The following is a 57,671-nucleotide window of genomic DNA, read 5'->3' as shown; positions in this document are numbered from 1 at the left end:
GCAGTACTCCTCGACATTGGTCTTCTCGATGCCCTTGAAGCGGATGCCGACGTCGCGTGCCAGGATCTCCGCATTGTAATAGGGGCTGTTCGGATCGACCGACAGGCGGTCCGGGAATTCGTCGCTCATGATTGTCTCGCTCACAACAGTGTTTCGATCTGGTTGCGCAATCCTTCGGGCCGGGCGGTCGGCGCGTAGCGCGCGACCACGCGGCCCTCACGGTTCACCAGGAATTTGGTGAAATTCCATTTGATGGCGGCGCCGAGAAGCCCGGATTGCTGGCGTTTCAGGTACTCATACAGTGGATGCGCCTTCGGCCCGTTGACGTCGACCTTCTCGAACAGGGGAAAGGTGACGTCGTAACGGGTTGAGCAGAATTCCTGGATCTCGCTCGCCTCCCCCGGCTCCTGCGCGCCGAACTGGTTGCAGGGAAAACCGAGCACCGAGAAGCCGCGCGGCGAGAGGTCGCGGTGGAGATCCTCGAGGCCGCGATATTGCGGCGTGAAGCCGCATTTGCTCGCGGTGTTGACGATCAAGAGCACCTGCCCCTCGAAACGCCGCAGCGCGACCTCCTCGCCGGCCAGCGAGTTGGCCTTGAAGTCGTAGATATCAGTCATCGCTAGCCCACGGGATCGATCGGCGACGGCGGCACGCCGCCGGCCTCGATCGCCTCGCCCGCGAGCAGGCACAAATCCTCGCGATAGCGGCCGGAGACGATGTGCACGCCGACCGGCGCCTTGCCGACGAGACCGGTGGAGACGACGAGGCCCGGCAGTCCCATGAAGGGAATCGCGATCTGCGGCAGCTGCGCTTCCCAGACTCGCTTGAAGGAGTCCTCGTCCTTGCGGTCGAGATGGTCGGGGAACGGCAACTCGCCGGAGACCGGCGTCAGCAGCACGGCGTATTTTTCGAAGAACAGCATCCAGTCGCGCGTCAGCGTGGCGCGCCGGGTCAGCGCCTTGGCGTAATTGGCCTGGTCCATCGGCGTGACCCTGGCGCGGTTGCCGCGCAGGCAGGCCAGTGCGCCGGGATCGCCCTCGCGCTCGGCCATCTCCAGCTGCGCCTCATAGCCGTCGCCGAGCCAGAGCTTGATCTGCCACTCGACCGCTTCGCGCATCGGCGGCGTGTCCTCGATCACATCGACGGTCCAGCCGGCGCGCTCCAGCCGCTTGCCGGCATCGCTCACCGCGGCCTTCACCTCCGGGGCAGTGGCAAGGCCGCCCGGATTGAGGCAGAGCGCAGCGCGCTTGTCCCGCGCGGGGCCTTGCAACGGCACCGGCGCGAACCAGGGATCGCGGATGTCGCGGGCCGACATCGCCTCCAGCGAAATCCTGAGATCGTTGACCGTGCGCGCCAGCGGGCCCGACACCGCCATGATCTGCGGCCCGATCGGGCGCTCCGGCAGCGCCGGGTTGAAGGCGGGGATGCGGCCGAGCGTCGGACGCAATCCATGCACGCCGCAGGCATAGGCGGGATAGCGGATCGAGCCGGCGATGTCGGTGCCGTGGGCGATGTGGCCGATGCCGGCGGCGACCGCCGAGCCGGCGCCGCCGGACGAGCCGCCCGGCGTCAGCGAAGCGTCGCGGGGGTTCTTGGTGTCGCCGTGGACGAGATTGGTGGTGAACCAGCGATAGGAAAAGGCCGGGCAATTGGTGCGCCCGAGCAGGATGGCGCCGGCTCTGCGGAAATTGGCGACCACCGGATTGTCCTCGCGCGCGATCAGGTCGCGCTGCAGCTTGAGGCCGTTGGTGGTGGCAAAGCCTTCCTGGTCGACATTGGCCTTGATGGTCACGGGCACGCCGGCGAGGACGCCGGGGTCCTCGCCCCGGCTAATTGCGGCATCGACGGCATCGGCCTGCGCGAGCACATCGTCCGGCCGGTGGTCGATCACCGCGTTGAGCTGGGGATTGACGGCATCGAGCCGGGCGAGACCGGCCTTGGCGGCCTCCCTGGCGGACACCTTTTTGGACCTGACGAGGGTGGCGAGGTCGGCGGCCGAGAGGCGCCAGAGATCTTGCATGGCTTGCTCCGTGTAACCGGCGTGTTTTAGCGCCGGGAACGCGGCAAAGCCATGCGGATTTCGCGGGGGTGAAGGGCAGGGCGTCATGCTGTCTCCGGCTTCGCCGCGCGCACATTGCAACCTCTCCCGCGTGCGGGAGAGGTCGACGCGAAGCGTCGGGTGAGAGCTCTATCCTCTTGGGGGTTCTCACTTGCTGAGACACCCTCTCCCCAACCCTCCCCCGCAGGCGGGGGAGGGAGCGCACCTCCCGTGCCGCTAATGCCTCGTCGCGGACTGGTCCGGCATGTCGAGCAGCGCTTCGGCGAAGGGAAACTCCAGTACGATCTCGCCGTCGGCGTCGGTCACCTCGATGACCGCCTCCAGCAGGGCCGGCTGGGTTCCTTCCGACTTCACGACCTCGAGGATCATCTGGCGCGCGACCTCCCAGGCGCGATCGGGGTTGCGCAGGTCCTCGCCGTCAGGATCCACGATCAGTTCGTCGCCGATGCGGGTGTTGAAGAAATATCTGGGCATGCCTGATCCAATGGGGTCGTCCGTCGCCGATGAGAAGCCGTTCCATACTCACAACTGGTTTATCCCGACAGGGATCACGACCTATCGGCAATTTTGCGTATCTGACCCGGTCGTCTTTGCGGCCGCAATACGCCATCTTTGCAGTGCAACAATTCCCGCAGCCTACTACCTAGGTCGGGAAAATTTCACTGGCGAACTTTGCCGCCCGCACTAATTTGTCTGATGGGCGGATACGTCCGAATTCGCGAAAATGGAGAGCCAAATGGCCTGGAAAGCCCCGAAGATCGTCGAAGTGCCCTGCGGCATGGAAATCAATATGTATGTGAGCGCCACCCGCAAGTAAGCGGCTGGCGGAAACGCGTTCTGCGCAGGTGGTTCTTTCGGTCACGATACGTTTCCGGCAGGGAGAAACCGCGTCCGAAACTGTCTTGGGCCTTTAGATCCACCTCGCCAATTCGCCTCCAGGAGACGGATCATGCTTCGCGTCGTCGTCCTGGGCGCCGGGGCCGGCGGCGGAGTTCCGCAGTGGAATTGCGGCTGCGAAGGCTGCCGCGCGGCTCGTGCGAATGGACATGAGCTGTTTCGAACCCAGGCCTCGGTCGCCTTCAGCGGCGATGGCGAGCACTGGTTCCTGATCAACGCCTCCCCCGATCTCCGCCAGCAATTGAATGCCACGCCGCAGCTGCATCCCAAGGCGGGCGCGCTGCGCCATACGCCGGTTGCAGGCGTGATCCTGACCAACAGCGAGGTCGATGCGGTGGCCGGCCTGCTGTCGATGCGCGAAGGCTCGCCCTTCACGGTCTATGCGCACGAGAAGGTGCTGGCGATCCTCAGCTCCAACAGCATCTTCAACGTGCTCAACGAGAAGAACGTGCGACGTCAGCCGATCGCGATCCGCGAGCCGTTCGAGCCGCTTCTGCCCGACGGCACCCGCTCGGGACTCGAGGTGCTGCCCTTTGCGGTGCCGGGCAAATCGGCCTGGTATCTCGAAGGCAAGGCGCATCCGGGTGGCGAGAGTGGCGACGGCGACACGCTGGGCCTGAAGGTCACCGACAAGGCCACGGGCAAGTTCTTCTACTTCATCGCAGCCTGCGCCGAGGTCACCGACGCGCTCAAGGCCGAGATCGACGGCGCTTCACTGGTGTTCTTCGACGGCACGGTCTGGCGTGACGACGAGATGATCAGGGCCGGGCTCGGCCACAAGACCGGCAAGAGCATGGGCCACGTCGCGATGTCCGGCGAGGACGGCGCCATCGCGCGGCTGGCCGACCTCAATATCGACAGGAAGCTGTTTCTGCATATCAACAATTCGAATCCGGCGCTGCTGCCCGGCTCGCCCGAGCGCAAGATCACTGAGGAGGCGGGCTGGCAGATACCCGCAGATGGAACGGAGATCGTGCTGTGAACGCCGCATCACTGACTGGAATGACCGCGCTCTCGATCGGCAAGGACATCAGGCTCACCAGCGCCGAGGAGCTGGAGGCGACGCTGCGCCATATCGGAGCGACGCGCTATCACAGCCTGCATCCGTTCCATAAGCTTTTGCATGGCGGCAAGCTGAACAAGGGCCAGGTGCAGGCCTGGGCGCTCAACCGCTACTATTACCAGAGCACGATTCCGATCAAGGACGCGGTGGTGATCTCGCGCTTCCGCGACCGCGCCACGCGCCTGGAATGGCGCCATCGCATCGAGGACCATGACGGCGACGTCGGCAGCGAAGGCGGCATCGAGCGCTGGATCAAGCTGACCGAAGGACTCGGGCTCGACACCGCTTACGTCGAATCCACCGAAGGGATCCTGCCGGCGACGCGCTTTGCCGTCGAAGCCTATGTGCATTATTGCCGCGAGAAGAGCCCACTAGAGGCGATCGCCTCCTCGCTGACCGAGCTGTTCGCGCCTAATCTGCATGAAGAGCGCATCGCCGGCATGCTGGAGCATTACGACTTCGTCAACCCCGACATCATGAGCTACTTCAAGCGCCGCCTGACCCAGGCGCCGCGCGACGCCAATTTTGCGCTCGATTATGTCAAGAGGCACGCCACGACGCCGGAGCAGCGCGCGCAGGTCTGCAATGCGCTGATCTTCAAGACCAACGTGCTATGGGTGCAACTGGACGCGCTCCAGCACGCCTATGTCGAGGGCCACATTCCGCCGGGCGCGTTCGTGCCCACAGCGAGCTGACGAGGAGGATCGATGGCCGGGCCGCGGAACATCAGCGTCAGCGAGGCGAGCCGCCCCGTGCTGCCGCGGCATGCCAAGCTGAAATACGACGAGACGCGGAAGGTCTGGGTGATCCTGGCGCCGGAGCGCGTGCTGGCGCCGGACGAGATCGCGGTCGAGGTCTTGCAACTCTGCAACGGCGAGCGCAATGTCGGCGACGTCGCCGATCAGCTCGCCGCAAAGTACGCCGCGCCGCGCGAGGCGATCCTCGCCGACGTCATCGCCATGCTGCAGGATCTCGCCGACAGGGGCTTTCTCACCGAGATCAGGGAGAAAACGTCATGAGCGACGTGACCATCCCGCCCAGCGACAGCCTCGCGGTGCTGGAGAAGCAGCGCTCGACGGCGGAGACTTTCGGCATTCCGCTCGCGGTGCTGCTCGAGATCACCCATCGCTGCCCGCTGCAATGCCCCTATTGCTCCAATCCGGTCGAGCTCGACCGTTCGGGCAAGGAGCTGACGACCGACGAGTGGAAGAAGGTGCTGAGCGAGCTCGCCGAGATCGGCGTGCTCCAGGTGCATTTCTCCGGCGGCGAGCCGACGGCGCGGAAAGACCTGGTCGAGCTGGTGAAGCATGCCAGCGATGCCGGGCTCTATACCAATCTGATCACCTCGGCCGTCCTGCTGACGCGCGACAAGCTGAGCGATCTCGCCGATGCCGGGCTCTGCCATGTGCAGATTTCTTTCCAGGGCATCGAGGACGGCCTCGCCGATCGCGTTGCCGGCTACAAGGGCGGCCACCGCAAGAAGCTCGACGTCGCGAAATGGACGCGCGAGCTCGACCTGCCGCTCACCGTGAACGCGGTGATGCACCGGCAGAATCTGCACCAGCTCCCTGATATCATCCAGATGGCGCTCGATCTCGATGCCGACCGGCTCGAGGTCGCCAATGTGCAATATTACGGCTGGGCGCTGAAGAACCGCGCCGCCTTGATGCCGACCGTGGCGCAGTTAGAGGAATGCACTGCCATCGTCGAGGCGGCGCGGGAGCGGCTGAAGGGCCGGCTGACGATCGACTATGTCGTGCCGGATTATTACGCGCTACGGCCGAAGAAATGCATGGGCGGCTGGGGCCGGCAGTTCTTCAACATCTCGCCCGCCGGCAGGGTGCTGCCCTGTCATGCCGCCGAGAGCATCACCGGGCTGGAGTTCGAATCGGTCCGCTCCAACCATTCGATCGCCTGGATCTGGCAGAACTCGGAGGCCTTCAACCGCTATCGCGGCACCGGCTGGATGAAGGAGCCGTGCAAGACTTGCGAATTCCGCGAGATCGATTTCGGCGGCTGCCGCTGCCAGGCTTTCGCGCTGACCGGCGATGCCGCCAACACCGATCCGGCCTGCGCGCTGTCGCCGCTGCACGAGACCATCTTCAAGCAGGCGGAAGCCGAGGCCGAGGGCGAGACCAGCCGTTTCCTCTACCGCAACTTCGCCGGCGGCACCCTGGAATCCGGGAATGATGCCTGACGCCGACGCGGCCGCTTCCGTCAAACGCGCCGATCCTTTTGCGCCGCTGACGTCCGACATGCTCGACGTCGGCGACGGCCATGAGCTCTATGTCGAGAGCGTCGGCCGCAGCGACGGCATCCCTGCGGTCTATCTGCACGGCGGGCCCGGCTCTGGCTGCCAGCCCGACCATCGCCGGCTGTTCGATCCCGACCGCTTCTGCGCCGTGCTGTTCGACCAGCGCGGCTGCGGCCGCAGCCGGCCCAAGGGATCGCGCGAGCACAACACCATTGCGCACCTGATCGCGGACATGGAGACAATCCGCGAAAAATTCGGCTTCGAACGCTGGATGGTGGTCGGCGGTTCCTGGGGCGCGACGCTGGCGCTGGCTTATGGGCAGGCGCATCCCGCGCGCGTCTCGGGCATTGCGCTGCGCGCGACGTTTCTCGGCACGCGAGCGGAAGTCGAGGCGGCCTTCACCTCGCGCCTGTCGCAATTCCATCCGGCGCTGTACGAGGATTTTCTCAGCGTGCTGCCGCTAGAAGAGCGCGAGCGGCCGGTGGACGCCTATTGGCGCCGCATCCTCGATGCCGACCCTGCCGTGCATGGCCCCGCGGCAAAGGCCTGGCACGACACCGAGCGCGCACTGTCCGAGCACAAGCCGGCAAGGAACCGCCTCGACCTCGCCGCGCTGAACGTCTGGCGCACATTGCCGGCGACGCCGTTCATGGAAGCGCACTATTTCATCAACGACAGCTTCATGACGGAGAACCAGCTGCTGCAGAATGCGAACAGACTCGCCGGCATTCCCGGTATCATCGTGCAGGGGCGTTATGATTTGCTGTGTCCTCCCGCGACATCCCAGGCCCTTGCGAAAGTCTGGCCCGGTTCCGAGCTTCGCATCGTGGAAGAAGCCGGCCATTCGCTCTATGATGGCGGCGTGAGGGACGCGGTCATGAAGTCGATCGCAGACCTTGCATCGAAGATCGGGCGATAAGAGGACAAGAACAATGCCGCTCGCCGGAACGGGCATGCTGCTGACGTCGATGAACATCGACGCTGCGGACGAGGCCGATTTCAACCGCTGGTACGATCGCGAGCATCTGGAAGAGCGCGTCGCGATCGATGGATTTCTCGAAGCGCGGCGCTATGTCGCGCATGCCGCCAACCCCAAATATCTCTCGCTGTACTCGACCGAAACGCTCGGCGTGCTCGACAGCCCCGCCTACCGGACGCGGCTCGCCGACCAGACCGACTGGTCGCGGCGATCCATGGCGCGCTTCAGGGACATGCTGCGCGTGGTCGCGCGCATCACGATCAGCAAGGGTACCGGCCGCGGCGCGTCGCTCGGCCTGGTGCGGCTGCGGCCGACGCCCGACAACGCTGGTGCGTGGCGTGATGCGCTGCAAGAAAAGCTGGCGCCGCAAGACCGCGACGGCATCATCTCGATGCACCTGCTCGAAAGCGAGCCGGAATTGTCGGGCGCGACGGCGGGAATTCCGGCGGTGCGTAACGAGGGCGCGCGCGACTGGTTCGTGCTGATCGACGGCACGCATGTCAATGCGGTCTCCGCCGTCATTGCCGAGCGCTTCACCGGCCCGGCTGCGGCGCCCTTCCCGCTTCCGATCTCCGTCGGCACCTACTGCCTGATGTGGGATCTGTCGAAGAGCGACATCGCGCAGAGCTGAACGCCGCTGTCATTGCGAGCGCAGCGCAGCAATATAGACCTGCCCCGCTGAGAGATTCTGGATTGCTTCGCTTTCGCTCGCAATGACGGAGAGCGATGCTGCACCGCCGCATGGGTGCGCAACGCATTAATGCTGTCCGCGCGCAGCTCCCATGAAAGAGGTGACGCGCGCAAATTTGCCGTTGTACTTCGGAACGGTTCTAATAAGCTAACCCAATGACGTCATTCAGAAACCAGATCGAAGCGCGTTAAGCGCTCGCCAAGCTCGACAAACAAGCTCAAACAAAAAAGGCCGCGGGGTCTTTCGGCCTGCGCGGACAGGGTAGGAATGAAACCGACCGACATCGCGGCCCCCGACTACTTTCACAAAGTGGTCGATTGCCAATGGGCCTGTCCTGCGCACACCCCGGTTCCCGAATACATCCGACTGATCGCCCAAGGCCGCTACAGCGACGCCTACATGATCAATTGGAAGTCGAACGTGTTTCCCGGAATTCTGGGACGCACCTGCGATCGTCCATGCGAGCCGGCGTGCCGGCGCGGACGCGTCGAGGAAAACCCGGTTGCGATCTGCCGTCTCAAGCGCGTTGCCGCCGATTTCAAGGACGACATCAGGCAGCGCCTGCCGAAGCCCGGCCCGAAGAACGGCAAGCGCGTTGCGCTGGTCGGCGGCGGTCCCGCTTCGCTGACGGTGGCGCGCGATCTCGCGCCGCTCGGCTATCACTGCACCGTGTTCGATGCCGACCCGGAAGCCGGCGGCATGATGCGCACGCAGATCCCGAAATTCCGTCTGCCCAATTCGGTGATCGACGAGGAGACCGGCTACATCCTGAACCTCGGCGTCGAGTTCAAGGGCGGCCACCGCATCGACAGCATGAAGGCGCTGCTTGCGGAAAAATACGATGCGATCTTCGTCGGCTCCGGCGCGCCGCGCGGCCGCGAGCTCGAGCTTCCCGGCCGGAAAGAGGCCGCCGCCAACATCCATATCGGCATTGAATGGCTGGCCAACGTGTCGTTCGGCCATGTCGACAAAATAGGCAAGCGCGTCATCGTGCTCGGCGGCGGCAATACCGCGATGGATTGCTGCCGCACCGCGCGCCGGCTCGGCGGCGAGAAAGTCACGGTGGTCGTGCGTTCCGGCTTCGACGAGATGAAGGCCTCGCCCTGGGAGAAGGAGGACGCGATCCACGAGGACATCCCGATCCTCAACTACATGGTCCCGGTGGCCTTCAAGCATGTCGCCGGCAAGCTGATCGGCGTCACCTTCCAGCACGTCAAGGCCGAATACGACGCCAAAGGCCGCCGCAACCTGGTGCCTTCGGGCGATCCCGATCAGACCATTCCCTGCGACGACGTGCTGGTCGCGGTCGGCCAGGAGAACGCCTTCCCCTGGATCGAGCAGGATTGTGGCATCGACTTCGACAAATGGCACATGCCCAAGGTCGATCCGAAGACCTTCGCCTCGACCAACCCGAAAGTGTTCTTCGGCGGCGACGCCGCCTTCGGCCCGAAGAACATCATCTGGGCGGTCGCGCACGGCCATGACGCCGCGCTGTCGATCCACAAGATGCTGTCGGGCGAAGCGATCGACGAACGGCCGCTGCCGGAGGTGCAAATCTCCTCGCAGAAGATGGGCATCCACGAATGGAGCTATGACAACGACATCTCGCCCGACAAGCGCTACAAGGTGCCGCATCGCGACAAGGTCGTTGCGCTCAAGGACATCCGCGCCGAGGTCGAGCTGGGCTATGACGTCAAGCTCGCGCTCGGCGAAGCCCATCGCTGCCTGAACTGCGACGTGCAGACCGTGTTCTCGACCTCGCTCTGCATCGAGTGCGACGCCTGCGTCGACATCTGCCCGATGGATTGCATCACCTTCACCGCCAATGGCGAGGAAACCGATCTGCGCCAGCGCCTGAAGGCGCCTTCGCTGCATCCGGACCAGGACCTCTACGTCTCCTCGGACCTGAAGACCGGGCGCGTGATGGTGAAGGACGAGGACGTCTGCCTGCATTGCGGGCTGTGCGCCGAGCGCTGCCCCACCGGCGCATGGGACATGCAGAAATATTTCATCGAGATGACCCACGCAGGTTCGACATGTCCGACAAAAAGCCGATCAGCAGCGTAAACGACTTCGTCGTCCGCTTCGCCAACGTCAACGGCTCGGGCTCGGCCAGCGCCAACGAGATGTTCGCGCGCGCGATCCTGCGCCACGGCGTGCCTGTCAGCCCACGCAACATCTTCCCCTCCAACATCCAGGGCCTGCCGACCTGGTACGAGGTGCGCGTGACGGAAGAGGGCCATCTCGGCGCCCGCGGCGGCGTCGACATGATGGTGGCGATGAACCCGCAGACCTGGGACAAGGACGTCGCTGGCATCGAGCCCGGCGGCTACCTGTTCTACGATTCCACCAAGCCGATGCCGTCGACCAAGTTCCGTGACGACATCACCGTGATCGGCGTGCCGCTGACCGCGATCACCAACTCGACCTATACCGATCCGCGCCAGCGCCAGCTGTTCAAGAACATCATCTATTTGGGCGCGCTCAGCGCGCTGCTCGACATGGACCCGAAGCTGATCGAGCAGCTGATCGGCGAGCAGTACAAGGGCAAGGAGAAGCTGCTCTCCTCCAACGTCCATGCGCTGCACTTGGGGCGCGACTGGGCGCTGCAAAATTTGAAGTGCCCGATCGGGCTTCGCGTGAAGAAATCCGACAAGGTCGGCGACCGCATCTTCATCGAGGGCAACAGTGCCGCCGCGCTCGGCGCCGTCTATGGCGGCGCCACCGTCTGCGCGTGGTATCCGATCACGCCGTCATCGTCGGTGGCGGAGGCCTTCACCGCCCATTGCAAGAAGTACCGGCACGATCCTGAAACCGGCAAGGCGAAATACGCCATCGTGCAGGGCGAGGACGAGCTCGCCTCGATCGGCATCGTTATCGGCGCCTCCTGGAACGGCGCCCGTGCCTTCACCGCGACCTCAGGCCCCGGCATCTCGCTGATGACCGAGTTCATCGGCCTCTCCTACTTTGCCGAGATTCCGGCCGTGATCATGAACATCCAGCGCGCCGGCCCCTCCACGGGCATGCCGACCCGCACCCAGCAATGTGACATCATCGCCTGCGCCTATGCCTCGCACGGCGACACCAAGCATGTGCTGCTGTTCCCGGAGGACCCGGCCGAAGCGTTCGAGTTTGCGGCCGCCGCTTTCGATCTCGCGGAGCGGCTGCAGACCACGATCTTCCTGATGCTCGATCTCGACATCGGCATGAACCACCGGCTCTGCCGCCCGCTGAAGTGGGACGATGCAAGGCAGTATGACCGCGGCAAGGTGATGACGGCGGAGATGCTGGAGGAAGGCCGCGACTTCGGCCGCTATCTCGACGTCGACGGCGACGGCATTCCCTACCGCACCTATCCCGGCACGCATCCGACCAAGGGCTCCTACTTCACCCGCGGCACGTCGCGCGACCGCTATGCGCGCTATTCGGAGGAAGGCACGGTCTACGCCGACAACATGCAGCGCCTGGTGCGCAAGTTCGAGACCGCGCAGGACCTGGTGCCGCGGCCGCTGCAGGCCAACGCGGAACGGCCGACCAAATATGGCGTGATCTATTTCGGCTCGACCTCGCCGGCGATGGACGAGGCGATCGGGCTGCTGGAGGCGCGCGGGCATCAGCTCGACCGCCTGCGCATCCGCGCCTTCCCGTTCCACTCGAGCGTCGCGAGCTTCCTCGCCGAGCACGATTTCGTCTACGTCGTCGAGCAGAACCGCGACAGCCAGCTGCGCCAGCTCATCGTCAACGAGAACGGCATCGACCCCGTCCGTCTGGTGCCGATCGTGCATTACGACGGCACGCCGATCACCGCCCGCTTCATCGCCAAGGCCATTGGCGACCACCAGGACCACCTCAAGGTGACCCCGCTCCGCAAGGCCGTGTCATGACCTACATCGCAAAACCGAAATTCCATCATCCGGGGCTGAAGAAGAACGCGCTCGGCTACACGCACCGCGACTACGAGGGCAAGATCTCGACGCTATGCGCGGGCTGCGGCCACGATTCGATCACGGCCTCGATCATCGAAGCCTGCTACGAGCTCTCGATCGAACCGCACCGGGTGGCGAAGATCTCCGGCATCGGCTGCTCGTCGAAGACGCCGGATTATTTCCTCGGCAATTCGCACGGCTTCAATTCCGTGCACGGCCGCATGCCATCCGTGCTGACAGGCGCCAACCTCGCCAACCGCGACCTGATCTATCTCGGCGTCTCCGGCGACGGCGATTCCGCCTCGATCGGCTTCGGCCAGTTCGCGCATTCGATCCGGCGCGGCGTCAACATGACCTATATCGTCGAGAACAACGGCGTCTACGGCCTGACCAAGGGCCAGTTCTCGGCGACCGCCGACCGCGGCTCGAAGAGCAAGAAGGGCGTCACCAACACCGACAACGCCATCGACCTCGTCGCCATCGCGCTGCAGCTCGGCGCCACCTTCGTGGCGCGCTCGTTCTCGGGCGACAAGAGCCAGCTGGTGCCGCTGATCGCCGCCGCGATCGGCCACAAGGGCGCGTCCTTCATCGACGTCATCAGCCCCTGCATCGCCTTCAACAACCATGCCGGCTCGACCAAGAGTTTCGACTATGTCCGCGAGCACAACGACGCCGTGAATCGGCTCGACGTGCTGGTCGGCCGCGATCCCATTGCCGTGGATTATGCGCCCGGAACGGTGCAGATGGTCGAGCAGCACGACGGCAGCAAGATCGCGCTGCGCAAGATCGACGCCGACTACGATCCGCATGACCGTCTCGGCGCCCAGACCTTCCTCGCGCGGCACGCCGCCAAGGGGCAGATCGTCACCGGTCTTCTTTACGTCGACCCCGATGCCGAAGACCTGCACGAGCATCTCAACACGGTCGAGACGCCGCTCAACGCGCTCGAGGCGGACACGCTCTGCCCCGGCTCGGCGGTCCTGGACAAGATCAACGCCAGCCTGCGGTGATCATCTTCGCGCTGATGCCGCCGGCCTGACGCGTATCGTGATCTTCTCCGACATGACGGGTGGTTCGAACGGATAGTGTTTGGCGTCGCCAAGCACCAGTTGCAGCGTGTGCGTGCCCGGCGGAAGCTCGAGGAACGTTTCGGTTTGTCCCGCTCCGAAATGCAGATGGGACTTGTCCTGCGGAATCGGCTCCTTGGCATCGATGGGGTCTTTCACATCGATCAACAGATGATGGTGGCCGGCATTGTGGTAATCGTCACCGGCATGCGTCACGCCCATGTTGCGCAGGCCGAACCGGACCCAAAACCCACCACGGATCTTCTGGCCGTCATACGGCGAGATGAAATAAAGCTTGGCGTCCTTTGGCGCAGTTTTGCCTTGCGGATAGGCCGCGCCGGGGAGCAATGCGATGGCGGCCGCCAGCGCGACACAGGAAACGATCTTCATCAAATTGACTCCAGTACTACGGACTGAGCGCGATCCGGAATCCATGCGTGGGATAACGGACGCCGGTGTCGTATCCACCGCGGTTTGACGGCCGCACATATCTCGAATCGTTCTTCCAGGAGCCTGAACGCAGGACATGAGAGCTGCAGTCAGCGCTGGTACGCGCCGAGCCGTCGCTGGGCGCGCCCTGATAGGTCCGGTGCCAGCAGTCCGCGACCCACTGATCGATGCCGCCGCCCATGTCGTAAAGCCCGAACGGATTTGGCTTGAAACTGCCGACCTTGGCCGGCTGCTCGGCGGCAAGTTCACCGCAATCCTTGCAGCCGGCCATGCCCGGCTGCAGCTTGTCGCCCCACCAATATTTGGTCTGTGTGCCGCCGCGTGCCGCATATTCCCATTCGGCTTCGCTCGGAAGCCGGTAGGGCTTCTTCGTCGCCTGCGCGAGCCAGGCGACATATTGCTGCGCATCGGTCCAGCTCACATTGCTGACCGGGGCATCGTCCTTGCCGGTGGCCGTAAATCCGCACACCTTGGCGGCAGCGCATTCGTTCCACTCCTGCACCGTCACCGGGTATTTTCCGATCGAGAACGGCTTGATCGTGACCTGGTGGACGGGACGCTCGGTCGGATCGTCGTTGCTACCCATGGCGAAGCTGCCGCCGCGAATGGCGATCATTTCGGGCTCGCGCACCGGCGTTGCCGATGGGCTGGGAGCCGGAGTCGGGGCCGAAGGCGACGAAGCCAATGACGGAGAGGGTTGCGGCGTCTGCTTCGCCGCCTCGCTCGGCAACGGCTGAGGAACCGGTGAGACGACCGGAGCGGTGGGCGGCGCGGCAGCCTGCTCGCCCATCCTGCCGGGCTGCGCCAGCAAATACCAGAGCACGCCGGTGGCCATCATCAGCACTGTAATGGCTAGCAAAAAGATCAGCGCGTTCTCACGTCGGCTTCTTGTCTTGCCGACCGCATCAGCGTCCGGCAGCACACGATACACGCGCACCGGATCGGTGATGTTCTTGACCTTGCGGTCGCCGAGCGACTCATAGCCGCATACTACCTTGTGCTTGATCTGCTCGTAGATCGCGCCCGAGATATAGACCTGACCGGGCTCGGCAATGCCCTCGATGCGTGTGGCGATGTTGACGCCGTCGCCGTAGACATCGTCCGACTCCACGATCACATCGCCGAGATTGACGCCAATCCGATACTCGAGCCGCGAATGCTTGGGAAGCGGCGCGTTGCGGCCGATGAGGTTCTGCTGGATGACGATGCTGCATCGAACGGCCTCGACAGGGCTGTCGAAAATGGCGATGAAGCCATCGCCTGTCGTCTTCACCAGAGTTCCATGGTGCTCGACGATGCTTGGATAGATGAGGTCGCGCTCGATCCGCTTGACGCGGACATGCGTCCCCTCCTCATCGGCCTGCATCATGCGGCTGTACGAAGCGATGTCACCGACAATGATCGCAGCGAGGCGACGAGGCATGGCGCCGTGCGGAGGCGGCTCGTCTTGATTGCCGGATTTGAAGCTGCGAATTTCGCCCATTGCGGGGGGACTCCATATACTGACAAGGCAGCCCCAGCTTACGACCGCCGAAGGCGGTCGTCTGTGAAGGCTATCACATTGACGAACCGAGACAATGTCGTAGCGATTGCAGGCTTCAAGTTCCGAAGGGCCGCCCGCTGCACCGCTTGAACCTTCTCGAGCCCATCAGTGACTAAGGCGGAGCGTGAAGCGAGTTGCGCCAACCCGCACCGCGACCACCGCTCGAGCGGCTTGCGACGGTTGAACTCGGGTCACCAATTCTGCGTCTAACAGACAGCAGCTCTGTCCTGCTGCGACGAAATTGTCATGTGCGCGAGGCCCTCATGAAGCTCGTCATCCTTGCTACCCTCACTTTTGCTGCGCTGACCAGCGTCGGCCGCGCCGAGGAAGTCGACGATATCCGCGAGGCCAGCAAGGCCGAGGCCGAGACCTTCAATACGCGCATGTATGCGAGGCCTCCCGGTGACAAGGCCTATGCCTGCTTCGTCCGCCGCTACGACGCCGACCATCTGGCGCGGCATCCGAAGCAGAAGGTCGCTTCGATGAAGCTGCTGGTCTCCGCGGAGTTCGACAAGGAGGACAAGGAGCTGCACCACTCGTTTCGCCTCGGCTTCAGATACCGTCACCGCAGCGGCGATTTCGATTCCAGCGGCTCGTGCAACCACGCCGTATTCACCAGAGGCGGCGACGAAGTGCGTCTCGGCTGCGGCGTCGACTGCGATGGCGGCGGCATCGGCGTTGCGCTCTCCAAGGACGCCAAGTCGGCGATCGTGCGGCTCGAACGTGTCAGGGTCTGGCAGAACAACAAGCCGGACGACGATGCCGAGCATTCGCTGACGGCCGGCGCCGACGACAAGATCTTCCGCCTCGACCGCACCGACAACAGCGACTGTGCCTCGCTGGTGACCGACCGCAAGGAACTCGCGGCGCTGCGCCACAAATGATATGCCTGCGGCAAATTCGGGCTTCGTCGAGGAGATCGCCATGAACCGCCGGAACATGTTGTGGAGCGCCGTCTCGGCGCTGGGTGCAGCGTTCGGCGCCTCCAGCGCGAAAGCCACGACCGCCACCGCGCCGTCGAACAAGCTCAAGGTGGTCTATCACCTCAGCGACGCCGAGAAGGTCCATTTCGTGCTCGGCAATATCCAGAACCACTTCGACGGCGTCGGCGGACCCGAGCACGTGACGATCGCGCTGGTGGTCCACGGCCCGGCGCTGAAGGCGTTTCATTCGGCGCAGGCCAATCCCGACGTCAGCAGGCGCATCGGTGACTTCTCCAAGGGCGGCGTCGAGCTCGCGGCCTGCGGCAACACGATGAAGGCGCAGAACGTGACGCTGAGCGAGCTGCTGCCGGGTTTCGTCAGCGCCGAGAACGGCGGCGTGGTCCGCATCGCCGAGCTGCAGTCGCAGGGGTATCTGTATTTGCGGCCGTAGGCCGGGCTGGCGATGGCTGGCGCAGCCCTTTCCGCGTCATTGCGAGGAGCCCTTGCGACGAAGCAATCCAGGCAGCCTCCGCGGAAAGAGCCTGGATTGCTTCGCGGAGCCTGTCATCGGGCCGCGCTTCGCGCGGTCCTGTTGGCTCTCAATGACGGAGGTGTGGCGGCGCCCCTGCGTTCCCATCGCGCTTGACTTACCCATAACCCCACAGTTATGAATTCATCCATAACTTCCCAGTTATGGATTGTTCATGTCCCCTACCCCCGACCTCCTGTTCAGGACGCTCGCCGATCCGACCCGACGGGCGATCTTCGAGCGGCTGTGCCGCGAGGGAGAGCAGACGGTCGGGGCGCTGACGGCGCGATCCGGTGTCTCGCAGCCGGCGGTATCGAAACATCTCGGCGCGTTGAAGCAGGCGGGCCTGGTGTGCGACCGGCACGAGGGACGGCAGACCCATTACAGCGCGCAGCCCGGTGCGCTCAATCCGCTGGTCGACTGGACCGGCCAGATGGCCGCCTTCTGGCAGAAGAGGTTAGACGCCCTCGACGATCTCCTGAAGAGGATGGACCAATGAACGAACCCGCCGAAACGCGCTCCGTCGTCATCGAGCGCGAATTTGCCTATCCCGCCGAGCGGCTCTGGCGCGCGCTGACGCAGCCGCATCTGATCGAGGAATGGCTGATGAAGAACGACTTCAAGCCGGTCGTCGGCCACAGATTCAACCTGCGCGGCGAATGGGGCGGCGTGCTTGACTGCGAGGTGCTCACCATCGAGCCGCAGAAGACGCTGGCCTACACCTGGAATTTCTCGCATGAGGACGCCGCCTTCGATCTCAAGAGCATCGTCACCTTCACGCTGACGCCGACGAGCGCGGGCACGCATCTGCGCGTCGAGCAGGCGGGCTTCCGCCCGACGCAGAAACAGGCTTTCGGCGGCGCGAACGCCGGCTGGAAGCAGTTCCTGGCCAAACTGGACGATTTGCTGGCGCGGGCTGAGTAGCGCCGCCGACGCCCCCCTTCGATCAATCCAACAGGAGGTCCCAATGAGCACGCAGATGTGGATACGGCAAATTCACCGTTGGCTCTCGATGGCTTTCACGGTCGCCGTCATCGCCAACATCGTGGCGATGACCATGCAGGTCCAGGCGGTGTGGATCGGCTTCCTGGCGCTGGTGCCGCTGATTCCGCTGCTCGCAACCGGGCTCTATCTGTTCGCGCTGCCTCATCTCGGCCGCAGCAGGGCGTGAACGAGGCCACGATGAAGAAGCCTGTGGCGAAGACGAGCAGCGCGAAGCAAGCAGGCACCGCCTCGCCATCGCAGCTGATCGACGGCCGGATCAAGCAGCTCGGCGACTGGCGCGGCGAGATGCTCGCGCGAATCCGCGGCCTGATCAGGGACGCCGATCCTGACGTCGTCGAGGAATGGAAATGGCGTGGCGTTCCCGTGTGGGAGCACGACGGCATCATCTGCACCGGCGAGACCTACAAGGAAGTCGTGAAGCTGACCTTCGCCAAGGGCGCGGCGCTGGCGGATCCCGCTAGGCTTTTCAATTCCAGCCTCGACGGCAATGTTCGCCGCGCGATCGATATCCGCGAAGGTGAGACGATCAACGAAAAGGCGCTGAAGGCCCTGATCCGCGCCGCGGTGGCGCTGAATGCGTCGAAGAGGAAGCCGGGGAAGAAGCCGTCGGTCTAGGACAGCCATTGGGCAGCCGCGGAGGCCTTCCTTCTCCCCTTGTGGGAGAAGGTGGCGCGAAGCGCCGGATGAGGGGTCTCCATCGGCATGGGAAGTGCGGAGAGATACCCCTCACCCCAGTGAGCTTATGTCTACCGGCGTCGCTGCCCTCTCCCACAAAGGGGAGAGGGCACATCAACGCGCATCTCGCCTAGCGCTCCACGCAGCCAGCCCCGCCTCACGCCACCGCCGCCGCGATCGGGCGCGGGCTGACGACGTATTCGCGCAGGACCTTGTCGTTGGAATCGACCTCGATCAGCGCAACGTCGTAGGTCCAGAGATCGGCGAGGTGCTGCAGCACGCGCTTGGCGTCGGTCTCGTTGAGCTGCGAGCCCTTGATGACGTGGTGATGCAGGATCAGGCGGCGGTCGCCGGAGAGGTCGACGTCCACCACCTCGATATTGGCGTCGATGTAGCCGACATCGTGCTGCCGCGCCAGCTCGCGGCGGACGCGGCGGAAGCCGCGCTCGTCGTGGATGGCATCGACACGAATGCCGGCGCGCTCCTCGGGATCATCGTGCAGGTGGAACATGCGGAAGTGCCGCATCAACTTCGGGCTCAGGAATTGGCCGATGAAGCTTTCGTCGCGGTAATTGGCCCAGACGTCGCGCAGCACGCCCATGACGTCGTTCTTGCCGGCGATGTCGGGGAACCACTCGCGATCCTCGTCCTCGGGACGGGTGACGATGCGCTCGATGTCCTGCATCACGGCAAAGCCCAGCGCATAGGGGTTGAAGCCCGAGAAGCGCGGATCGTCGAATTCCGGCTGGAACACCACGTTGGTGTGCGATCCCAGGAACTCGAGGAAGTTGCCGTCGGTGATGCGACCCTGCTGGTGCAGCTGGGTCATGATGCGGTAGTGGACGTAGGTGGCCGTCCCCTCGTTCATCACCTTGGTCTGGCTCTGCGGGTAGAAATATTGCGCGATGTGCCGGACGATGCGTAAGAGCTCGCGCTGCCAGGGCGCCAGCCGCGGCGCGCTCTTCTCCAGGAAGTAGAGCAAATTCTCCTGCGGCAGGCCGAGCAGCTTGCGGCGGCGCTCGACGCTGAGCGCCGCGCGGCTCTTGCTCCTGCCGGCCGGCACAGTGCGCCAGAGATCGTTGAAGACCTCCTCCTCGTGCTGGCGGCGGCGCCCTGCCCGCTTCTCCTCGGCGCGCAGATCGAGCTTCTTCTTGCCGGGGTAACGGTCGATACCGTGCGACATCAGCGCGTGCGCGGCATCAAGCGTGCGCTCGACCTCGATGCGGCCGTAGCGCTCCTCGCACTGCATGACGTAGTTCTTGGCGAAGTCGAGATAGTCCAGGATGCCGTCGGCATCGGTCCACTGCTTGAACAGATAATTGTTCTTGAAGAAATGGTTGTGGCCGAAGGCGGCGTGCGCGATCACCAGCGTCTGCATCGTCGCCGTGTTCTCCTCCATCAGGTAGGAGATGCAGGGCGAGGAGTTGATGACGATCTCGTAGGCGAGCCCCATCAGGCCCTTGCGGTAGGACGCCTCATGGAACGCGAAGTGCTTGCCGAACGACCAGTGCTTGTAGAACAGGGGCATGCCGACCGACGAATAGGCGTCCAGCATCTGCTCGGCGGTGATGACCTCGATCTGGTTCGGATAGACGTCGAGCCCGAGATCCTTCAACGCCACCTCCTCGCAGGCATCGGTGATGCGCTGCAAGGTGTGAAAGTCCCAATCGGCGCCTTCGAACAAACGTTCCTTCATGGAGCGGCCTTCTCCTGGGCAGTGTCGCGGCGCTGGAACAGATCGTGGAACACCGGGAAGATCTCGCTGCGCTCCGAGACCTTGCGCATCGAGAGCGGGGCGCCGCTGTTGCGCAGCCGTTCATAGAGGCTCCAGAGCGAGGAATCGGAGAGATCGAACGCGCTGCCGCCGGCCTCGCCGACCTCGAGATAGGCGAAGAACTGGCAGACCGGGAGGATCTTCTCGGTCAAGAGGAGCCCGGTGAGCTCGCCGTCGGAATAGGAATTGTCGCCGTCGGAAGCCTGCGCGGCGTAGATGTTCCAGTCGGACGGGTTGAAGCGCTCGCGCACGATCTCGTGCATCGCCTGCAGCGCGCTGGAGACCAGCGTGCCGCCCGAGGCCGGACCGTAGAAGAAGGTCTGCTCGTCGACCTCCTCGGCGCGATCGGTGTGGCGGATGAAGACGATCTCGACGTGCTTGTAGCGCCGCTTCAGGAAGACGTAGAGCAGCATGTAGAAGCGCTTCGCCAGATCCTTCATGTGCTCGGACATCGAGCCGGAGACGTCCATCAGGCAGAACATCACCGCCTGCGCGACGGGCTTGGGCACCGTCTCGAAGCGCCGGTAACGGATGTCGAGCGGATCGATGAAGGGGATGCGCTTCGACTTCGCCTTCAGCGTTTCGAGCCGGGCCACGAGAGCCGCACGCTCGTCCGCGTCGGTGCAGGCTTCGATCGCGGCTTCCAGCTCCTCGATCTCGTCCTTGCGCGGACGCTTGAGCGCGATGCGGCGGGCGAGCGCGAGCTTCACCGTCCGGCTCACCGAGATGTTGGCGGGCGAGCCGGTCATGGTGTAGCCGGCGCGCTGGATGCCTTCGCTCTCGGTCTGCGCGATCTTGCGCTTGGCGAGGTCCGGCAACTCGAGGTCGTCGAGGAAGAGATCGACGAACTCGTCACGGCTCAGCACGAAGCGGAAGGCGTCCTCGCTGTCGCCTTCGCCGGGACCGGAATCCTTGGCGCTGCCCTGGCCGGAGCGCTGGAGATAGTCGCCTTCGATGAACTTCTTGTTGCCGGGCAGCACCATGTCGCGCGTCCCGCCTTCACGGCGGAAACGCGGCTCGTGCATGCCGTCGAGCGGGATCGTGACCTCACCACCCTCCAGGACGTCCTTGATGTCGCGTTCCTGCGAGGTCTTCTTGACGGCGCCCTGCACCAGGGATTTGGCCCGACGCAAGAACCGCTGGCGGTTCTCAAGACTCTTGCCGCCTGGATTCAGGCGCCTGTCAATAATGTGAATGGGCACTTTACCATTCGCCTCCCATCCGCCTCAACCGGCCTGCTTCACGCGCATGTACCATTCGACGAGCCGGCGAACCTGACGTTCGGTATAGCCGCGCTCCACCATGCGTGCGACGAACTCGCCGTGCTTCTTCTCCGTCTCGCCGTCCTTCTTCGACCCGAAGGAGATGACCGGAAGCAGGTCCTCGACCTGGGAGAATATCCGCTTTTCGATCACATCGCGAATCTTCTCGTAGGAGGTCCAGGTTGGATTTTTACCGCCGTTCTGGGCCCGCGACCGTAACGAGAATTTGACGACCTCGTTGCGGAAGTCCTTGGGGTTGGCGATGCCCGCCGGCTTCTCGATTTTCGTCAGCTCCTGGTTCAAGAGCTCGCGATCGAGCAGCTGGCCCGTGTCGGGGTCCTTGAAGTCCTGGTCCTCGATCCAGGCGTCGGCGTAATCGACGTAGCGGTCGAACAGGTTCTGGCCGTAATCCGAGTAGGATTCGAGATAAGCCTTCTGGATCTCGTTGCCGATGAACTCGGCATAACGCGGCGCCAGATCCGCCTTGATGAATTCGAGATAGCGCTTCTCGACCTCCTCGGGCAGCTGCTCGCGGCGGATCGCCTGCTCCAGCGCGTACATCAGATGCACGGCGTCGGCGGCCACCTCCTGCGGATCGTGGTTGAAGGTGGCGGCCAGGATCTTGAAGGCGAAGCGGGTGGAGACGCCGTCCATGCCCTCGTCGACGCCGGCGGCGTCGCGATATTCCTGGACGCTGCGCGCCTTCGGATCGGATTCCTTCAGGCTTTCGCCGTCGTAGACCCGCATCTTGCCGAACAGGGTGGAGTTTTCGTGCTTGCGCAGGCGCGACATCACCGAGAACCGCGCCAGCGTCTCCAGCGTCGACGGCGCGCAAGGCGCCGAGGCGAGCTCGGAGCCCTGGATCAGCTTCTCGTAGATCTTCTGCTCCTCGGTGACCCTGAGGCAGTAAGGCACCTTGATGACGCAGATGCGGTCGATGAAGGCCTCGTTGTTCTTGTTGGCCTTGAAGCTCGCCCACTCGGCTTCGTTCGAGTGCGCCAAGATGATGCCGGTGAACGGGATCGCGCCGATGTTCTCGGTGCCGATATAATTGCCTTCCTGCGTTGCGGTCAGCAACGGGTGCAGCATCTTGATCGGCGCCTTGAACATCTCGACGAACTCGAGCACGCCCTGGTTGGCGCGGTTGAGGCCGCCGGAATAGCTGTAGGCGTCGGGATCGTTCTGGGCGTAGGTCTCGAGCTTGCGGATGTCGACCTTGCCGACCAGCGAGGAGATGTCCTGGTTGTTCTCGTCACCGGGCTCGGTCTTGGCGATCGCGATCTGGCGCAGCCGCGACGGCTGGATCTTGGCGACCCGGAATTGCGAGATGTCGCCGCCGAAAGCTTCCAGCCGCTTGTAGCACCACGGGCTCATCAGGCCGGTGAGGCGACGGCGCGGAATGCCGTATTTCTCCTCCAGCATCGGACCGAGCTGATCGGGATCGAACAGGCTGAGCGGGCTCTCGAACACCGGCGAGAGCTCGTCGCCGGCCTTGAGCACGTAGATCGGCTGCACTTCCATCAGCGACTTGAGCCGCTCGGCGAGCGAGGACTTGCCGCCGCCGACCGGGCCGAGCAAATAGAGGATCTGCTTGCGCTCTTCGAGACCTTGCGCCGCGTGGCGGAAGAAACCGACGATGCGCTCGATGGTTTCTTCCATGCCGTAGAAGCCGGCGAAGGCCGGATAGGTGCGGATGGTGCGGTTCAAAAAAATACGGCCAAGGCGTGGGTCCTTGGCCGTGTCAATCGTCTGGGGCTCACCGATCGCCGCTAGCAGTCGTTCGGCCGCATTCGCGTATTTCATGGGATCGCTTCGACACGATTCCAGATATTCCGCCATCGACATGTCGTGCTGGCTTCTCGCCTCGAACGACCGAGCGAAAGCGTTGAATAGAGAATCGTTGTACATGATCCCTCTCCGCGTGAGTTCCGCTACAAGCTGAAACGAAAGCAGTTACCGGACCGTTCCTCAGGCCGTTTCGAATCAGCGTGAGCACATGACAATCATTGGACACCCGGGTGCCGACTCGACGCAACGCACAACGTAGGCACTCTATGAGTTACGAACAGGCACCTGCCCGTATTTTGTGCGAATCTCTGTCTATTCTGGCTCATTTCCAGAAAATGTCACTCGGTCGCCACATCCGGGCGTTCCCGGGGATGGCCCCATCCGGCAATGCAGCATAGCGATCCCGGAGCGGCGATCTTATGACACTTGTACGGCGAAGCCTTGCGGTCCCCGTTCATCTTCCTGCTGCAATGCGGTGCGCTGTCCGCCTGTCCCTCGCGGCAAGGCGCAGCACCGTGACACAATCGCTGCCAGGCCCACCGGACGGATGACAACGCGATCGTTCTGCGCGTAACGGCCAGCTTGGGATGCTGCGGAGGTCTTCGCATGCCCGGCGTCGGCCTCAGCACGGTCATTTCGTGACCGCGGCAATCTTCGGGACAACATCTCCGCCATCGAACCCCGTGGCAGAAATTCATTGTCGATGCGGAGATCGCGAAGCGTAGAAGCGTAGGAGTGGACGACGACATGCCCGCTGGGCAGCGAATCGTTCAGATCAGCCGGATGGTGGACGACCCTTAAGCAACAATAAGCGCCACGCCGGGATCGCCATGATCGCGACGGAGTTACGCTGGAGGGTATGACTCCCGCACCCTTGATTGGTTCCCTCCCGGGTGCATGTAGGCTAGAGGATAGCGCGTCAGGACCTTCGCGAAAACCCCTCGTCCGCAGGCTTGGAGATAATAAGCATCATGAATCCCGTCAAAGAACTGGAAAAGCACGGACAGGCGGTCTGGCTCGACTTCCTGGCCCGCGGCTTCATCGCCAAAGGCGACCTGAAGCGGCTGATCGAAACCGACGGCGTCAAGGGCGTCACCTCCAACCCGTCGATCTTCGAGAAGGCGATCGGCAGCTCGGACGAATACGACGCGCCGATCGGCAAGGCGCTGAAGCGCGGCGACCGCAATGTGGCCGACCTGTTCGAGGCCGTCGCGGTCGAGGACATCCAGAACGCCGCCGACGTGCTGCGCCCGGTCTATGACCGCCTCAAGGGCGGCGACGGCTATGTCAGCCTGGAGGTCTCGCCCTATCTCGCCATGGACACGTCAGGCACGATCGCGGAGGCGCGGCGGCTCTGGAAGGACGTCGGTCGCAAGAACCTGATGGTGAAGGTGCCGGCGACGCCGGAGGGCCTGCCGGCGATCGAGCAGTTGATCAGCGAGGGCATCAGCATCAACATCACGCTGCTGTTCTCCAAGGCCGTCTATCTCGAGGTGGCCGAGGCCTACATCGCCGGTCTGGAGACCTACGTCGCCGGCGGCGGCGATCCGTCGCATGTGGCCAGCGTCGCCAGCTTCTTCGTCAGCCGGATTGATTCGGTGGTCGACAAGCAGCTCGACGAGAAGATCGCCCGCGCCAACGATCCGTCCGAGAAGGAACGTCTCGCCGCGCTCAAGGGCAAGGTGGCGATCGCCAACGCCAAGCTCGCCTACCAGGACTACAAGCGCCTGTTCTCAGGTCCCCGCTGGGAGAAGCTCGCCGCCAAGGGCGCCAAGCCGCAGCGCATGCTATGGGCCTCCACCGGCACCAAGAACAAGGATTACAGCGACGTCCTCTATGTCGAGGAGCTGATCGGCCCCGACACCATCAACACCGTGCCGCCGGCAACGCTGGATGCGTTCCGCGACCACGGCAAGCCGCGCGACAGCCTGGAGGAGAACGTCGAGGACGCGAAACGCGTGCTGGACGAGCTGGAGCGCTCCGGCATCTCGCTCGAGGCGATCGCCGAGGAGCTGGTCAAGGACGGCGTCAAGCTGTTTGCGGATGCCGCCGACAAGCTCTACGGCGCCGTCGCCCACAAGCGCGCGGTCGTGCTCGGGCCCGCACTCGACCGCCAGCAGCTCTCGCTGGGCGAGGCGCTCGGCAAGGCGCTGGCCAAGTCCACGGAGGAATGGCGGGCGTCGGCCAGGATCCGCAGGCTGTGGCAGCGCGACAAGTCGGTCTGGACCGGTGCGGACGAGGACAAATGGCTGGGCTGGCTCGACAGTCCGGCCAAGGCCGACATTGCCGATTACGAGGACTATGCCGGCCGCGTGAAGGGCCAGAAATTCTCCGACGCCGTCGTGCTCGGCATGGGCGGATCCAGCCTCGGCCCCGAGGTGCTGGCCGAGACCTTCGGCAAGAAGCCCGGCTTCCCCAGGCTGCACGTGCTCGACTCCACCGATCCGGCGCAGGTGCGGGCGATGGAGGCGAAGATCGACATCGCCAACACCGTCTTCATCGTCTCCAGCAAGTCCGGCGGCACCACCGAGCCGAACGCGATGAAGGATTATTTCCACGAGCAGGTTGCCAAGGCTGTGGGTCCCAAGGTGAAGACCGGGCATCGCTTCATCGCGGTGACCGATCCCGGCTCCTCGCTGGAGAAGGCGGCGAAGAGCCTGCATTACGCCCGCATCTTCCATGGCGAGCCCTCGATCGGCGGACGCTATTCGGTCCTCTCGCCCTTCGGCTTGGTGCCGGCGGCGACCGCGGGCATCGACGTCAAGATCTTCGTCAAGCACGCGCTGGCGATGGCCCGCTCCTGCGGCCCCGACGTGCCGCCGTCCGAAAACCCGGGCGTGCAGCTCGGCCTCGCCATGGGTCTCGCCGGGCTCGAAGGCCGCGACAAGGTGACGATCCTGGCGTCGAAGAAGATCGCCGATTTCGGCGCCTGGGCCGAGCAGCTGATCGCGGAATCGACCGGCAAGGAGGGCAAGGGCCTGATCCCGATCGAGGGCGAGCCGCTGGGCGATCCCTCCGTCTACGGCAACGACCGCTTCTTCATCGACATCCGTGTCGAAGGCGAAGCGGACGCCGCACATGACTCCCAGCTTGCCGCGATCGAGGCGGCGGGTCACCCCGTGGTGCGCATCGTCATGAAGTCGATCGAGCATCTCGGCCAGGAATTCTTCCGCTTCGAGATGGCAACCGCCGTGGCCGGCAGCATTCTCGGCATCAATCCGTTCGACCAGCCGGACGTCGAAGCGGCCAAGATCAAGACCCGCGAGCTCACCGCCGCGTTCGAGAAGACCGGCAAGCTGCCGGCGGAAGAGCCGGTGGTCAGCACCAAGGACGCCGATCTCTACACCGACGAGGCCAACGCCGCAGCGCTGCGCGCCGCCGGCGCCAACGGCGATCTCGGCTCCTGGCTGAAGGCGCATCTGTCGCGATCCAGCGACGGGGACTACGTCGCCCTGCTCGGCTACATCGCGCGCGACAAGGCCACGATCGACGCGCTCCAGGCGATGCGGCTCGAGGTGCGCGAGAAGCGGCATGTCGCAACCTGCGCCGAGTTCGGCCCGCGCTTCCTGCACTCGACGGGACAGGCCTACAAGGGCGGGCCCGACAGCGGCGTGTTCCTCCAGATCACCGCCGATGACGCCAAGGACCTGCCGGTGCCGGGCCAGAAGGCGAGCTTCGGCGTGATCAAGGCGGCGCAGGCGCGCGGCGATTTCGACGTGCTGACGGAACGCGGCCGGCGCGCGCTGCGGGTACACCTGAAGGGTGGCCTCAAGAAAGGCCTCGCCACGCTCAATGCAGCGCTCAACGACGCGCTGAACTGAAGGAATATTGCAGATGCAACTCGGCATGATCGGCCTCGGCCGAATGGGCGGCAACATCGTTCGCCGCCTGATGCGCCACGGGCATTCGACGGTGGTCTACGACAAGGATGCGAAGGCCGTAGCTAACCTCGCCGCCGACGGCGCGGTCGGCTCGGCGACGCTGGAAGAGTTCGTCGCCAAGCTGGAGCGGCCGCGCACCGCCTGGGTGATGCTGCCAGCAGGACGCATCACCGAGACCACGATCGAGACCATCGCCGGCGTGATGCAGGAAGGCGACGTCATCATCGACGGCGGCAACACCTTCTGGCAGGACGACGTCCGCCGCGGCAAGGCGTTGAAGGCGCGCGGCATCCATTACGTCGATGTCGGCACCTCGGGGGGCGTGTGGGGGCTCGACCGCGGTTACTGCATGATGATCGGCGGCGAGAAGCAGGTGGTCGACCGGCTCGATCCGATCTTTGCTGCGCTCGCGCCGGGCGCCGGCGACATTCCGCGCACGCCGGGGCGCGAGGGCCGCGATCCCCGCGTCGAGCAAGGCTACATCCACGCCGGGCCTGTCGGCGCCGGCCATTTCGTCAAGATGATCCACAACGGCATCGAATACGGCCTGATGCAGGCCTATGCCGAAGGTTTCGACATCCTCAGGAATGCCAATATCGAGGCTTTGCCGGCGGATCACCGCTACGATTTCGATCTCGCCGACATCGCCGAAGTGTGGCGGCGCGGCAGCGTGATTCCATCCTGGCTGCTCGACCTCACCTCGGCCGCGCTCGCCGACAGTCCGCAACTGTCGGAATATTCCGGCTTCGTGGAGGATTCCGGCGAAGGCCGCTGGACCGTGAATGCGGCGGTCGACGAGGCCGTGCCGGCAGAGGTCCTGACTGCGGCGCTCTACACACGTTTCCGTTCCCGTCGGGAACACACCTTCGCCGAAAAAATTCTCTCGGCGATGCGCGCTGGGTTCGGCGGGCACAAGGAGCCGACGCAACCGGGCGCGGCGAAGCCGAAGTAACGCGTAACCAAGCGAAGGCTGACCATTCGTGACAAAAGACCCGCAGCCCAAGCGCAAGCCGGACAATTGCGCCTTCGTCATCTTCGGCGTCACCGGCGATCTCACCCATCGCCTGGTGATGCCCTCGCTCTACAATCTGGCGGCCGAGCACCTGTTGCCGGAAAAGTTCTGCGTCGTCGGCGTCGCCCGCAGGGGCCAGTCGGATGAGGAGCTGCGCGACAGCCTGCTGAAGGGCTTGCGGCAATTCGCGACGCGCCCGGTGGACGACGACATCGCGACGAGGCTTTTGGAATGCGTGACCTTCGTCGAGGCCGACGCAAAGGATCCGCCCTCCTTCGACCGCCTGCGTGAGCATCTGGATTCGCTGGAATGCGCGCAGGACACCGGCGGCAACCGGCTGTTCTATCTGGCAACGCCGCCTGCCGCGTTCGCACCGACCGCGCGGGAGCTCGGCCGCACCGGCATGATGCAGGAGAACGGTGCCTGGCGGCGGCTCGTGATCGAGAAGCCGTTCGGCACCGACCTCGCCTCGGCCCGCGCGCTGAATGCCGAGCTCTTGAAGATCATGGACGAGCACCAGATCTACCGGATCGACCACTATCTCGGCAAGGAAACGGTGCAGAACATTCTGGTGCTGCGTTTCGCCAACGGCATGTTCGAGCCGATCTGGAATCGCAACCACATCGATCATATCCAGATCACCGTGGAGGAGAAGCTCGGCGTCGGCCACCGCGGCGGCTTCTACGATGCCACCGGCGCGCTGCGCGACATGGTGCCGAACCATTTGTTCCAGCTGATGTCGCTGGTCGCGATGGAGCCTCCCGCTCGCTTCGACGCACATTCCGTACGCTCCGAGAAGGCGGACGTGCTGACATCGATCCAGCTGCCCAGCCGGGAGGACGCACTGAAGAATTCAGTGCGCGCGCAATATCTTGCCGGCCGTAGCGGCGACGACGAGATCACGGACTATCGCAAGACCGCGGAGGTCAAGCCGGACAGCACCACCGAGACCTTTGTTGCGCTCAAGCTGATGATCGACAATTGGCGCTGGGCCGGCGTGCCCTTCTATTTGCGCACTGGCAAGGCGCTCGGACACAAGCGGACGGAAGTGGCGATCAAGTTCAAGCAGGCGCCGCTGTCGATGTTCTCAGGGACGGACGTCGACCGCCTGTCGCAGAACTTCCTGACCATCGGCATCGCGCCGACCGAGACCATCGAGCTGCAGTTCAACGCAAAAATCCCGGGGCCGAGCATCACAATCGACGGCGTCGAGATGAAATTCAAGTACGGCGATTATTTCCGCGCCGACCCCTCGACCGGCTATGAGACGCTGATCTACGACTGCATGATCGGCGACAACATCCTGTTCCAGCGCGCCGACGGCATCGAGGCAGGCTGGCAGGCGGTGCAGCCGTTCCTGGACGCCTGGAAGAGCGCGGGCACCAATGGCATCGAAACCTATGAAGCCGGCAGTGACGGCCCTGCCTGCGCCGACGAGTTGCTCCGGCGCGACGGGCGAAGCTGGCGGAAGTACTCGTGATGGCTCGGGCCGAGCAGCCGAAGCTGATCGTCGAGGCCGATGCCGAAGCTCTCGCCCGCGCCGCGGCCGAACGCGTGCTGGCGCGGATCGCGGCCAATCCCGACCGCATCGCGATCTGCCTCACCGGCGGCTCCAGCCCGAAAAAGCTGTATCAGTTGCTCGGCAGCGAGGCCTGGCGCAGCAGGATTCCGTGGGACCGCGTGCACTGGTTCATCGGCGACGAGCGCTTCGTGCCCGAAAGCGATCCTCTCAACAACATGGCTGTCGCGCGCGCGATCTTTCTCGACCGCAATGCGCCCGCCGGCCATATCCACCCGATCCCGACCACGGCCGACAATCCCGATGCCGCTGCGAAAGCCTATGCGCGCGAGCTGAAGGCCTTCTATGGCGCAGACCAGCTCGATCCGGGGCGCCCGCTGTTCGATCTCGTCCTGATGGGCGCGGGCCCGGACGGCCACACCGCCTCGCTGTTCCCCGGCTACCCCGAGATCGAGGAGACCCGCCGCTGGGTCGTCGGCGTTCCCAAGGCGAACGTCGCGCCGTTCGTGCCGCGGGTGTCGCTCACCCTGCCCGCTTTGGCCTCCTGCCGCGAGATGCTGTTCGAGATTGCCGGGCACGACAAGCAGCCGATCTTGACGCGCCTCTGCAATGGCGAGAATCTGCCGGCGTTACGCGCGCGCTCGAACGGCGAGACCGTCTGGCTGGTCGACGAGGCCGCGCTTCCGGAGGATATTCGTGGGCCGCGCTGAAGCACCTTGTGCATTGATCGTGATGGGCGTGTCGGGCTCCGGCAAGAGCACGGTTGCGAAGGCGCTCGGCGAGCGGCTCGGTTGGCGCTTCGAGGACGGCGACAGCTTCCATCCCGCCGGCAATGTCGAGAAGATGCGGGCCGGACATCCCCTCACCGACGAAGATCGCTGGCCCTGGCTGAATGCCATCGCCGACGAGATCGCGCTCGTGTGCGGACGGGGTGAGCACGTCATCATTGCCTGCTCGGCGCTGAAGCACGCCTATCGCGACGTGCTGCTGCGTGGCCGCGACGACGTCCGCTTCGTGTTCCTGAAGGGCACAAAGGAGCTGATCGCCGAGCGGCTCGCGCAGCGCAAGGGACATTTCATGCCGCCCGGACTGCTGACCAGCCAATTCGAGACATTGGAGCCGCCGGAGCCGGGCGAGCACGTCATCACCGTCTCGATCGACGAGACCGTCGAGGCGATCGTGGACGGCATCGTGCGGCAGCTCAAACTGGGCGGCGCAACACCCAAGGTTCTGCCATGACCCAAATCTCACTCGTGGTCTCCGATGTCGACGGCACGCTGTTGACCAAGGACAAGACGCTGACGGAGCGCGCGAAGTCCGCCGTGCATCGGCTGCACAAGGCCGGCATCGGCTTCACCATCACCTCCAGCCGCCCCGCCATCGGCATGCGCTTCTTGATCGAGCCGCTGGCGCTGTGGCTGCCGGTTGGGCCGTTCAACGGCTCCTCGATCGTCGATCCCGAGATGCGGGCGGTCGAGCAGCACCTGATTCCCGCGCGCGCGGCCGAGCGTTCCCTGCAGATCCTGCGCGAGTTCGGCGCCGATGTCTGGCTGTTCACCACCGACAAATGGCTGATCGACAATCCCGACGGAAAGTACGTCGCGCACGAGCGGCACACGATCCGCGCCGATCCGACCATCGTGACGGACTTTTCGCCGTATCTCGCCGGTGCCTGCAAGATCGTCGGCGCCAGTGCCGATGCCGCCCGCCTCGAGGCTTGCGAGAAGGTCATGCAGGAAGCGCTCGGCAGCGCGGCCACCGCGGTGCGCTCGCAGACCTATTATCTCGACATCACCCCGCCCGGCTTCAACAAGGGCACGTTCGTGCAGGCCATGGCCAAGCGCCTCGGCATCTCCACCGACGCGGTCGCCACCATCGGCGACATGCAGAACGACCTCGCGATGTTCCGCGTCAGCGGCACCTCGATCGCCATGGGCAACGCCGCCGACAACGTCAAGGACGAGGCGACGCATGTCACTGCAAGCAACGAGCAGGATGGCTTTGCCGAGGCGATGGAGATGATCTTGACGCGGAACGGGGTGGGGTGAGCGATCGGCCGATGCGGTGCGCAACCTTGGCAATTGAACGGCTGACTTTTCCGGATGACGGCGCGCAGCTGTGCCGGGAGGCACTGACATCGGATCGGTTGGACGAGCTCAGGGCAACCTGCGCCATTTGCCGCCCGATCACGCCGGACTGAGGTTAAGAGGCATCGACGGTCTCGCGCCCTTCCTTGCCGCCAGCGGAGATGTCGGAAGCTGTGCTGCGTCGGTGCTTGGGAAGGCATGCCGTCCGGTCAGAGCCATCCTGTTCGACAAGAGCGCCGCGACGAACTGGGCGCTCGGCTGGCATCAGGACCGAACCATCGCGGTGAAGGAGCGCATTCCGGTCGATGGCTTCGACACGTGGAGCATCAAGAGCGGCATGCAGCATGTCGAGCCACCCTTTGCGCTCCTGTCTGGCATGGTGACGCTGCGGGTGCATATCGATCCGGTCCCGGCTAGCAATGCGCCGTTGCTGATCGCGCCCGGATCGCACAAGCTTGGACGGATTCCGGAAGATGAGGTGCGGGACGTCGTCCGACGCTGCGGCACGGCTGCGTGTCTGGCTGATGCCGGCGACATCTGGCTGTACGCGACGCCGATTCTCCACGCTTCCGATGCCGCCACCGCCCCGATGCATCGCCGCGTCCTGCAAGTGGACTTTGCCGTCAGCGAACTTCCGGGCGGCTTGGAGTGGCTCGGGGTCTAAAGCGGAATGGCCTTGGTTTGAAACGATAGCCGCGGGCTCCTTAACCTCTCCCGCTCTTGTCCGCCGAAGCCTTTGGCGAAGGCGGATGCGGGAGAGGTCGCCGCGCAGCGGCGGGTGAGGGCTTTCTCCTCTAGGGGCCTATCCCATTGCGGAGACACCCTCTCCCCAACCCTCTCCCGCAAGCGGGCGAGGGAGCGCACCGCCCTCGGAGCGCTAAATTAGCTTACTTCGACCGCTGCATCGCCGGCTTCTCGCTCTTCTGCCGTGCCGCCGACAGGTTATGCGCCGTGTTGATCAGCGCGATGTGGGTCAGCGCCTGCGGGAAGTTGCCGGTCTGACGCTTTGCGTCTGAATCGTACTCTTCGGCGAGCAGGCCGACGTCGTTCGCAATGCTCACCACGCGATCGAACAGGACTTGCGCCTTGTCGAGATCGCCCGACAGCACGTAGGCATCGGCGAGCCACAGAGTACAGGCCAGGAAGGCGCCTTCGAGCGGCGGCTGGTCCGGGGGCAGCTCGCGCGGGTCGTGTCGCAGCACGAAGCCGCCGTGCATCAGGCATTTTTCGGCCGCGGCGATGGTGCTGCGGATGCGCGGGTCGTCCGCCGGCAGGAAGCCGACGGCGGGCAGCAGCAGCACGGATGCATCGAGCATCTTCGAGCCGTAAGATTCGACGAAGGCGCCCACCTCCGCATCAAATCCCCTGTCGCAGACGTCGCGATGAATCGCGTCGCGCAAGATGCGCCAATGCACGAGCGGCGCCTTGAAACCGAAGGTCTCGGCGCTCTTGATGCCGCGGTCGAAGGCGACCCAGGTCATCACCTTGGAGAACACGTAGTGCTTGGGCTGGCCGCGCCGTTCCCAGATGCCGTGATCGGGCTGGTCCCAGACTTCGGCCAGATGATTGAGCACGGCGCATTCCAGCGCCCAGGTCGTCTCGTCGTCGAGCTTGAGCCTCGCCATGCGCGACTGGTGGAAGGCATCGATCAATTCGCCATAGACGTCGAGCTGGAGCTGCGCGTGGGCGGCATTGCCGACGCGCACCGGCTGCGCGCCCTCATAGCCGCCGAGCCAGCCTGCCTCCCATTCCAGCAGCCGCCGCTGGCCCCAGATGCCGTACATGATCTGCATGTTCGAAGGGGAGCCCGCCGCGGCGCGCAGCAGCCAATTGTGCCAGGCCAGGGCTTCCTCGGTGTAGCCCGAGTTCATCAGCGCCAGCAGCGTGAAGGTGGCATCGCGCAGCCAGCAGAAGCGGTAGTCCCAGTTCCTGCTGCCTCCGAGCTTCTCCGGCAAGGAGGTGGTGGGTGCCGCGACGATGCCGCCGGTCGGCGCGAAGGTCAGCGCCTTCAGCGTGATCAGCGAGCGCAGGACGAGATCCTGGTAGTCGCCGTCGCGGGTGCAGTGGCCGCACCAATCCTGCCAGAAAGCTTCGGTCTCCTGGAGCGCGAGCTCGGGATCGATCGGAGCGGGCGGCTCGAGATGCGAGGGGCCGTAGGTCAGCACGAAGGGCACGGTCTCGCCTTCCTTCACCTCGAAGTCCGAGACGGTGGTCAGATCCTCGCCGCGGGTCTCGACCGGCGTGCGCAGCACCGTCATGTCCTGGCCGCCGATGGCCAGCAAGGAATGGTCGATCCGCCGCACCCAGGGAGTATCGGCGCCGAAGCCGAAGCGGATAACGAGCTCCATCCGCATCTTCACGGTGCCGTTGATGCCGCGCACCAGCCGCACGATGTCGGACGCTTTGCCGCGCGGCGGCATGAAGTCGATCAGCGCAACCGTGCCGCTCTTCGTCTCGAAGCGGGTCTCGAGGACGAGGGTATGGCCCACATAGCGCCGCGAGATGCGGGTTGCGTCCTCGCATGGCGCGATCAGCCAGCGCCCGTTCTTGTGGGTGCCGAGGATGGCGGCAAAGCAGGCGTCGGAATCGAAGGCGGGCCAGCACAGCCAGTCGATCGAGCCGTTGCGCCCCACCAGCGCCGCGGTCTCGCAATCGCCGATCAGCGCATAGTCCTCGATCCTCTGAGCCAATGTCGTGCGAGCCTGGCAAGTCCCGGCTGTTCAATTCCCGCCGGGCAATGAACGTTCCCGTGTCGCAGCTTTCAAGGCTGCGAGATCGATCCTGGAGACGATCTTGTCGAGCGCGACCGGAAGGCGCTGGCGCCAATTCGGATGCTCGTCGATCGTGCCGGGGATGTTGGGCTGGTCGATTACGCCGAGCAAATCCTCCATCGACACCGCGAGCAGCCGCGAGGGCGTGCGCGAGAGGAACGCGAGCACAGAGTAGAGGTCGTTGGCGCTGATGCCGTTCTGGCGCAGGATCTCGTCGAGCCTGCCGAGCGCATCCCATCGCGCCTGGTCGTTCTCGCCGGGATCGAGCCCGAGCGAGCGCTTCATCCTGAGATCGCCGAAGGAGCGCCATCCGGCATAGGTCGACAGGTCATGGGTGTTCAGCGTCACCAGCGCATTGGGCCGGTAATGGTCGACATTGCGGAAATGGCCGGCATCGTCGCGCTCGAACATCATGACGAGATAGGACCAGATGCCGAAATCCTGCATCATCTCGCGGAAACCTTCCGGCACGGTGCCGAGGTCCTCGCCGATCACGATGCATTGATGGGCCGAGCTCTCGCGCGCCACGGCGGCCAATAACGCCTCGAACGGCATCTGCACATAGGCGCCGTTGTCGGGCTTGAAGCCGCGCGGCACGAGATAGAGCCGTTTCAGGCCGAGCACGTGATCGAGCCTGATGGCGCCGGCATGGCGCATCGACGCCGCGAGCATGTCGGCGAACGGGACGAAAGATTGCGCTTCCAGCCCACCAGCATTGAAGCCGGCAAGGCCCCAATCCTGGCCGATGGTGTTGAGCACGTCGGGCGGCGCGCCGACCGCGAGATGACGCGAGATCGCCGTCTGTTCGTTCCAGGCATCGAAGCCGTTGGACTGCACGCCGACGGCAACGTCGAGATAGAGCCCGACCCGCATGCCGAGCTGGCCGGCGAGCGCCTTGGCCGCATGCAGCTGGCTGTCGGCCGTCCATTGCACGAATTCGACGAACTCGACCTCGCGCTTGTCCGGGCCATTGCGCAGCTCGGCGCATTTTGCCTCGTCCGGCTGCTGCCATTCCGCCGGCCATTCCCACCAGGGCGCGGCGAAGCGATGCCGCAGCACCTCGAAACAGGCAAAGCGGGACAACAGCGGTGCGCGGGCAGCACGGAAGGCGTCAAACGCCTTGCGGCGGGCCGCGCTCGCGCTTGTCACGAAGCTGTTAAAGGCGGCGCGCAGGCCCAGCCATTTCAGGGCTGCCATGTCGGCATAAGGAACGCGATCGCCCTCGCGCAGACGGGCGGCCGTCGCGGCCGCGTCGGGCACGAGGTCGGCCGAGAATTCAGGAATCGCCTCGACGTCGATATAGAGCGGGTTGAGGAAAAGCCGGCTGTTCGGCGAATAGGGGCTGCAATCGGCCGGGTGATCGTCGAACAGGACATGCAGCGGATTGAGCCCGACGCCGTCCGCCCCGAGCTGCTTGGCGAGCCGGATGAGGCCGGCCAGATCTGTGAAATCGCCGATGCCCCAATTGCGGTCGGAGCGGACGCTGTAGAGCTGCACCGCGAGCAGCCAGCCGCGGTCGAAATCGCCGCCGAAACAGCGCTCGGGCGCCACGATCATCGGCACGTCTTCGCTCGCGCCTTCGGCATCGGTCAGCGTCAGGCGGTGATACCCCAGCGCCAGGCCCGCGGGCCAGGCGATCACCGGCTCGCGCGTCTCGCCTGCCGCGATCACATTGCCGTTGCCGACGATTTTCCATTGCAGTGGCGGGGTGCCAACCGACGCCAATTCCGTGCGCGGGTGTCCGAGCGCACGGACCACGACCGGCCCGCTGACGAAGCGATAGACCCGCTTCTCCGGCAGGGCGTCGAGGATGGATTTGAGGGCCTCGGGCGCGGTGACCCGCAGCTTGCCGAGGGCATCGATGAATTCGGATTGAACGCCCTTGATCCGGGCTTGAGCTAAAAGATCCATTCGGCACGCAGCTTGCAGGCCATTAATTGGCCAGGGGCATGGAGAATAACGAGATCGCGGAAGAGGTTAGTCAGGGGTAACTCGCAAACTGCGCTTGCCGTTCCCAAGGGAACCAATGACACACAAGCGGCTTTCTATCATGGTACCAAGCGTGGGTTCCCGACAAGGGAAACGGGCTCCTGCTTTCTTGTCAATGGCATCACCGTGAACAAGACAATTCAAACTGTCGAAAGTGCCGCGGCCGGCAGCGCTTTCCTGATCGAGGACGTCTATCCCGCGATCGACGGCGGCCGTTTCGCCGTGAAGCGGATCGCGGGCGAGCCGGTCGAGGTCTGGGCCGACATCTACCGCGATGGCGAGGCCGTGATCTCAGCCGCGCTGGTCTGGCGAGGAGAGCAGGAGCGCGAATGGCGGAGCGAGCCGATGACCCATCACGGCAATGACCGCTGGTCCGGCGCGTTCACGCCCCCCGAGCCCGGCCAATATGTCTACGCGATCGAAGCCTGGACCGACGAGTTCGCCACCTGGTCGCACGCCGTCGCGCGAAAACGGCGCACCGGGGCCGATGTCAGCCTCGATGCGATCGAGGGCGCCGGCCTTCTGACCAAGGCGCATGGCGCGCGGCAGGACGCCGCAGCAATCATCATCAGGCAGTGCGAGGACTATTTGAGGAACGGCGACATCACCTCGCTGCTCGCAACCGAGCTCGGCGAAGCCATGGCCGAGAGCCAGTCGCGGCCGGACCTGGCGCGCTCGCCCTTCTTCCCGCTGACCGCGGACCGCGACAAGGCCCGCTTCAGCACCTGGTATCAGATGATGCCGCGCAGCCAGAGCGCGTTGCCGGGCCGGCACGGCACGCTGCGCGACTGCATCGCGCGCGTGCCCGACATCGCCGCGATGGGCTTTGACGTGCTCTACTTCACGCCGATTCATCCGATCGGCAAGACCAGCCGCAAGGGCCGCAACAACGCAGCCATGGCCCGCGAAAGCGATCCCGGCTCGCCCTATGCGATCGGCTCGGCCGAGGGCGGCCACGATGCGCTGCATCCGGAGCTCGGCACAATCGAGGACTTCCGCGCGTTGGTCGCCACCTGTCTCGAATACGGGCTCGAGCTTGCGCTGGACTTCGCGGTGCAGTGCTCGCCGGATCATCCCTGGCTGACGCAGCATCCGGAATGGTTCAAATGGCGGCCCGACCGTTCGGTGCGGACGGCGGACGGCCCCTATTCCGACATCGTCATCCCCGACTTCAATTCGGTCGATCGCGTCGGGCTGTGGAATGCGTTTCGCGACGCCATGCTGTTCTGGATCGACAAGGGTGTAACCATCTTCGCCATCGACAATCACGACACCGCGCCGCTCGCGTTCTGGGAGTGGCTGATCCGCGACATAAGCCGCCGTCATCCCGACGTGATCCTGTTCTCCAAGACCTATGCACGGCCAAAGTTGATGAAGGGCCTCGCCAAGCTCGGCTTCGCGCAATCCTTCACCTATTTTCCCTGGCGCACGGAAAAGTGGGAGCTGGAGCAATATCTCGGCGAGCTGACGCGCTATCCCGAACGCGACTTCTACCGCCCGAACATGTTCGTCAACACGGCTGACCTGTTGCCCTATCACCTGCAGAGCGGAGAGGCCTGGGCCTTCAAGTCGCGGATCGCATTGGCGGCAACGCTGTCAGGCAATTACGGCATCTACAGCGGATTCGAGCTGCTGGAGCATGGGGCCATTCCCGGCCGGGAGGAATATCTGGATTCCGAGAAGTACCAGATCAGGCAGCGCGACTGGGACAAACCGGGCAACATCAAAGGCTACATTGCCGCGCTCAACCGCATCCGCAACGAGAACGCGGCGCTCCAGCAGACGGCGAATTTGCGCTTTCTCGCCATCGAGGACGGCGAGACGATCGCCTTCGCCAAGGAGGCGGCCGATCCGGCCAGCATGGTCGTCGTCGTGATCGCGCTGTCGCGCCGTGAGCGCGAATGCTGGCTGCCGCTCGGCGATCTCACCGTTGACGCCGGCGGACGGCGTCACCATGTGACGACACTCGAAAACCTCCTCACCGGCGAACAGGTTCGCATCGAATGGGGCGGCATCAGGTTGCGTATCGATCCCGACCGCGATCCGGCACTTCTGTTCCGCTGCCTGGCGTAAGGGCTCACGCCATGAATGTTCTGTCTTCCGTCGATACCAAGAAGGCTGAGGCTGCCGAGGTCGTGGATGAGCTCTGGTACAAGGACGCCATCATCTACCAGCTCCACGTCAAGGCCTTCGCCGACAGCAACAATGACGGCATCGGCGACTTCGCCGGCCTGACCGAGCGGCTGCCCTATCTGCAGGAGCTCGGCGTCACCGCGCTGTGGCTGCTGCCGTTCTACCCTTCGCCCGGCCGCGACGACGGCTACGACATCGCCGATTACGGCGCGGTCAATCCCGATTTCGGGACGATGAAGGACTTCAAGCGCTTCATCCAGGAAGCGCAGAAGCGCGGCCTGCGCGTCATCACCGAGCTCGTCGTCAACCATACCTCGGACCAGCACAAATGGTTCAAGCGCGCGCGGCGCAGCCATCCGGGCTCGAGCGCGCGCAACTGGTATGTCTGGAGCGACACCGACCAGAAATACCAGGGCACGCGCATCATCTTCACCGACACCGAGAAGTCGAACTGGACCTGGGATCCGGAGGCCGGCGCGTTCTACTGGCACCGCTTCTTCTCGCACCAGCCCGACCTCAATTTCGACAATCCGCGCGTGGTCAGCGCCATCATCCAGGTGATGAAGCGCTGGCTCGATGCCGGCGTCGACGGCTTCCGGTTGGATGCCATTCCCTATCTGTGCGAGCGCGAAGGCACCTCGAACGAGAACCTGCCCGAGACCCATGCGATCATCAAGCGCCTGCGCCAGGAGCTGGACGCGTACTCCAAGGGCAAGCTGCTGCTGGCCGAGGCCAATCAATGGCCCGAGGACGTGCAGGAATATTTCGGCCGTGGCGACGAGTGCCACATGGCCTATCACTTCCCGCTGATGCCGCGCATCTACATGGCGATCGCCCAGGAGGACCGCTTCCCGATCACCGACATCCTGCGCCAGACGCCGGATATCCCGGCGAGCTGCCAATGGGCGCTGTTCCTGCGCAATCACGACGAGCTGACGCTGGAGATGGTCACCGACGTCGAGCGCGACTATCTCTGGACCACCTACGCCAACGATCCCCGCGCGCGCATCAATGTCGGCATCCGCCGGCGCCTTGCGCCGCTGATGGACAACGACCGGCGCAAGATCGAGTTGATGAACTCGCTGCTGCTGTCGTTCCCGGGCACGCCGATCATCTATTACGGCGACGAGATCGGAATGGGCGACAACATCTATCTCGGCGACCGCAACGGCGTCCGCACGCCGATGCAGTGGAGCCCGGACCGCAACGGCGGCTTCTCGCGCTGCGACCCGGCCCGCCTCTACGCGCCGCTGATCATGGATCCCGTCTACGGCTATGAATCCGTGAACGTCGAGGCGCAGTCGCGCAGCCTGTCCTCGCTGCTCAGCGCCACCAAGCGGCTGATCTCGGTACGCAAGTCGACGCTCGCCTTCGGCCGGGGCAGCATGACCTTCATCCGCCCGGCCAACCGCGCCGTGCTCGCCTATGTCCGCCAATACCGCGACGAGGTGATCCTCTGCGTCGCCAATCTGTCGCGCGCCGCGCAGGCGACCGAACTCGATCTGTCGCCGTGGAAGGACCGCATCCCGCAGGAGATGCTCGGCCGCACGCGCTTTCCCGCGATCGGCGAATTGCCCTACATGATCACGCTGGGGCCCTACGGCTTCTACTGGTTCCAGCTTCAGGAGCGCGACAAGTCAGAGCCGGTGGTGCCGCGCGCGGTGCCGGAATTCGAGACGCTGGTCGTGCCGGTGAATTCGAACTGGGTCTCGCTCGCCCGCGAGCGCGGCGTGTTCGAGCGCGACGTGCTGCCGGGATTTTTGGCAAGGACACGCTGGTATCCGGAGCACAATCCCAAGCAGATCAAGGCCACGCTGACCTCGGCGGTGCCGTTCAGCGACATCGGCGACAACAGACCCTGGATCGCGTTCTTCGAGACGACGCGGAACGACGTCACCACGCGCTACGTGATGCCGATGCAGATCGAATGGGTGCGGTTCGACCGCGAACGCTTCAACCCGAAGGCGCTGGCCGCCGTCCGCCAGGGCGCACGCGAGGGCACGCTGCTCGACGTCGCGACCGAGCAGATCTTCATCGGCCTGTTCCTGCGGGGCCTGTCGCAAAACCTGGTGGTGGACGAGAACAATCTTCGGCTGGAGTTCAAGGCGACCAGCCGCTTCGCCGACTACACCATCAAGGAGCCCGAACGCATCCGCGCCATCGAGCAGTCGAACAGCACCGCGCTGGTCGACAATCAGTACGTCGCCAAGATCTACCGCCGGCTCGAAAGCGGCATCAGCCCCGAGATCGAGATCGGCTACTATCTCACGGAGGTCGCGCGCTTCGCCAACACGCCGGCGCTGCTCGGCAGCGTCGAGCTGGTCGACGGTAACCAGCGCAGCGCGCTCGGCGTGCTCCACGCCTATGTCGAGAACCAGGGCGACGGCTGGACCGTGACGACGGGCTATCTCGACCGCTATGTCGACGAGCAGCGCCTGGCGCCGGCCGACGAGATGCCACGCGAAACCCAGGAGCAGGCGCCGTATCTGCATTTCATGGCGCAGATCGGCCGGCGGCTCGCCGAGCTGCACGTCGCGCTCGCCGCGGCAACGCCCGACGACCTCGCCCCCGTGCCGATCGACGCCGCCCAGGTCAGGACCTGGCTCTCCGACTTCAAGGCGCGTGCCGAGCGGATGCTCGAGCGGCTGGCCGACAGCCGCGACGGGCTGCGGGAGGCGGACCGGCCACTGATCGACCAGCTGGTCGCGGCACGCGGCCGCCTGTTCGGCGGCCTCAACGCGCTCTTGCCATCCGACATCGGCGGGTTGAACATCCGTCATCATGGCGACTTCCGGCTCGGGCAAACTCTGATCGTGAAGGACGATATCTTCATCATCGACTTCGACGGCGATCCGCGTGTGCCACTGGCCAACAAGCGCCGCAAGGCGCCGGCCGCGCGCGACGTCGCCGGCCTGATCCATTCCATCGACCTTTCCGTGAACGCGGCGCTGAGCCGCTCGCTCACGGGCGCTTCCGACGAGCAGGACCGGCTCGCGGCCGCCCTCGACGAATGGCGCGAGCGCGCCACCGCGACCTTCCTGTCCGCCTACCGCGAAGCCATGACCGATCGGAGGCTGTGGCCGGACGATCGGTCCTGCGCGGAAGGCCTGTTGAGATTCTTCCTGCTGGATCGAGCGTTCCACGACGTAGAGTACGAGCTGTCCCGCCGGCCCGAGGGACTCCATGCGCCGCTGACCGGACTGCTTCGCATTCTGTCAAGTGCCGAGAGCGAAGCCCATGCCTAAACTGCCTGCCGAAGCCTACGCGATCATCGAAGGCCGCCACTCCGACCCCTTCCACTATCTCGGGCTGCATCCCGAGGGCGGAAAGAGCGTGGTCCGCGCGTTTCTGCCCGAGGCCACCAATGTCGAGGCGGTCGGCGACCATGGCGAGGTCGCACCGCTCGATCGCGTCCACGATTCCGGCCTGTTCATCGGCGCCCTGCCCAACGGCTCGAAGCACTACCAGCTGCGCGCGAAGTTCGGCAACGACGTGGTCGAGTTCGAGGATGCCTACCGTTTTCCGCCGATCCTGACCGATTTCGACCTCTATTTGCTCGGCGAAGGCACCCATCAGCGCCTCTACGACAAGCTCGGCGCGCATCCGATGCGGCTCGAGGGCGTCGACGGCATCGGCTTCGTCGTGCTGGCGCCGAATGCGCGGCGCGCCTCCGTGGTCGGCGATTTCAACTTCTGGGACGGGCGGCGCCATCCGATGCGGGTGCGCGGCAACGGCTATTGGGAATTGTTCATCCCGCATGCGAAGGCCGGCGATCACTACAAGTTCGAAATCGTCGGACCGCATGGTCATCTGCTGCCGCTGAAATCCGATCCGATGGCATTTGCCAGCGAGCTGCGGCCGAAGACGGCCTCGATCGTGTTCGACGAGGCGCATCTGCCGCGGCCGCGCCCGGCGCCCGAAGGCATCAACGCATTGTCGGCGCCGATGTCGATCTACGAGGTGCATCTCGGCTCGTGGCGGCGCAAGGACAACAATGAATGGCTGACCTATCGCGAGCTGGCCGAGCAGCTGCCGGCCTATGCCCGCGACATGGGCTTCACCCATCTCGAATTCCTGCCCGTGAGCGAGCATCCGTTCGACGGCTCCTGGGGCTATCAGCCGACCGGCCTCTATGCGCCGACCAGCCGTTTCGGCAGCCCCGAGGATTTTGCCGCCCTGATCGATGCCTGCCACCGCGAAGGCATCGGCGTGCTGCTCGACTGGGTGCCGGGTCACTTCCCCGACGATCCGCACGGGCTCGGCCATTTCGACGGCACCGCGCTCTACGAGCACGCCAACCCGCTGCAGGGCCGCCACCTCGACTGGGGCACGCTGATCTACAATTACGGCCGCACCGAAGTGACGAACTTCCTGGTGTCGAATGCGCTGTTCTGGATGGAGCGTTACGCTATCGACGGCCTGCGCGTCGATGCGGTCGCGTCCATGCTCTATCTCGACTACAGCCGGCCGCCGGGCGCCTGGATCCCGAACCAATATGGCGGGCGGGAGAATATCGAGGCGATCAATTTCCTGCGCCGCTTCAACACGGAGATGTTCGCCCGCTTCCCGCAGGCGACCACGGCCGCGGAGGAATCCACCGCGTGGCCGCAGGTGTCACGCCCGGTCGAGTTCGGCGGGCTCGGCTTCGGCTACAAGTGGAACATGGGCTGGATGCACGACACGCTGAACTACATCAGCAAGGATCCGATCCACCGCAAGCATCATCATGGCGAGATCCTGTTCGGCCTGCATTACGCGTTCTCGGAGAACTTCATCCTGCCGCTGTCGCATGACGAGGTCGTGCACGGCAAGCGCTCGATCCTCGGCCGCATGCCCGGCGACGAGTGGCAGCGCTTTGCCAATTTGCGCGCCTATTACAGCTTCATGTTCGGCCACCCCGGCAAGAAGCTCCTGTTCATGGGCGCCGAGATCGCGCAGAGCCGCGAATGGAATCACGACCAGTCGCTCGACTGGCACCTGCTCGAATACAAGGTCCATTCCGGGGTTCAGGCCCTGATCCGCGACCTCAACCGGCTCTACCGCGCGGTGCCGGCGCTCCACCAGATGGATTGCGAGCAGGCCGGCTTCGAATGGCTAATCACCGATGATGCCAATCGCAACGTCTTCGCCTGGCTGCGCAAGGGATTCGACGAGAACGCGCGGTGTGTCGTCATCATCAACTTCTCGCCCAACGTCTACCAGAACTATCGCGTTCGCGTTCCCTTCGGCGGCAAGTGGAAGGAAGTTCTCAACTCCGATTCCGCCCATTACGGCGGTAGCAATGTCGGCAATGTCGGCGAAGTCCATGCCGAGGGCGGCGAGCTGCGCCTCACCATTCCGCCGCTGGCTGCGATCTTCCTCGTTCCGGAAAGCTGATCGATGCGCCTGACTGCCGGATCGCCCGCACGGCTCGGCGCAAGCTGGGACGGACGCGGTACCAACTTCGCGCTGTTCTCCGCCAACGCGCAGAAGGTCGAGCTCTGCCTGTTCGACACGCAAGGCCGCCGCGAGCTCGAGCGCATCGAGCTGCCCGAAAAGACCGAGGACGTCTGGCACGGCTATCTGAACGACGTCTCGCCGGGCCAGCTCTACGGCTATCGCGTGCACGGCCCCTACGAGCCCGAGCACGGCCATCGCTTCAACGCCAACAAGCTGCTGCTCGATCCCTACGCCAAGCGGCTTGCCGGGCGCCTGGTCTGGAGCGATGCGCATTTCGCCTACCGCACCGGAAGCCCGCGCGAGGACCTGTCGTTCGACCGGCGCGACAATGCGCGCGGCATGCCCAAGGCCGTCGTGGTCGACGAAACCTTCAACTGGGGCCGCCGCGAGATCAGGCCGAACATCCCCTGGGAAGACACCATCATCTACGAGGCCCACGTCAAGGGCCTGACCCAGAAGCGCGAGGACGTGCCGCCGAATCTGCGCGGCACCTATGGCGGCCTGTCCTCGCCCGCGATGATCGATCACCTGAAGAAGCTCGGCGTCACCACGGTCGAGCTGTTGCCGGTGCACAGCTTCGTCGACGACCGCATTCTCGTGGAAAAGAAGCTCGTCAATTACTGGGGCTACAACACGCTGTCCTTCTTCGCGCCGGAGCCGCGCTACGCCCAGGACAACGCGCTCGATTCCTTCCGCACCACGGTGGCGCGGCTGCATGACGCCGGCATCGAGGTGATGCTCGACGTCGTCTACAACCACACCGCCGAGGGAAATCATCTCGGTCCGACCCTGTGCTATCGCGGCATCGACAACGCGTCCTATTATTGGCTGAACCGCGAGAACCCGCGCTATTACGACGACTTCACCGGCTGCGGCTCGTCGGTGAACCTCACCCATCCGCGCGTGCTGCAGATGGTGATGGATTCCCTGCGCTACTGGGTCGAGGTCTGCCACGTCGACGGCTTCCGCTTCGACCTCGCCACCACGCTGGCGCGCGGGCCGAACGGTTTCGATCGCGGCAGCTCGTTCCTGACTGCGGTCCGGCAGGACCCAGTGCTGGCGACGGTCAAGCTCGTCGCCGAGCCGTGGGACCTCGGCCTCGGCGGCTATCAGGTCGGCGCCTTTCCCTCGCAATGGTCGGAATGGAACGACCGCTATCGCAGCGCCATGCGCCGCTACTGGAGCGGCGAAGGCAGCCTGATCGGCGACATCTCCAGCCGCATGACCGCGTCCTCCGACCTGTTCAACCACGATGGACGGCGGCCGCGCGCCAGCATCAACCACATCACCGTCCACGACGGCTTCACGCTCGCCGACCTCTTCAGCTACAACGAGAAGCACAACGAGGCCAACGGCGAGGACAATCGCGACGGCTCCAACGACAATCACAGCAACAATTGCGGCGTCGAGGGGCCGACGGACGATCCTGATATCATCAGCCTGCGCCGTCAGCTGCGCAAGAACGTGCTGGCCTGCCTGATGCTGGCCCAGGGCGTTCCGCTGATCCTCGCCGGCGACGAGGTCGGCAACTCGCAATCCGGCAACAACAACGCCTATTGCCAGGACAACGAGGTCGGCTGGGTCGGCTGGGACAATCTCGGCAAGGACGGCGACGACATGATCGACTTCGTCGCCCAGCTCGCCGACATCCGCCGCCGCTTCTCGCAGCTGCGCAGCCATCGCTGGCTCGACGGACGACCGAAGGACGGCGTCTCCTACGGTGCGCTGTGGTTGACCCCTGCCGGCGCCGAGATGACGCAGAGCGACTGGACATTCCCGGATGGGCGGTTCCTCTCCTATGTGATGGGCCCGATGGAACCGGGCGGCGCCGCGATCTTTATCGTACTGAACGCCGCTCCCGAAGAGATCGCATTCAAATTGCCCAAAATGACCGAATACAAGAGTTGGCAGCAGCTCCTGAACACGACCGATGCCAAGCTGAATACGATCGACTTCCTGCCGGGGAGCGACAGCAAGGCGCCTCCGCGCTCCGTGCTCGCCTTTGCAGGCGCGCTATGAGGCCGTCCTTCGGGGCGAGGCCGACGAAGGACGGCGTATCGTTCCGGCTGTGGGCGCCGGCCGCGCGCCGCGTCGACCTCCTGCTCGACCGCAGGCACGCGATGCAGCGCCGCCAGGACGGCTGGTTCGTCACCGAGATTGCCGGTCTGCCCTCGGGCAGCCAATACAAGTTCAGGATCGACGACGACATCGATGTGCCGGATCCCGCTTCGGCCTTCCAGCCAGACGACGTGTTTGGCCCGAGCGAGGTGATCGATCACGATGCCTTCGTCTGGCGCGCGCGCGATTGGCGCGGCCGTCCCTGGGAAGAGACGGTGCTGGTCGAGACCCATGTCGGCACCTTCACGTCCGAAGGCAGCTATCGCGCCATGATCGACAAGCTCGATCACCTCGCCGCGACCGGCATCAATGCGCTGGAACTGATGCCGCTCGCCGATTTCGCAGGCCGTCGCGGCTGGGGCTATGACGGCGTGCTGTGGTACGCGCCTGATAGCGCCTATGGCCGGCCCGAAGACCTGAAGACGCTGATCGACGAGGCGCATCTGCGCGGGCTGATGGTGTTCCTCGACGTCGTCTACAATCATTTCGGCCCGGAAGGAAACTACCTCGGCCGTTACGCGCCGACCTTCTTCACCGATGCGCACACGCCGTGGGGCAGCGCGATCGATTACCGCGTGCCGCAGGTGCGCGCCTTCGCCGTCGAGAACGCGCTGTCCTGGCTCGGCGACTACCGCTTCGACGGGCTCAGGCTGGACGCCGCCAATCACATCATGGCTGTCCCCGGCGAGCAGTCCATGCTGCAAGATCTCAGCGTCGCCGCCGGCGAGCTCGCCAAGGCCACGGGACGCCACATCCATCTCGTGCTGGAGAACGGCGACAACCGCGCCAGCCTGCTCGATGCCGCGCAGGATCCGCCGAACGGCAAATATCGCGGACAGTGGAACGACGACTACCATCACGTCTGGCACGTGATGCTGACCGGCGAGCATGCCGGCTACTATGGCGATTACCAGACGCCGCGCATGGATCTGGCGCGCGCGCTCGCCTCGGGCTTCGTCTATCAGGGCGAGATCTCGGAATTCTGGGGCAAGAAGCCGCGCGGCGAGCCGAGCCGCCAGCTGCCGCCGGCGACCTTCGTCAATTTCCTGCAGAATCACGACCAGATCGGCAATCGTCCGCTGGGCGAGCGGCTGGAAAGCCTGGCATCGCCACAGCAGATCGAGGCCGCGCTCGCGGTGACGCTGCTCGCGCCGATGGTGCCGATGCTGTTTCAGGGCGAGGAATGGGGCTCGACGGTCCCCTTCCCGTTCTTCTGCGATTTTAGGGGCGGGTTAGCCGATGCCGTGCGCAAGGGACGCAAGCGCGAATATGCCTGGGCTTACGAGACATACGGCGACGAGGTGCCCGACCCGCTCGATCCGGCAACGCTGCAATCGGCCGTGCTCGACTGGGCCGGCCGCACGCCGCAACAGGATGCGCGGCTCGCGCTGGTGCGGGAGCTGCTCGGCGTCCGTCGCAAGCAGATCGTGCCGCGGCTGAAGGGCGCGAGCTTCGGTGATGCCGAGGCGGCCGACAATGGGCTCGTCACCGCACATTGGCGCATGGGCGACGGCACGACGTTACGCCTCGTCGCCAATCTGTCCGATCACGAGATCACCGCCAGCGTCGGCGCGGGCACGCCGATCTGGGGCGGAGCCGGCGAGCGGCTCACGCCCTGGTCGGTGGTCTGGCGCCTCGGAGGTTAGAATGCCTCCCGCCATTCCGCTCGCGACCTACCGCCTCCAGCTCACCGCGGATTTCGACTTCGACAAGGCTGCCGCCGTCGTGCCTTATCTCAAGGCGCTGGGCATCACGCATCTCTACGCCTCGCCGGTGATGAAGGCCCGCAAAGGCTCGACCCATGGCTACGACACCGTCGATCACGGCCAGTTCAATCCCGAGCTGGGCGGCGAGGCCGGCTTCACGCGGCTGAGCGAGGCGCTTCAGCAGCACGATCTCGGGCTCATCATCGATTTCGTCCCCAACCATGTTGGCGTGCATTTTGCCGACAATCCGTGGTGGCTCGACGTGCTGGAATGGGGCCAGGCCTCGCCGCACGCCGCGTCCTTTGACATCGACTGGGACCAGCTGGCCTACCGCGCCCGCGGCGGCGTGCTGCTGCCGATCCTCGGCTCGTCCTACGGCGAGGCGCTGGAGCGCGGCGACATCGAGCTGCGCTACGACCCGAATGAAGGAAGCTTCGCGGCGTGGTATTTCGAACACCGCCTGCCCATCGCGCCGGAGCGCTATGGCGAGATGCTGCGGATGATCGTCAAGGAGGCGGATGCGGCGGAAACGGAGCCGGGCAAGCGCCTGCTCGCGCTCGCGGCACGATACAGCGGATTGCGCCGGCCCAATCGCAAGGAGGCCCCCGCGTTCAAGGCCGAGCTCAAGGAGATCGCAGGCGCGGCCGACCTCATCGCGCGAGGCCTTGCCGCCTACCGCGCCGCCAAGGACCGTCCGGCGCAGACGCTCGCGCTGCATCACCTGCTCGAGCGCCAGCACTACAAGCTCGGGCACTGGCGGCTCGCCTCCAGCGACATCAACTATCGCCGCTTCTTCGACGTCAACGGGCTCGCAGGCCTGCGCGTCGAGGACGCGAGCACGTTCGCCGCCACGCACCGGCTGGTGAAGCAGCTCATCGCCGACGGCAGATTGCAGGGCATCCGGCTCGATCACATCGACGGCCTGCGCGACCCCGCGCAATATTGCCAGCGATTGCGCCGACTGGTGCGCGATGCCCAGGGCACCACGAAGCCCTTCTACACCGTGATCGAAAAGATCCTGTGCGAGCACGAGCGCCTGCCGCATTTCGCCGGCGTCCAGGGCACGACCGGCTACGAGTGGATGAACGTCATCACCCACGTGCTGATCGATCCCAAGGGACTGGAGGCGCTGGACGAGACCTGGAGGCAGATCAGCAACCGGCCGCCGCGGCTTGTGCCTTACGTCAAGGACGCCAAGCGTCGCGTGCTGGAGACGCTGCTCACCAGCGAGTTCACCGTGCTGACGCGCCTGCTCGCGCGGATCGCCAACGGCCACTATTCGACGCGGGACTTCTCGGCCGACAGCCTGCGGCAGGCGCTCGAGCTCTATGTGCTGCATTTCCCGGTCTATCGCACCTATCTGACGCATAGCGGCCCGACTGCATTGGACCGCAAGCTGATCGACGACACCATCGCGCGCGCGCGCCGGGACTGGTTCGCCGCCGACGAAGGCATCTTCGACTTCCTGCGCGATGCCTTGACCATGGACCTGCTCAAGCCCGGCCGTCCGCCGCACAGCGCCCCGCGGGTACGCCGCTTCGCGCTGAAGGTGCAGCAATTCACCGGCCCGATGATGGCGAAGTCGCTGGAGGACACCGCGTTTTATCAATTCCACCGGCTGCTGGCGCTGAACGAGGTCGGCGGCGACCCCGCCAGCACCGGCCTCACCGTTCCCGCCTTCCATCAGGCCATGCAGGCCCGCGCCAGGGAATGGCTGCACGGCATGACCGCGACGGCCACCCACGACACCAAGCGTGGCGAGGATGCGCGCATGCGCATCGCGGCGCTCAGCGAGATTCCCGGTGAATGGACCAGCGCGGTGGCGCGCTGGAAGGTGCTGAACGCGCCGCATCTCACGCTGCACGGCAATTTCCGCGCGCCGTCGGCAACGTTCGAATACATGCTCTACCAGACCCTGCTCGGCACCTGGCCGCTTCAAGCGCCGGCCGATGCCGCCTTCGTCGAGCGCATCCAGGCCTATGCCCTCAAGGCCGCGCGCGAGGGCAAGGAGGAGACGAGCTGGCTCAATCCGCATGAAGCCTACGAGAACGGCATCCGCGACTTCATCGCGAAGATCCTCGACCCCGACCAGTCCGCGGAATTCCTTCAGGCCATGCAGACGCTGGCGCGCCGCGTCGCACTGCTCGGCACGTTGAACTCGCTGAGCCAGCTGACGCTCAAGGCGACGCTGCCGGGCGTGCCGGATTTCTATCAAGGCACCGAATTCTGGGACCTGTCCCTGGTCGATCCCGACAACCGCCGCCCGGTCGACTTCGCCGCGCGCCACGCGGCGCTGCCATCACTGGAAGCGCCGGACTGGCGCGGCCTGATCGGGAGCTGGCCGGACGGCCAGCTCAAGCTGGCCTGGACGCGGCATCTGCTCAAGCTGCGCAACGAACTGGCCGACGTCTTCGCGCAAGGCGACTACCAGCCGCTGGAGGTACGGGGCGCCCATGCCGACCATGTCATCGCCTTCGCGCGTCGTCATGGCCGCGCCGCCGCGATCGTCGTGGCCGGGCGTCATTTCGCGCCGTTCACCCAGGCGGGCCGGGAATGGCCCGCACCGGAAGGTATTGATGCGACCATCGACGTCACGGGTTACACCGTGCCGGGCCTTGCGGGTAACGACTTGCCGCTCGCGCAGGCCTTCCGCGATTGTCCTGCCTTCGTCGTCGCAGGCCGAACCGCGAATGCCGTCAGGGCGCCGCGACAACGCCCGCGCGCCTGAAGTCACTTGCCCCCGTCTTTGGTCAGCAGCAATTGGCCGCGCTTCCTGATCGTCGCCTGTGCGATCTCGGCGAACCGCTGCAACAGCCAGGGCAGCACCACCTCGACCCGGACCTGATCGTCGCCGACATCGACCTGCCCGGTCGCGACTTGGCCGAGCGCGCGGATGCGGAAATTCATAGTGTCGCCACTCCAGCTTTCCTCCTCGACCTGCATCACGGGTATGCTCGCCGCGGCGCGGCCGAGCCCCGTCTTGAGCCGGCGCACCGCCTCCTCACGGCCGAGACGATGCGGAATCGAGACGACGAGCGGTGCTGACATGGTCCTGCCTCTTCTGACTGATTTCACATAGTGATGTCGGGTCGACCAACAAAGGTTCCATGCAAGTTGATCCCCCGGTCGTGTTTCAAAGCCGGAACTTTACAACCTGCGGCAAGTTGCCCCCGCACAACGGGACAGGTTGCAATGACCCTTGAACAAAGGGCTGGAGGAGATTCGCATGTCAATCGGCACGATCATTCTGATCATCTTGATCATCGCCCTGCTCGGCGGCTTCAGCGGCATCGGCGGCGGGCCGTTCTACGGCACCGGCTATTACGGCGGCGGCGGCCTCGGGCTCGTCATCGTCATCCTGCTGATCCTGCTGCTGATGGGCAGGATCTGATCAGGCGGTCATTCCGGGTCGCGCGCAAGCGCGAACCCGGAATTTCGCGCCGCATAACCTCTGGATTCTGGGTCTGCGCTATCGCGCAGCCCGGAATGACGTTTTGGAAAGCGCCTACTTCACCTTCCCTGCCAGCTTCTTGATCGCGGCCTTGATCGACACGGCTGCATCCTCATACCCCTCCCACGCCTTCGATCGCGCCAGCAGGCCCGGCACGGTGCGCAGCGTGTAGCGCTTGGGATCAAGGTCGCTCCTCACCTGCGCCCATGTCACCGGCATCGAGACCGTGGCCCCGGCGCGCGCCCGCGGCGACAACGGGGCCACCGCGGTCGACATGCGGTCGTTGCGCAGATAGTCCAGGAAGATCTTTCCCCTGCGCAGCTTCTTCGACATGTTGAGCAGATAGCGTTCGGGATCGTCGTCCGCCATCCACTGGCAGACGCCTTGCGCAAAGGCCTTGGCCTCCTTCCAGCTCACCTTGTCGCGCGCGCCGTGGAGCAGCGGCACCACGACGTGAAGGCCCTTGCCGCCCGTGGTCTTGCAGAAGCTCTCCATGCCGATATCGGCGAGCCGCTGCCGCATCTCCTTGGCCGCCTCGACGACGTCCGGAAAGTCCACATCGGGCGCGGGATCGAGATCGAACACCAGGCGGCCCGGGGTGTCGTAGGCATAGGGCGCGCAGTTCCAGGGATGCAGCTCGACGCCGCCGATCTGCGCCACCGCGGCGAGCCCTTCGATCCGGTCGATCTGCAGATACGGCTTGCGGTCGCCGGAGACCCGCGCGAGCTCCAGCAGGTTCGACGTTCCCTGCATCGCATGGCGCTGGAAGAAGCATTCGCCCTTGATGCCGTCGGGCGCGCGGATCAGCGAGCACGGCCGGCCCTTGAGATGCACGATCATCCATTCGCCGACGGCTTCGAGGTAGCGCGCAAGGTCGAGCTTGGTGACGGGAGCGCCCTCTCCGTCATCCGGCCAGAGCGGTTTGTCCGGCTTGGAGATGACGACCCCCATCACCTCGCCATTTGCAGCGGTCTGCTTCGATCGCCCGCCCGCCTTGGTGCGCACCGCCTTCCTGGCCCGGGGCTCGGCGAGCTCGGTATCGACGGGCGTCTCCGCCTCGACGTCCTCGGCCGGCTTGTCCTGCCGCAAGCCCTTGAACGCCGCCTGGCGAATATTGCCGTCGGCCGTGAAGCCCGCGAACTCAATCTCGGCGACGAGCTCAGGCTTCAGCCAGTGCACGTCCCGGGTCTTCTTCGGGGCGTTCTTGCCGCCGAACGGGCTTTGCTTGGCCTCCACCGCCTTCAGCGCCGGCATGAGGCGCTTGACCTTGTCCGCGCCGAAGCCGGTGCCGACCATGCCGACGAAGGCGAGATGATCGCCGCGCTGCACGCCGGCCATCAGCGAGCGGAATTTGCCGTTGGTGGTCTTGTAGCCGCCGATCACCACCTCGTGGCCGGCGCGGCATTTCGATTTGACCCAGCTCTCGGTGCGGCCCGAACGATAGGGCGCGTTCAGCTTCTTCGACACCACGCCTTCGAGCTCGAGCTTGCAGGCCGATTGCAGCACGGCATCGCCGCCGCTCTCGAAATGCTCGACATAGCGGATCTGAGTCGATCTCCGCTTGCGCTGCTCCAGCAGCTTCTTGAGCTGCGCCTTGCGCTCCCCAAGCGGCAGCCGACGGTAGTCCTGCCCTTCCGCGAACAGCAGGTCGAAGGCGAAGAAGATCAGGTCATCGGTCTTGCCGTCGGACAGCGCAGCCTGAAGCGAGGAGAAGTTCGGTGCACCGTTATGGTCGAGCGCGACGATCTCGCCGTCGATCATCACGTCCGGCAGCGCTGCGGCTTCCTCGGCGATGGAGGCGAACTTGGCTGTCCAGTCGAGGCCCTTGCGCGTCTTCAGCGTCGCCTCGCCGTCCTCGACCCGGAGCTGGACGCGATAGCCGTCGAACTTGATCTCGTGGCACCAGCCCTCGTCTCCGGGCGGCCGCTCGACCAGGGTGCAGAGCTGCGGCGCGACGAAATCCGGCATCTTCGACACCGTCTTGGCGCTCGTCGCGGTCGTGGCAGTTTTCTTCGCCGCTTTGCCGGCTTTCAACGCGGTGCGCGGCGCCGGTTTCACCGTACGCCCTTTCGTCTCCTCGGCACGATTGGATTGCCAGACTGCGTCGGCCTTGCCCTTGGTGCCCTTGGCCAGCATGAACGGCTTCGGCGCGCGGCCCTTGCCCGCGGCGATCTGCTCCATCGTGCGGCCGGAGGCGACCGACTTGTCCTGCTCGAGAACATCGTTGTCCGCGCCTTCGCGGACATGTTCGTCGCGATGCTTGATCAGGAGCCAGTTGGTCCGCTTCTCGCCGCCGCGGTTGCGCATCCGCACCAAGACCCAGCTTCCCTGCAGCTTGTCGCCACGCAGGGTGAACTTCAGGTCGCCTTTCTTGAAGCCGGCTTCCGGATCGTCCGATTCCCAGGTGCCGCGGTCCCACAGCATCACGGTGCCGCCGCCGTACTGCCCTTCGGGGATCGTGCCTTCGAAATCGCCATAATCGAGCGGATGATCCTCGACTTCGACCGCCAGCCGCTTGTCATGGGGATCGAGCGACGGCCCCTTCGTCACCGCCCAGGACTTGAACACGCCGTCGAATTCGAGCCTGAGATCGTAGTGCAGCCGGCTCGCATCATGCTTCTGGATCACGAAGCGCCGCTGCTTCGACGGCGTCACGGCCGTCTTGCCCGACGGCTCCGGCGTCTTCCCGAAATCCCGCTTCTGTCGGTAGGTGGAGAGTTTCTGCAGCACGACCGGTCCCGCTTCTCGTTCGGCTTGAAGCCTATCACGGCGAAAGTCCCGCCCGGAACCAAAACCCCATGGGGCGGTTGGGGTTCCAAAACGCCTTGAAAACGCTGGAGAATGGAATGGCCCCGCGCGCCTATTGGAAGGGAACGTTGAAGCTGTCGCTGGTCAGTTGCCCGGTCGTGCTCTATCCGGCGACGACGGCGGCCGAGAAGACGCGATTTCACCTGATCAATCGCGAGACCGGGAACCGGCTCAAGCAGCAGATGATCGATTCGGAGACCGGCGATGTCGTCGAGAGCGACCAGAAGGGCCGCGGCTACGAGCTGCGCAAGGGCAAGTATGTCGAGATCGAACCGGAAGAGCTCGAGGCGGTTCAGATCGAGAGCAATCACACCATCGATATCGAGAGCTTCGTGCCGCGCGAGGAGATCGACCAGCGCTATCTCAACCATCCCTATTACATCGCGCCCGACGGCAAGGCGGCGGTCGATGCGTTCGCGGTGATCCGAGACGCGATGAAGGACCAGGAGCGCGTCGCGCTCGCCAAGATCGTTCTGACCAACCGCGAGCACGTCATGGCGATCGAGCCGCGCGGCAAGGGACTGCTCGGCACCACGCTGCGCTTCCCCTACGAGCTGCGCGAGGAGGACCAGTTCTTCGACGACATCAAGAGCCCGAAGATCACCAAGGACATGGTCGAGCTCGCCGGCCACATCCTTAAGAGCAAGGCGGCGCATTTCGATCCCAGCAAGTTCAAGGACGAGTACGAGGACGCGCTGAAGGCCCTGGTGAAGCGCAAGGCCAGCGGCAAGAAGATCGAGCTGCCCGAGCCCGAGGAGCGGCCGAGCAACGTCGTCAGCCTGATGGACGCGCTGAAGCAGAGCCTGAAGGGACGCGGCGGCAAGAAGACGGCGACGAAGTCCCATGCGCGGCGAGCGACCGGGCGGCATCGCGGCGCGAAGAAAGCGCACCGTTCCACGGCGCGGCACCGGAAGGCGGGTTGATCCGTCATTGCGGAAGCAGGCGCGCGCCACAACCTCGATCGTCATGCCCGGGCTTGACCCGGGCATCCACGCAGGTCCCCGCACGCGGATGGACGTGGACGGCCGGGTCAAGCCCGGGCATGACGAGTTTGCCTCAAGCCAGCACGCGATGCCGCCGAGCTGCGCTCAATCCCCCGCCTTCAGCCGATACCCGATCCCGGTCTCCGTCAGCACGTATTGCGGCCGCTCCGGATCGGCTTCGATCTTCTGGCGAAGCTGGCGGACATACACGCGCAGATATTGCGCGTCGGTCAATTCGTCCCAGAGCTCTTTCAGCAGGAAGCGGTGGGTGAGCACCTTGCCGGCGTGCTGCACCAGCACCCGCAACAGGTCGTATTCCTTCGGCGACAGCTTCACCTCGCGCTCGCCGACCTTGACGATGCGACGAACGAGATCGACCGAGAGATCGCCGGTGCGGAACACCGGACGCTCGCCCTTGACCTGAAGCTGGTGACGCAGCGCGGCGCGCAGGCGCGCCAGCAGCTCCTCCATGCCGAACGGCTTGGTGAGGTAATCGTCGGCGCCGAGATCGAGCGCCTGGACCTTGCCGGCTTCGTCGCCGCGGCTCGACAGCACCACGATCGGCACGCCGTCGTTGCGGGCGCGGATGGTGCGCAGCAGCTCGTGGCCCTGAACGTCGGGCAGGCCGAGATCGAGGATGATCAGCGCCGGCTCCTCGCCGAGCTTCTCCAGCGCGGTCTTGCCGTTCGACGCCTCCAGGATTTCGTAGCCCTGCGTCGTCAGCCCCATCCGCAGCAATTTGCGGATCGGCGGCTCGTCGTCGATGACCAGGACCTTGATCGGAGCAGCGCTCATGCCGCGGTATCCAATGCGTGGCTTTCTGCCGGAATCGGCAGGCGAATGGTGAGGACAGCGCCGCTCCGCTCGCTGCGATTGGCGGCGGCGATCGTGCCGTGCATCGCCTCGACGAAGCCGCGGGAGATGGCAAGCCCGAGCCCGGTGCCGGGGCGGACGTGATCGCCCTTCTGGACGCGATAGAATTTGTCGAACACGCTCTCCAGCTCGTCCGGTGGAATGCCGGCGCCCTCGTCGGCGACCTCGAGCACGACGTGCCCGCCGTCGCGCCGGCCGCGGATGGAGATCGTGGTATCGGTCGGTGAGTACTTTGCGGCGTTGTCGAGCAGGTTGAACAGCACCTGCTCGAACAGCACGGCATCGAGCTGGAGCATCGGCAGCTCGGCCGCCAGCACCAGCTCGACCTTGTGGCGGCTGAGGATCTTGCCGGCGCGCCGCAGCGCGCTGCCGACGATCTCGCCGAGATCGTGCAGCGCCGTGTTGGGCACGATGGCCCCGGATTCGAGCTTGGTCATGTCAAGCAGATTGGCGATGAAACGATTGAGCCGCTCGGATTCGTCGATCACGGTGGCGAGCAAATCGCGCTTTTCGGTGTCGGAGAGGGCACTGGCGAGGTCGCGCATGGTCGAGGCTGCCCCTAACACCGAGGCGAGTGGCGTCTTCAGGTCATGCGAGATCGAGGTCAACAGCGCCGAGCGCAGCCGCTCGGATTCGACGGTGCGCTTGACGCGGTCCATGTCTTCGACCAGCAGCACGCGCTCGATCGCGAGTGCGCCCTGATCGACCAGCGCATCGAGCAGCCGCCGCTGGTCCGGCGTCAGCAGCGGCCCGGTGCGGTCGTTGTCGATACCGATCACACCGATCGGGCCGCGTCCGGTGCGCATCGGCAGGAACAGCCGCTTGGCGCCCGGCAGCGTATCCGAGCCGCGGCCCGCAATGCGGTCGTTGCTCCAGGCCCAGTTGGCGGCGGCAAGGTCGGCCTGATCGAGCTGGTCTTCCGGCGGATAGCCGGATTTCACCGTGAGCAGCCCGTCCTCCGGAAGCAGCAGCACGACGCGCACCTTCAGCATCAACGCGATCTGGTAGGCGCTCGCCCACAACACATCGTCGAGCGTGGCGGTGCCGGCCAGCTTGCGGCTGAAGGCATAGAGCTGCTCGGTCATCCTGATCCGGCCGATCGCGGCATCGGCCTGCGTGCGCACGCGGCCCGCAACATTCGACACCACGAACGCAATCAGCATGAAGAAGAAGAAGGCCGCGACGTTGGTCGGATCGGTGATGGTGAACGTGTAGACCGGCGGCAGGAAGAAGAAATTGTAGGCCAGCGATCCCGCGACACTCGCGAGCATTGACGGCCACAGCCCGTAGCGCACGGCCACGGCCACCACCGCGGTGAGGAACATCAGGTCGACGTTCTCGACGCCGAAATACGGCTTGATGCCCATCGCGGCCGCAAGGCCAACCGCCATGATGCCGAGCGCCTTGACATAGGGCAGCGGATCGAACGGCTCGGATCGCGCCGCGGTCTGCACCGCCGTCTTGGGCACCGCCTCTGCGGAGAGCTCGTCGCCGGGGATGACGTGAACGCTGATATTGCCGGCACGCCGCACGAGATCATGCACGACGGAGCCGCGCGTCATCTCGAACCAGCGCGACCGCGTCGACTTGCCGATCACGATCTGGGTGACGTTGTTGCCGTGCGCGAAGTTGATCACGTCGTCGGCGATGCGGCGGCCGACGCCCGGGATGGTCAAAGCCTCCCCGCCGAGCGATTCCGCGAGCCGCAGCGTATCGGCGAGCCTGTCGCGCTCCTCGTCGGAAAGCTGGAGCGAGCGCCGCGTCTCGATCGAGATCGCAGTAAACGGCGCATGCAGCCGGTCGGCCAGTCGCTTGGCATAGCGCACCAGGCCAGCCGCGCGGGGGTCTTCGCTGACGCAGGCGAGAATGCGCTCGCCCGCGGCCCAGGGCCCGGGAATCGCATTCGCCTGCATGTGGGTGAGCAGCTGCTCGTCGACCCGCTCGGCGGTGCGGCGCAGCGCCAGCTCGCGCAGCGCGGTGAGATTGCCCGGCGAGAAATAATGCTCCAGTGCCCGC

46 protein-coding genes (2 of these 46 cut by a window edge) are annotated in these 57,671 nt (G+C 64.9%); 31 read left to right on the top strand and 15 right to left on the bottom strand.

The features are described from left to right. From AC24YW_RS29970 to AC24YW_RS29955, 4 genes are all read right to left on the bottom strand, one after another. Window positions 1–129 carry the 5' portion of a DUF3297 family protein gene (locus tag AC24YW_RS29970; protein WP_197948459.1) on the bottom strand. The gene continues 114 nt to the left of window position 1, outside the view, so 129 of the gene's 243 nt are visible here — the first part of the coding sequence; it begins with the start codon at window positions 127–129; the stop codon falls past the left edge of the window. Between the two features lie 11 nt (window positions 130–140). Next, a complete protein-coding gene (locus tag AC24YW_RS29965) occupies window positions 141–617 on the bottom strand; it encodes a glutathione peroxidase (protein WP_487486085.1) in 477 nt (158 codons plus the stop codon). Between the two features lie 2 nt (window positions 618–619). Further along, the gene (locus AC24YW_RS29960) at window positions 620–2,020 is read right to left on the bottom strand and encodes an amidase family protein (protein ID WP_487486084.1); all 1,401 of its coding nucleotides are present in this window, start codon (window positions 2,018–2,020) and stop codon (window positions 620–622) included. A gap of 255 nt (window positions 2,021–2,275) precedes the next feature. Next, on the bottom strand, window positions 2,276–2,533 hold the full coding sequence (locus AC24YW_RS29955; protein ID WP_487486083.1) for a DUF6894 family protein: 258 nt from the start codon (window positions 2,531–2,533) through the stop codon (window positions 2,276–2,278). A 262-nt stretch (window positions 2,534–2,795) separates the two neighbouring features. Between AC24YW_RS29955 and pqqA the strand changes: the two genes are divergently transcribed. The 10 genes from pqqA to AC24YW_RS29905 all read left to right on the top strand — a co-directional run bounded on the left by pqqA (window position 2,796) and on the right by AC24YW_RS29905 (window position 12,879). Continuing rightward, window positions 2,796–2,876, top strand: a complete 81-nt coding sequence (gene pqqA, locus AC24YW_RS29950) for a pyrroloquinoline quinone precursor peptide PqqA (protein ID WP_007595659.1) — start codon at window positions 2,796–2,798, stop codon at window positions 2,874–2,876. A gap of 132 nt (window positions 2,877–3,008) precedes the next feature. Next, complete coding sequence (gene pqqB, locus AC24YW_RS29945; protein WP_487486082.1) at window positions 3,009–3,938, top strand: pyrroloquinoline quinone biosynthesis protein PqqB; 930 nt, start codon at window positions 3,009–3,011, stop codon at window positions 3,936–3,938. Window positions 3,939–3,958: 20 nt separating this feature from the next. Further along, on the top strand, window positions 3,959–4,714 hold the full coding sequence (pqqC, locus tag AC24YW_RS29940; protein ID WP_487486233.1) for a pyrroloquinoline-quinone synthase PqqC: 756 nt from the start codon (window positions 3,959–3,961) through the stop codon (window positions 4,712–4,714). Window positions 4,715–4,726: 12 nt separating this feature from the next. After that, window positions 4,727–5,038 (top strand): pyrroloquinoline quinone biosynthesis peptide chaperone PqqD, encoded by a 312-nt coding sequence (pqqD, locus tag AC24YW_RS29935; protein ID WP_487486081.1) that lies wholly within the window; start codon window positions 4,727–4,729, stop codon window positions 5,036–5,038. Beyond that, complete coding sequence (gene pqqE, locus AC24YW_RS29930; RefSeq protein ID WP_487486080.1) at window positions 5,035–6,216, top strand: pyrroloquinoline quinone biosynthesis protein PqqE; 1,182 nt, start codon at window positions 5,035–5,037, stop codon at window positions 6,214–6,216. The genes pqqD and pqqE overlap by 4 nt, the downstream gene beginning before the upstream one ends. Next, window positions 6,206–7,192: a prolyl aminopeptidase gene (gene pip / locus AC24YW_RS29925; RefSeq protein WP_487486079.1), complete on the top strand. Its 987-nt coding sequence runs from the start codon at window positions 6,206–6,208 to the stop codon at window positions 7,190–7,192. Before pqqE ends, pip begins: the two co-directional genes overlap by 11 nt. Before the next feature lie 13 nt (window positions 7,193–7,205). After that, window positions 7,206–7,883 (top strand): hypothetical protein, encoded by a 678-nt coding sequence (locus AC24YW_RS29920; RefSeq protein WP_487486078.1) that lies wholly within the window; start codon window positions 7,206–7,208, stop codon window positions 7,881–7,883. Between the two features lie 327 nt (window positions 7,884–8,210). Continuing rightward, window positions 8,211–10,010 (top strand): FAD-dependent oxidoreductase, encoded by a 1,800-nt coding sequence (locus tag AC24YW_RS29915; protein WP_487486077.1) that lies wholly within the window; start codon window positions 8,211–8,213, stop codon window positions 10,008–10,010. Further along, on the top strand, window positions 9,980–11,827 hold the full coding sequence (locus tag AC24YW_RS29910; RefSeq protein WP_025034409.1) for a 2-oxoacid:acceptor oxidoreductase subunit alpha: 1,848 nt from the start codon (window positions 9,980–9,982) through the stop codon (window positions 11,825–11,827). The genes AC24YW_RS29915 and AC24YW_RS29910 overlap by 31 nt, the downstream gene beginning before the upstream one ends. Then, window positions 11,824–12,879 carry a 2-oxoacid:ferredoxin oxidoreductase subunit beta gene (locus tag AC24YW_RS29905; protein WP_487486076.1) on the top strand — a complete coding sequence of 352 codons (1,056 nt, stop codon included), beginning with the start codon at window positions 11,824–11,826 and terminating at the stop codon, window positions 12,877–12,879. The genes AC24YW_RS29910 and AC24YW_RS29905 overlap by 4 nt, the downstream gene beginning before the upstream one ends. Here AC24YW_RS29905 and AC24YW_RS29900 read toward each other — a convergent pair whose 3' ends face one another. Further along, window positions 12,880–13,326, bottom strand: coding sequence for a DUF4399 domain-containing protein (locus AC24YW_RS29900; RefSeq protein ID WP_487486075.1), 447 nt, complete (start codon window positions 13,324–13,326; stop codon window positions 12,880–12,882). A gap of 16 nt (window positions 13,327–13,342) precedes the next feature. After that, complete coding sequence (locus AC24YW_RS29895; RefSeq protein WP_487486074.1) at window positions 13,343–14,869, bottom strand: SUMF1/EgtB/PvdO family nonheme iron enzyme; 1,527 nt, start codon at window positions 14,867–14,869, stop codon at window positions 13,343–13,345. Between the two features lie 323 nt (window positions 14,870–15,192). On the opposite strand from AC24YW_RS29895, the gene AC24YW_RS29890 reads away from it, so the two are divergent. The 6 genes from AC24YW_RS29890 (at window position 15,193) to AC24YW_RS29865 (ending at window position 18,001) form a co-directional block, all read left to right on the top strand. Then, a complete protein-coding gene (locus tag AC24YW_RS29890) occupies window positions 15,193–15,813 on the top strand; it encodes a hypothetical protein (RefSeq protein WP_487486073.1) in 621 nt (206 codons plus the stop codon). 40 nt (window positions 15,814–15,853) lie between these two features. Continuing rightward, the gene (locus tag AC24YW_RS29885) at window positions 15,854–16,303 is read left to right on the top strand and encodes a DsrE family protein (protein WP_487486072.1); all 450 of its coding nucleotides are present in this window, start codon (window positions 15,854–15,856) and stop codon (window positions 16,301–16,303) included. A 253-nt stretch (window positions 16,304–16,556) separates the two neighbouring features. Further along, on the top strand, window positions 16,557–16,880 hold the full coding sequence (locus AC24YW_RS29880; RefSeq protein ID WP_487486071.1) for an ArsR/SmtB family transcription factor: 324 nt from the start codon (window positions 16,557–16,559) through the stop codon (window positions 16,878–16,880). Then, complete coding sequence (locus AC24YW_RS29875) at window positions 16,877–17,305, top strand: SRPBCC family protein (RefSeq protein ID WP_487486070.1); 429 nt, start codon at window positions 16,877–16,879, stop codon at window positions 17,303–17,305. Before AC24YW_RS29880 ends, AC24YW_RS29875 begins: the two co-directional genes overlap by 4 nt. A 43-nt stretch (window positions 17,306–17,348) precedes the next feature. Next, window positions 17,349–17,552 (top strand): hypothetical protein, encoded by a 204-nt coding sequence (locus AC24YW_RS29870; RefSeq protein ID WP_487486069.1) that lies wholly within the window; start codon window positions 17,349–17,351, stop codon window positions 17,550–17,552. 11 nt (window positions 17,553–17,563) lie between these two features. Continuing rightward, window positions 17,564–18,001, top strand: coding sequence for a DUF1801 domain-containing protein (locus AC24YW_RS29865; protein WP_487486068.1), 438 nt, complete (start codon window positions 17,564–17,566; stop codon window positions 17,999–18,001). Between the two features lie 217 nt (window positions 18,002–18,218). Here AC24YW_RS29865 and AC24YW_RS29860 read toward each other — a convergent pair whose 3' ends face one another. The 3 genes from AC24YW_RS29860 to AC24YW_RS29850 are packed head-to-tail and all read right to left on the bottom strand — an operon-like array spanning window position 18,219 to window position 23,005. Then, window positions 18,219–19,757, bottom strand: a complete 1,539-nt coding sequence (locus AC24YW_RS29860; RefSeq protein WP_487486067.1) for a SpoVR family protein — start codon at window positions 19,755–19,757, stop codon at window positions 18,219–18,221. Continuing rightward, entirely contained in the window at window positions 19,754–21,031 is a 1,278-nt protein-coding gene (locus AC24YW_RS29855; protein WP_487486232.1) for a YeaH/YhbH family protein, read from the bottom strand. The genes AC24YW_RS29860 and AC24YW_RS29855 overlap by 4 nt, the downstream gene beginning before the upstream one ends. Before the next feature lie 30 nt (window positions 21,032–21,061). Next, window positions 21,062–23,005, bottom strand: coding sequence for a PrkA family serine protein kinase (locus AC24YW_RS29850; protein WP_487486066.1), 1,944 nt, complete (start codon window positions 23,003–23,005; stop codon window positions 21,062–21,064). An 851-nt stretch (window positions 23,006–23,856) separates the two neighbouring features. Between AC24YW_RS29850 and AC24YW_RS29845 the strand changes: the two genes are divergently transcribed. The 7 genes from AC24YW_RS29845 to AC24YW_RS29815 all read left to right on the top strand — a co-directional run bounded on the left by AC24YW_RS29845 (window position 23,857) and on the right by AC24YW_RS29815 (window position 32,048). Beyond that, the gene (locus AC24YW_RS29845; RefSeq protein ID WP_487486065.1) at window positions 23,857–26,706 is read left to right on the top strand and encodes a bifunctional transaldolase/phosoglucose isomerase; all 2,850 of its coding nucleotides are present in this window, start codon (window positions 23,857–23,859) and stop codon (window positions 26,704–26,706) included. A gap of 13 nt (window positions 26,707–26,719) precedes the next feature. After that, the gene (gene gnd, locus AC24YW_RS29840) at window positions 26,720–27,718 is read left to right on the top strand and encodes a phosphogluconate dehydrogenase (NAD(+)-dependent, decarboxylating) (protein WP_487486064.1); all 999 of its coding nucleotides are present in this window, start codon (window positions 26,720–26,722) and stop codon (window positions 27,716–27,718) included. A gap of 28 nt (window positions 27,719–27,746) precedes the next feature. After that, the gene (zwf, locus tag AC24YW_RS29835) at window positions 27,747–29,258 is read left to right on the top strand and encodes a glucose-6-phosphate dehydrogenase (protein ID WP_487486063.1); all 1,512 of its coding nucleotides are present in this window, start codon (window positions 27,747–27,749) and stop codon (window positions 29,256–29,258) included. Further along, entirely contained in the window at window positions 29,258–30,007 is a 750-nt protein-coding gene (gene pgl / locus AC24YW_RS29830; RefSeq protein ID WP_487486231.1) for a 6-phosphogluconolactonase, read from the top strand. The genes zwf and pgl overlap by 1 nt, the downstream gene beginning before the upstream one ends. A 22-nt stretch (window positions 30,008–30,029) precedes the next feature. After that, window positions 30,030–30,536 carry a gluconokinase gene (locus tag AC24YW_RS29825; RefSeq protein WP_487486230.1) on the top strand — a complete coding sequence of 169 codons (507 nt, stop codon included), beginning with the start codon at window positions 30,030–30,032 and terminating at the stop codon, window positions 30,534–30,536. After that, window positions 30,533–31,345: an HAD family hydrolase gene (locus AC24YW_RS29820; protein ID WP_487486062.1), complete on the top strand. Its 813-nt coding sequence runs from the start codon at window positions 30,533–30,535 to the stop codon at window positions 31,343–31,345. The genes AC24YW_RS29825 and AC24YW_RS29820 overlap by 4 nt, the downstream gene beginning before the upstream one ends. 223 nt (window positions 31,346–31,568) lie before the next feature. Then, window positions 31,569–32,048: a phytanoyl-CoA dioxygenase family protein gene (locus tag AC24YW_RS29815; protein ID WP_487486061.1), complete on the top strand. Its 480-nt coding sequence runs from the start codon at window positions 31,569–31,571 to the stop codon at window positions 32,046–32,048. A 223-nt stretch (window positions 32,049–32,271) separates the two neighbouring features. Here AC24YW_RS29815 and AC24YW_RS29810 read toward each other — a convergent pair whose 3' ends face one another. Both AC24YW_RS29810 and malQ read right to left on the bottom strand, forming a co-directional pair. Further along, window positions 32,272–34,074 (bottom strand): glycoside hydrolase family 15 protein, encoded by a 1,803-nt coding sequence (locus AC24YW_RS29810; RefSeq protein ID WP_487486060.1) that lies wholly within the window; start codon window positions 34,072–34,074, stop codon window positions 32,272–32,274. Between the two features lie 30 nt (window positions 34,075–34,104). Next, on the bottom strand, window positions 34,105–36,066 hold the full coding sequence (malQ, locus tag AC24YW_RS29805; protein WP_487486059.1) for a 4-alpha-glucanotransferase: 1,962 nt from the start codon (window positions 36,064–36,066) through the stop codon (window positions 34,105–34,107). Between the two features lie 204 nt (window positions 36,067–36,270). Here malQ and AC24YW_RS29800 point away from each other — a divergent pair, with 204 nt between their 5' ends. Genes AC24YW_RS29800 through treY form a run of 6 tightly spaced genes read left to right on the top strand, consistent with a single transcriptional unit; the run spans window position 36,271 to window position 50,268 of the window. Next, the gene (locus AC24YW_RS29800; protein ID WP_487486058.1) at window positions 36,271–38,217 is read left to right on the top strand and encodes a maltotransferase domain-containing protein; all 1,947 of its coding nucleotides are present in this window, start codon (window positions 36,271–36,273) and stop codon (window positions 38,215–38,217) included. Window positions 38,218–38,228: 11 nt separating this feature from the next. Then, window positions 38,229–41,522: a maltose alpha-D-glucosyltransferase gene (treS, locus tag AC24YW_RS29795; protein ID WP_487486057.1), complete on the top strand. Its 3,294-nt coding sequence runs from the start codon at window positions 38,229–38,231 to the stop codon at window positions 41,520–41,522. Then, window positions 41,515–43,653, top strand: coding sequence for a 1,4-alpha-glucan branching protein GlgB (glgB, locus tag AC24YW_RS29790; protein ID WP_487486056.1), 2,139 nt, complete (start codon window positions 41,515–41,517; stop codon window positions 43,651–43,653). The genes treS and glgB overlap by 8 nt, the downstream gene beginning before the upstream one ends. A gap of 3 nt (window positions 43,654–43,656) precedes the next feature. Next, on the top strand, window positions 43,657–45,735 hold the full coding sequence (glgX, locus tag AC24YW_RS29785; protein WP_487486055.1) for a glycogen debranching protein GlgX: 2,079 nt from the start codon (window positions 43,657–43,659) through the stop codon (window positions 45,733–45,735). Next, window positions 45,732–47,480, top strand: a complete 1,749-nt coding sequence (gene treZ, locus AC24YW_RS29780; RefSeq protein ID WP_487486054.1) for a malto-oligosyltrehalose trehalohydrolase — start codon at window positions 45,732–45,734, stop codon at window positions 47,478–47,480. The genes glgX and treZ overlap by 4 nt, the downstream gene beginning before the upstream one ends. A gap of 1 nt (window position 47,481) precedes the next feature. Continuing rightward, window positions 47,482–50,268, top strand: coding sequence for a malto-oligosyltrehalose synthase (gene treY, locus AC24YW_RS29775; RefSeq protein ID WP_487486053.1), 2,787 nt, complete (start codon window positions 47,482–47,484; stop codon window positions 50,266–50,268). 2 nt (window positions 50,269–50,270) lie between these two features. On the opposite strand, the gene AC24YW_RS29770 is transcribed toward treY, so the two are convergent. Then, on the bottom strand, window positions 50,271–50,588 hold the full coding sequence (locus AC24YW_RS29770; protein WP_487486052.1) for a polyhydroxyalkanoic acid system family protein: 318 nt from the start codon (window positions 50,586–50,588) through the stop codon (window positions 50,271–50,273). Between the two features lie 178 nt (window positions 50,589–50,766). Between AC24YW_RS29770 and AC24YW_RS29765 the strand changes: the two genes are divergently transcribed. Continuing rightward, window positions 50,767–50,931, top strand: a complete 165-nt coding sequence (locus AC24YW_RS29765) for a DUF3309 family protein (RefSeq protein ID WP_008560028.1) — start codon at window positions 50,767–50,769, stop codon at window positions 50,929–50,931. A 114-nt stretch (window positions 50,932–51,045) separates the two neighbouring features. Here AC24YW_RS29765 and ligD read toward each other — a convergent pair whose 3' ends face one another. After that, window positions 51,046–53,721 carry a DNA ligase D gene (ligD, locus tag AC24YW_RS29760; RefSeq protein WP_487486051.1) on the bottom strand — a complete coding sequence of 892 codons (2,676 nt, stop codon included), beginning with the start codon at window positions 53,719–53,721 and terminating at the stop codon, window positions 51,046–51,048. A 116-nt stretch (window positions 53,722–53,837) separates the two neighbouring features. Here ligD and ku point away from each other — a divergent pair, with 116 nt between their 5' ends. After that, a complete protein-coding gene (ku, locus tag AC24YW_RS29755) occupies window positions 53,838–54,722 on the top strand; it encodes a non-homologous end joining protein Ku (protein ID WP_487486050.1) in 885 nt (294 codons plus the stop codon). Window positions 54,723–54,887: 165 nt separating this feature from the next. Here ku and AC24YW_RS29750 read toward each other — a convergent pair whose 3' ends face one another. Both AC24YW_RS29750 and AC24YW_RS29745 read right to left on the bottom strand, forming a co-directional pair. Then, complete coding sequence (locus tag AC24YW_RS29750) at window positions 54,888–55,577, bottom strand: response regulator (protein ID WP_487486049.1); 690 nt, start codon at window positions 55,575–55,577, stop codon at window positions 54,888–54,890. Next, window positions 55,574–57,671, bottom strand: the 3' portion of a protein-coding gene (locus tag AC24YW_RS29745; protein ID WP_487486048.1) for a DUF4118 domain-containing protein. It continues 626 nt past the right edge of the window; the window shows 2,098 of its 2,724 coding nt (coding positions 627–2,724); its start codon lies beyond the right edge, outside the window — the gene reads right to left on this strand; it ends in the stop codon at window positions 55,574–55,576. Before AC24YW_RS29745 ends, AC24YW_RS29750 begins: the two co-directional genes overlap by 4 nt.

The sequence above is a fragment of the Bradyrhizobium sp. USDA3516 genome (genome assembly GCF_057651995.1).
The sequence above is the reverse complement of the archived record's forward strand: the minus strand, read 5'-3'. Positions and strand labels throughout refer to the sequence as shown.

Coding starts and splice junctions, on each gene's coding strand:
- pip (WP_487486079.1), top strand. CDS start 6,206: ATGATGCCTGACGCCGACGCGGCCGCTTCCGTCAAACGCGCCGATCCT.
- pqqD (WP_487486081.1), top strand. CDS start 4,727: ATGGCCGGGCCGCGGAACATCAGCGTCAGCGAGGCGAGCCGCCCCGTG.
- AC24YW_RS29900 (WP_487486075.1), bottom strand. CDS start 13,326: ATGAAGATCGTTTCCTGTGTCGCGCTGGCGGCCGCCATCGCATTGCTC.
- glgB (WP_487486056.1), top strand. CDS start 41,515: ATGCCTAAACTGCCTGCCGAAGCCTACGCGATCATCGAAGGCCGCCAC.
- AC24YW_RS29890 (WP_487486073.1), top strand. CDS start 15,193: ATGAAGCTCGTCATCCTTGCTACCCTCACTTTTGCTGCGCTGACCAGC.
- AC24YW_RS29920 (WP_487486078.1), top strand. CDS start 7,206: ATGCCGCTCGCCGGAACGGGCATGCTGCTGACGTCGATGAACATCGAC.
- pqqC (WP_487486233.1), top strand. CDS start 3,959: ATGACCGCGCTCTCGATCGGCAAGGACATCAGGCTCACCAGCGCCGAG.
- AC24YW_RS29765 (WP_008560028.1), top strand. CDS start 50,767: ATGTCAATCGGCACGATCATTCTGATCATCTTGATCATCGCCCTGCTC.
- AC24YW_RS29955 (WP_487486083.1), bottom strand. CDS start 2,533: ATGCCCAGATATTTCTTCAACACCCGCATCGGCGACGAACTGATCGTG.
- malQ (WP_487486059.1), bottom strand. CDS start 36,066: ATGGATCTTTTAGCTCAAGCCCGGATCAAGGGCGTTCAATCCGAATTC.
- ku (WP_487486050.1), top strand. CDS start 53,838: ATGGCCCCGCGCGCCTATTGGAAGGGAACGTTGAAGCTGTCGCTGGTC.
- glgX (WP_487486055.1), top strand. CDS start 43,657: ATGCGCCTGACTGCCGGATCGCCCGCACGGCTCGGCGCAAGCTGGGAC.
- AC24YW_RS29875 (WP_487486070.1), top strand. CDS start 16,877: ATGAACGAACCCGCCGAAACGCGCTCCGTCGTCATCGAGCGCGAATTT.
- AC24YW_RS29865 (WP_487486068.1), top strand. CDS start 17,564: ATGAAGAAGCCTGTGGCGAAGACGAGCAGCGCGAAGCAAGCAGGCACC.
- pgl (WP_487486231.1), top strand. CDS start 29,258: ATGGCTCGGGCCGAGCAGCCGAAGCTGATCGTCGAGGCCGATGCCGAA.
- AC24YW_RS29960 (WP_487486084.1), bottom strand. CDS start 2,020: ATGCAAGATCTCTGGCGCCTCTCGGCCGCCGACCTCGCCACCCTCGTC.
- AC24YW_RS29880 (WP_487486071.1), top strand. CDS start 16,557: ATGTCCCCTACCCCCGACCTCCTGTTCAGGACGCTCGCCGATCCGACC.
- AC24YW_RS29965 (WP_487486085.1), bottom strand. CDS start 617: ATGACTGATATCTACGACTTCAAGGCCAACTCGCTGGCCGGCGAGGAG.
- treZ (WP_487486054.1), top strand. CDS start 45,732: ATGAGGCCGTCCTTCGGGGCGAGGCCGACGAAGGACGGCGTATCGTTC.
- AC24YW_RS29860 (WP_487486067.1), bottom strand. CDS start 19,757: ATGAAGGAACGTTTGTTCGAAGGCGCCGATTGGGACTTTCACACCTTG.
- AC24YW_RS29770 (WP_487486052.1), bottom strand. CDS start 50,588: ATGTCAGCACCGCTCGTCGTCTCGATTCCGCATCGTCTCGGCCGTGAG.
- AC24YW_RS29915 (WP_487486077.1), top strand. CDS start 8,211: ATGAAACCGACCGACATCGCGGCCCCCGACTACTTTCACAAAGTGGTC.
- pqqE (WP_487486080.1), top strand. CDS start 5,035: ATGAGCGACGTGACCATCCCGCCCAGCGACAGCCTCGCGGTGCTGGAG.
- pqqB (WP_487486082.1), top strand. CDS start 3,009: ATGCTTCGCGTCGTCGTCCTGGGCGCCGGGGCCGGCGGCGGAGTTCCG.
- AC24YW_RS29850 (WP_487486066.1), bottom strand. CDS start 23,005: ATGTACAACGATTCTCTATTCAACGCTTTCGCTCGGTCGTTCGAGGCG.
- AC24YW_RS29750 (WP_487486049.1), bottom strand. CDS start 55,577: ATGAGCGCTGCTCCGATCAAGGTCCTGGTCATCGACGACGAGCCGCCG.
- gnd (WP_487486064.1), top strand. CDS start 26,720: ATGCAACTCGGCATGATCGGCCTCGGCCGAATGGGCGGCAACATCGTT.
- AC24YW_RS29870 (WP_487486069.1), top strand. CDS start 17,349: ATGAGCACGCAGATGTGGATACGGCAAATTCACCGTTGGCTCTCGATG.
- treS (WP_487486057.1), top strand. CDS start 38,229: ATGAATGTTCTGTCTTCCGTCGATACCAAGAAGGCTGAGGCTGCCGAG.
- AC24YW_RS29885 (WP_487486072.1), top strand. CDS start 15,854: ATGAACCGCCGGAACATGTTGTGGAGCGCCGTCTCGGCGCTGGGTGCA.
- AC24YW_RS29910 (WP_025034409.1), top strand. CDS start 9,980: ATGTCCGACAAAAAGCCGATCAGCAGCGTAAACGACTTCGTCGTCCGC.
- AC24YW_RS29825 (WP_487486230.1), top strand. CDS start 30,030: ATGGGCGTGTCGGGCTCCGGCAAGAGCACGGTTGCGAAGGCGCTCGGC.
- AC24YW_RS29845 (WP_487486065.1), top strand. CDS start 23,857: ATGAATCCCGTCAAAGAACTGGAAAAGCACGGACAGGCGGTCTGGCTC.
- AC24YW_RS29820 (WP_487486062.1), top strand. CDS start 30,533: ATGACCCAAATCTCACTCGTGGTCTCCGATGTCGACGGCACGCTGTTG.
- treY (WP_487486053.1), top strand. CDS start 47,482: ATGCCTCCCGCCATTCCGCTCGCGACCTACCGCCTCCAGCTCACCGCG.
- AC24YW_RS29905 (WP_487486076.1), top strand. CDS start 11,824: ATGACCTACATCGCAAAACCGAAATTCCATCATCCGGGGCTGAAGAAG.
- AC24YW_RS29895 (WP_487486074.1), bottom strand. CDS start 14,869: ATGGGCGAAATTCGCAGCTTCAAATCCGGCAATCAAGACGAGCCGCCT.
- pqqA (WP_007595659.1), top strand. CDS start 2,796: ATGGCCTGGAAAGCCCCGAAGATCGTCGAAGTGCCCTGCGGCATGGAA.